Here is a 56,674-nt window from a genome sequence, read left to right as displayed (position 1 = left end):
CGCCAGTTGCTGTGCGCGCGGATCCATCAAGACGTACGGCCCAAGGGTATTTGTCACAAAACCGAACGCGACATCGTGCTCGGGATCAGCAAAACCCACCGAACCGCCCGCCCCCGGATGACCGAACGCCCGCGGGCCGAGGCCGTAGGTGGCGTTCGCCATGTCCGGTTGATCGAGCATGCAGCCCAGGCCGAAGCGGGTGCGGGTCAGCAGGGTCTTGTCCTCGCCGTAGCTGTGTTCGCGGGTCAGCTCTTCGAGCATTTCGCTTTCAAGCAGGCTGCCGTCGAGCAAACCGGCGTAGAAACCGGCCAGGCTGCGCGCGTTGCCATGACCGTTGGCGGCCGGCTGCTGCATGCGGCGCCATTCCGGTTTGTTGGTGCTGGTGAGCACCGACGGCGGATTGGTGAAGGCGCGAGTGGTCATGGCGGTCGGTTCGCGCATGGTCACTTGCAACAGGCGCTGGGCCGCGGCATCGCCGACGTTGCCCTTGCCCCGAGCGATGTGCGCCACGCGGTAGAACTCTTCGTCAGCCAGACCGACGTGGAAATCCAGCCCCAGCGGTCTGGCGACGCGGGCGACGATGGACTCGCCCGGCCCACGACCGTCAGCACGGCGCAGCAACTCGCCGACCAGCCAGCCATAAGTGATGGCGGCATAGCCGTGACCGGTGCCCGGCGTCCACCACGGCGCTTCGGCTGCGAGTGCGTCGACCATGGTCTGCCATTCGTAGAGGGCCGCGGGCGCCAGCACCTCGCGCAGGGCCGGCAGACCGGCCTGATGGCAGAGCAGTTGGCGCAGGGTGACGGATTCTTTACCGGCGGCAGCGAATTCCGGCCAGTAGCGGGCAACCGGTGCATCCAGTTGCAGTTTGCCTTCGGCCACCAATTGCAATGCGGTGACCGCGGTAAAGGTCTTGGTGCAGGAAAACAGGTTGGCGATGGTGTCGCTGTGCCAGGCCTCGGTTCCGTCCTTGTCGGCCGTACCGGACCAGAGGTCGAGGACGGTTTCTCCGCCGACCTTGATGCACAGGGCTGCGCCGCGTTCCTGGGGATCGTCGAACAATGCCGCGAAAGCCTCGCGCACTGCCTCGAACTGAAGCTCGTAATGTCCCTGAATCTGCACCCGCAACTCCCCCGCGAAAACGCTCTACAAAGTGGCCCGCATTGTTCCAGCCCTTGACGGATTTGGGAACAGCTGCGGGCCAGACGGTTACTTCCAGATGTTTGCTGAGACGGCTGCCGCCTTCGCGAGCAAGCCCGCTCCCACATTTGATCTCTGCGGCACTGGAGATCAGTGTGGGAGCGGGCTTGCTCGCGAAGAACGATGACGCGGTCTGAACCTTAATGACCATTGCCCGAATGCCCACCGGCATGCCCGCCCCCGGGGCCTTTGCCGGTTTCAGCCTTGCGCCCGCCTTCGGCTTCATGACCGGCGGCGGCCGCTTTCTCAGCCTCCTTGCCCAACTGATCGATCGCCTGCAAATTGCTCTTGCGCACCGCCTCGACAAAGCCCTGATACGGCAGATCGGTAATCCCCACCAGGCCGAAGTGCCCGTTCTCGCCATCGAGCAGACGCCCGGTCACCGGTTGATCCAGATACTGGAACCAGTGCACGCCGACAATCGACGGTTCACTCAATGCCTGTTTGAGGAAGTTGGCATACGCCGGGCCGCGATCTTCTTCCCGCGCCAGCTGCGTCACGCCACCCCAGAACGGGCCACGATCACTGGAGCCGAAGTTGAATTCGGTGATCAGCACCGGTTTGTCGAGCGCGCGCAGAGCGGCGAAGTCATAGCCGTCCTGCGGTTTCAGCGTGTACATGTTGAAACTCAACACGTCGCAATACTGCGCGCAGGACGCAACCGCTTCCGGAGTGCTGGTGGCGAAACGGCCACCGAGCAGCAACTGATTCGGCGCGTGCCACTTCAGCGAATCGGAGATGGTTTTGAAGTAAGTGTCGGCGAACACTTTCTGGAAGTATTTGAAGTCGTTTTCGATTTCCGGGTGCTCCGGATTCGGCATCGGTGGCACGAAACCCGGGTCTTCCATCAATTCCCACGCCGGCAGATCAATGCCCCACGCTTTCGACAGCCCCGCCTGGTTGCGGTACTTGTCGCGCAGTTGCTTGAGGAATGCGCGCTTGGCCGGCACGTCGGTGGTCATTTTCAATGTGCCGTAGGCCAGGGCGTAGCGCGACTGCGGATCGTCGCCGGGGCCGGCCCAGGCCAGTTCGTTGTCGGCGTAGTAGCCGATCAGCCACGGATCATCACGATGATCGCGGGCAGCAATGGCCACGGCACGCTCGGTGGCCATGGCGAAACGCGGGTCGAACGGGTCAGGCATGCCGCCCCACCAATCGCTGCCGGTGCTGATGCTGGTGTAGTCGCCGACGATCGACAGCGGCAAGGTGTACGGCACCCGTTCGGCGTCGGCAAGCGAGTCGGCACTCCAGTTGCCGACGGTGTTGAAACCCCAGGCCTGCAGACGATCGAGGGTGTGCGTGGCCCACTTCTGCTGATCGACCGTGGCCTTGCACGGCGCAGCGACGGGTTGATCGGCAGCCTTTTCAGCAGTCGTCGCTACGGCGTCTGTTTTCGCCGCTGCGGCGACACCGGCCTTCGCCTCGTTTGACTTTGGCACAGGCTCGGCAGCTTTTACTGCGGTTTCTTCAACCGCACCAGCCTTGGCCGCTTCAGCAATTCCGGCCTTGGTATCGCTGTCCGGTTTGCAGGGCTCGCCGTAAACCCGCTGCAGGTTGGCGCCGTAGAAATCGTACCAGCGCCCGTTGCCATAACCACGGCCCTGATCGGCACCGTTGCCGCCACGGTTGTCGCCCTCGCCGAAATGGCTGGCGAGCGGCTCGTCGGCCTTGGGCAGGGATTCGAACATCCACTCACGCCCGGCCACGTAGGTCTGGTTGACCTGCGGGCTGACGGTGTTGACCCCCAGCGAATAGAACGGATGTCCTTCAGGGGTCACCAGATACCAGCGACCGTCACGCTTTTCGGTGCGGAAAAAACCGCTGGCCTTGAACGCCGGGCCTTTATTCCAGCCACCGAACTTGTCCAGCGAGGACTTTTCGCGCTCGGCCAGCCAGGTTTTCAGCTGTTGCTGTTCCTTGGCGGCGGCGGATTTCAGTTGTTCGTCGTTGCTGATTTTTTCCGGCCATTTGCTGCGGGTCGATTGACCGTAGGCGTCCACCAGATTGCCGTAGACGGCCTGGGTCACAGCATCGCCGTCCTGCACGCCGAATCGCTCGAGCAGCAGGCTCTGCGCGGCTTTCGGCTGATCCATCCACAGACTCACCGACACCACCTGGCTGCGATCCAGTTCACCGCTGCTGCTGGCCAGCAGAATTCGCTGGCCATCAACATTCATCGGCATCGGCGGCCCGGCCTTCATGCCCTGGCTCAGCGGCGAGGTCGCCACCAGCGGCACCAAAAGGGTTTGCACCGGGCCGGCCGGCAGGTCGACGCGGCTGGTCAGGGTCTGGCCGTTATTGCTCTGGATTTGCACATAGACCGTCACGGCCCAGTTCATTGCACTCTGCAGACGCAGGCTCATCATGCCCGACTGCGACCAGTCCCAGGCGCCGGTTTGCGGGGTCAGGCGCAGGGTCGGACGGGCTACCGGGTTGAAGGTCACCCGGCGCAGCACTTCACCTTCCGGGGTTTGCTCGGCGTTGGCTTGTGGCAGGTCAGTGTTTTCGGTGACGACTTTCACCACGTCGGCAGGACGGACGAAGTTGAACAGGGTCTGCTGACCCGCAGGCGCCGCCAGTAACGGGGCAGCGAAAATCAAGGCGAATACGGCAGGCAACGAACGGCGAATCATAAGAACGGAGTTCTCCCTAACGACCAACTAAGGCCAATGGAAAAGCATGGCAGAGAGATAGACAGCGCGGCGGGCAAAACTGCCCACCGTTGTCTCAGGATATTTCACGACGGAATGGCGGCAACGCATTGAGGATCGCCTTGCCGTAGCGCTGGGTGACCAGGCGCCGATCGAGCAAGGTGATGGTGCCGCGGTCCTCTTCGGTACGCAGCAGACGCCCGCAGGCCTGAACCAGTTTCAGCGAGGCATCGGGCACCGAGATTTCCATGAACGGATTGCCGCCCCGGGCCTCGATCCACTCCGACAGCGCCGCCTCGACCGGGTCGTCCGGCACCGAGAACGGGATCTTGGCGATCACCACGTGCTCGCAATAGGCACCCGGCAAATCCACGCCTTCGGCGAAACTGGCGAGGCCGAACAGCACGCTGGAATCGCCGCCATCGACCCGCGCCTTGTGCTTGTTCAGGGTTTCCTGTTTCGACAGGTTGCCTTGAATGAACACTTGCTTGCGCCAGTCGCGGTCGAGGCCATCGAACACGTCCTGCATCTGTTTGCGCGAGGAGAACAGCACCAGCGTGCCGCGCGAGCCTTCGACCAGATCCGGCAACTCGCGGATGATCGCCGCGGTGTGAGCCGCGGCGTCGCGTGGGTCGGCCTTCAGATCCGGCACCCGCAGCACACCGGCATCGGCGTGATGGAACGGGCTCGGCACCACGGCGGTGACGGCTTTTTTCGGCAGACCGGCGCGCATGCGGAAACGGTCGAAGGTGCCCAGTGCCGTCAAGGTTGCCGAGGTCACCAGGCAGCCGTAAGCCACGTTCCACAGGCTGCGGCGCAGGGTTTCTGCGGCGAGAATCGGGCTGGCGTTGACCTCGATGTCGAACAGCGAACCGCTTTCGGCCAGCGTCAGCCAGCGCGCCATCGGCGGGCTGTCTTCCGGGTCTTCGGCGGTAAATGCAGTCCACAATTCCCAGTTGCCCGACGCCCGCGACAACAGGCTGCCGAACAGCGGATACCACTCCTCGGCCTGATTGCTGGCGATGCCGATGTTGACCTCGCCGTCCATGCCTTCCTTGAGCAGGTCGGTCAGGCGGGTGAACAGATCGTTGAGCCGCGAATAACCCTTTTTCAGCTCAATGCCCATTTCGCGCATGTGCTCGGGAATCACCCCGCCGACGAAACGATGGCGTGGCCGCTCGCGACCTTCGACGTCTTCGCCGGGCTTGAAATCGGCAATCTGCTCGCACGCGGTGAACATGAACTGCTGCTGGGTCTTGATCTCGCGCGCCAGCTCGGGCACTTGCTCGATCAGCTTGCCGAGATCGCCCGGCAGCGGATGCTGGGCCAACAGTTTGGTGAGGTTCTTCGCGGTGGTTTCCAGCCAGTCGGCAGTGGAACGCAGACGCGTGTAGTGGGCGAAGTGGCCGATGGCCTTGTCCGGGAGGTGATGGCCTTCGTCGAACACGTAAATGGTGTCACGCGGATCCGGTAGTACCGCGCCGCCGCCCAAAGCGAGGTCAGCCAGCACCATGTCGTGGTTGGTGACGATCACGTCGACCTTGCCCATGCCTTCGCGCGCCTTGTAGAAAGCGCACTGGCCGAAGTTCGGGCAGTGACGGTTGGTGCACTGGCTGTGATCGGTGGTCAGGCGCGCCCAGTCGGCGTCTTCCAGCGCGTTGGGCCAGCTGTCGCGGTCGCCGTCCCATTTATTGCCGGCGAGCTTCTCGATCATGCTGGTGAACAGCTTCTGACTCGCCTCGTCGACCTCGATCTTGAAGCCTTCCTCTTCGAACAACTGGGCGGTGGCGGTTTGCGCGTGGCCTTCCTGCAGCAGCATGTCGAGCTTGGACAGGCACATGTAGCGACCACGGCCCTTGGCCAGCGCGAAGCTGAAGTTCAGCCCGCTGTTGCGCATCAGGTCGGGCAAGTCCTTGTAGACGATCTGCTCTTGCAGAGCCACGGTCGCGGTGGCGATCACCAGGCGCTTGCCGGCCAGCTTCGCCGTCGGGATCGCCGCCAGGCTGTAGGCCACGGTCTTGCCGGTACCGGTGCCGGCTTCCACCGCGACAATCGCGGGGTCGCCACTGCGCCGGCCTTCGTCGTCGGTGTCGATATCCCCGAGGACTTTGGCGATTTCAGCGATCATCAGGCGCTGGCCGTAACGCGGCTTGAGGCTCTTGGCTTCAAGAAAACGCGAATAGGCGCCCTGGATCGTGGTTTTGAGTTCAGTGCTGATCATTGATTGTCGGGCGCTAAAAACGCTGGATAAATTTTCAGTGGTTTCGGATGGCGGCTATCATACCCCGCTAATTAATCCCGCGCAGAACGGAGTGCCCCAATGACACCTTTTAGCCTCGTTTATCCGCTGCATGTCCTGTCCGCCCTGGTCTGGGTCGGCGGCATGTTTTTCGCCTGGATGGTCCTGCGTCCGGCGGCTGTAAAGGCTCTCGACGGCCCTGGCCGCCTGACCTTGTGGGTGGAAGTGTTTCAAGGTTTTTTCCGCTGGGTCTGGGTCGCGGTGATCCTGCTGCCGATCAGCGGCGTCGGCATGTTGCACTTGCAGCAGGTCGGTTTCGAGACCGCGCCGAAGTACGTACAGGTGATGATCGGGCTGTATGTGGTAATGACGGCGCTGTTTATCCGGATTCAGGGCTTGATGCTGCCAGAGTTGCGTAAAGCCGTTGAAGCCAAGGAATGGCCAGTGGGTGCGGCGGTGCTGGGGCGGATTCGCCGGGTAGTGGGGATCAATTTGATTGTCGGGTTGGTGCTGGTGGCGATTGCGGCGGCGCGGCCGATGTTCTGACCCACTGACAACTTGGAATTTTTTTGTGGTGAGGGAATTTATCCCCTCACCTCAAATAGTGCTGTTACTCAGAGACGCTGCACAGTCACCGCCCCCGCCGCACCCACCGGCCCAGGCTGACCATCCGCCCCGGCCTTGCCGTTCTTGCCGCCATCGGCGCGATACACCAGGCAGCCCTTGGACTGGCCGCCCTTGCCCGCCTTACCGCCAACACCCGCTGGACCACCGGCGCCGCCCGCAACGTTGACCTTGATCAGCTCGGCCGGGAACTCACGCGGTACTTCGAGACGCACCAGCGCCCCAGGTGCACCCGGCTGGCCGTCACTACCATTGCTGCCGTCAAAACCATGACCGGCCGCGCCCCAGGTGCAGCCCGGATCTTCGCCGTTGCCGCCATCCAGGCCGACGAAACCCGGTGCGCCGGTGCCGCCACGGGCATCGACAAACAGTTTTGGCGCGTTCAGTGCCTTGAACTGCAAATTCAGATTACGCCCGGCACGGGCGGCTTTTTCATAGGTGCCCGGCGCGCCGCGTGCGGTGATCAGGCTGCCTTCGGACAGTTCGGCACGAATGACTTTCATGTCCAGCGCCTGTTCACTCGGGACGATCGCGATGCGCGCTTCATGGCCCAGACGCAATTCACCGACGGTCAGCTCGGTCACATTGGCAGGAATCAGCAAGGTGCCGTAGTCCGCCACGTCCAGGCGTTCCAGCTGCAAGGTGCTGGCGGTGTTGGGCAAACGCATCAGGGAGTTGGTTTCGACGCTGACCACCTGGGCGCAGGCCAGAGGACTGATGAGTGCAGCGAGCAGGCAAAGTTTACGCATGGGAAGAAGCCTCCGGAGCGGCCGGGGCCGGGATGGTTTGCAGGTGAAAAACGCCGAACAGCAGGATGCGCAGACGGTCGCGCCACGGGTTGGGACGCCCTTTGAGGCGCGAGAAAAGCAACTCCAGCACATGCAGCGCCAGCAGCGAGGCACCGGCCAGATTGACCAGCGCATGCAGCGGATGCACAAACGGCAGCAGCAAATTGACCACCACCACGCACCAGAACAGCAGGGTCAGCAAACGCCCCAGCCCCCAGAAAACCTTCATACGCTCCCCCGTGTCGGAATTATTCTTTGGGCGCACAGTAACGGCTTACGCGGGGGATAAGCCAGAGGGGCAAAAGAAAAAACATTTGTCAGTCGTCGGATCGCCGCCGGTTCGACGACGATCGTCGACCGGCAGCTCTAGCCTGCGGACTACAGACAAGTCCTAGCGATTGATATGCAACTCCACCCGACGGTTTTTTGCCCGTCCCTCGTCCATTGCGTTGTCAGCCACCGGCTCGCTCTCGCCGCGCCCTTCACTGGTCAGTTTGTCCGGCGCCAGGCCCTGACTCAGCAGGTACGCCGCCACGCTGCTGGCGCGTCGTTCCGACAGTGCCTGGTTGTAGGCGTCCGAACCTTTGCTGTCGGTATGGCCGATAACCTTGATGCTGACCACGTCGGCGTTGCGCAATTTGTCCATCAGCGTATCGAGCTGGGCCTTGGCGGCCGGGGTCAGATCCGACTTGTCGAAATCGAACAACACATTACCGGCATCGCTGAGGGTGATGACTTCCGATTGCGGCGCAGGTTCGGGAGCTTTTGCAGTGACCGGATATTGCGGCAGCGGACAGCCGCGATGATCGACCGGGGTATTGGCCGGGGTGTCAGGGCAACGGTCGCGGCGGTCGAACACGCCATCGCCGTCTTCATCGCCATCCTGGGCATAACAGATCAGCCCGCCAGTCAGAATCCCCAGCGCCGCACCGCCGCCGGCCCAGCCGCCACTTTCAATGGCGCCAAGACCGCCACCGACCAGCCCGCCGATCAGGCTGCAGATCGGCCACGTACGTTGATTGAGGGGGGCATCGCCATCGCTATGAGTGGCGCAACCGGTGAGCAGGCTGCCCAGCAGCAGCACCGGCAAGACGGACCTTGAGAAAACAGTCATTGTGAAAGCTCCTGTGTCACCGGCCCATACCGGTTACACAGGAGTAAAGACCCGCATCCGCGACTGCACAAGCCGCAGATGCGAGAGGGGCTAGCGGACGATTTTGATTTCGGTACGACGGTTCTGTGCGCGACCGTCAGCGGTTTTGTTATCCGCCACTGGCTGGCTTTCACCCATGCCCGATACCGAAACGAAGCTGGCACGCGGCACACCCTGCTGGATCAGGTATTCCACCACCGAGTGCGCACGACGATCCGACAGTTTTTTGTTGTAGGCATCGCTGCCGACGCTGTCGGTGTGGCCGGTCACGGTCAGTTGCGCCGTGGACGACTCTTGTTTCAGGCGCGTGGCGACTTTATCCAGCACCTGTTTGTCGGAGCCGGTCAGGGTGGCTTTGTCGAACTGGAAGTGCACATCGCGAATGACGATAGTTTCTTCCTTGACCACAACCGCCTCTTCTACCACTGGCGCAGGGGCAGGTGGTGGGCAGCCGTCAGCATCGACCTGCACGCCTTTAGGCGTGTGCGGGCACTTGTCGCGACTGTCCGGCACACCATCGCCGTCTTCGTCGCCATCACCGTGCACCCAGCAATAGGCGGCTGCCGTACCACCGACCACCAGCGCGCCATAACCGGCCCACGCCGAACTTTCCGTCGCGCCGAGACCGGCACCGACTACACCACCGACCGCCGCACAGGTCGGCCAGTCGGTTTTCTGCAAACCTGCGCAACCAGTCAACACACTGGTTAGCAGAATCAAAGGTAATGCTGTCCGAACTATGCTCATCTGGTTTTCTCCTGAGGGATCGGCTTAGAACCGATTCACGGAGTAAAGACCGGAGTTTTAATCTCCGCCAGCAATAGGCCACTGGCATTTGGGACCGTGTTCACAGGGATTCGGCACTTTTGCCGCCCGCGGCAAATCGGGGTCTAGGCCGGATCCGTCTGGCGCGCTAGTCTTGGCGATCTGATTGAGGAGCTTCGATGAACGTCGCCATTTCTTCGCGCACGCCGCAACAGGCGCTGGCTGCTTTACTGGATCGCTATGCCCCGGCGCGTCTGCTGCTGATCGGCGCCAGCGAATTTCCGGCGCTCGCCGCTTTCAAGCAGGCACATCCGGACACCTGCGTGGCCCACGCCGCACCCGGTGCATTGCCCGCCGAACTGGCGGCGCGGCGCTTCGACCTGGCGCTGGTGGTCGATTGCCTGGAGCACCTGCCCAAGCGTGACGGCTTGAATCTGCTGGGCGGGATTCGCAACCTCAACGCCAGTCGCATTGCAGTGCTGGCGGATCTGCCGGCCAGCGGCTGGCAGGAAACCGATTTCTACTCGCTGGCGCTGCAGGCCAGTGAACGCTTCCAGCGTGACGATCAGGTACTGACCCTGTTCACCTATGATCTGCTTGACTACAAACAAGTCCCCGACTGGCTCAACTCGCGATTCTGGGCCAATCCGGAAAACTTCGGCAAATACTGGTGGTAATGCAATGAGTACAGCCATTTGCCCGTGCGGCAGCGGCAATCTGCTGGAGGCCTGCTGCGGCCACTATCACGAAGGCCACCCGGCGCCGTGCGCCGAAGCGCTGATGCGTTCACGCTACAGCGCCTACGTGCTTGGACTGATCGATTATCTGGTGGCCACCACCCTGCCCGCCCAGCAGGCCGGTCTGGATCGCCAGTCGATCAGCGCCTGGAGCGCGCAGAGCACCTGGCTCGGCCTTGACGTCGAAAGCTCGGAAGTGTTCGGCGGCCAGCCCGAGCATGCCTTCGTCACCTTTACCGCGCGCTGGCACGACAGCCAGGGCGAACACAGCCACCGCGAGCGCTCCTCGTTCGTGCAAAACGCCGGGCGCTGGTACTTCATCGACCCGACCGTGCAGTTGAAGCTGGGGCGCAATGACGCGTGCCCGTGTGCCAGCGGGCAGAAGTTCAAGAAGTGCTGTGCGGGGTATTTCGGCGCATAAAGGGAAGTGCCGACTAGACTGGGGCACAAAGGGAGTTTTTTCGATGCTCGGTCACTGTCGCACACTGCATGGCTTGTTATTGATGCTGATCCTGAACCTCGGCGGTTGCGCCTCATGGTTCAGCGACGACAGCGTCGACCCCGCCGTGCACCTGGTAAAAGTCGAGGTGGTGCGGGCCAAGCTGCTTGAACAGAAATTCATCCTGCACTTTCGCATCGACAACCCCAACGACAGCGACCTGACCGTGCGCGGCATGGAATATCGCATTCATCTGGCAGACCTGTTGCTGGCCGAAGGCGAGCATGAACACTGGATCACGGTAGGACCGAAAAGCAGCGCGTTCTATCGGATACCGATCCGCACCAACCTGTGGCCGCGGGTCAAGGACGTGGTGAAAATGCTGAAAAGTCAGCACCAGCAGGTGCCCTATCGATTGCAGGGCGAGATGGAAACCGGTTTATTCATCGCCCACTACGTGCACCTGGAGCGCAATGGCGTGATAATCCCCGCCGATTTAATTCCGGAGCACAACCGATGACTCAGCAACCTCATGTCCATGGCCCTGACTGCAACCACGATCATGACCATCATCACGATCACGACCATGGCCATGTCCACGGCCCGAACTGCGGCCACGCCCACCAGGAACCGGTGCGCAACGCCCTGAAAGACGTCGGCCGCAACGACCCTTGCCCATGCGGCAACGGCAAGAAATTCAAGAAGTGCCACGGCGCTTGATGTTTCAGGTGAAGATATTCTTCGCCTGACACATTGCCTTCGCGAGCAAGCCCGCTCCCACAGTTGACCGCGTTCCCGCTGACTGAACGCAGTCGACTGTGGGAGCGGGCTTGCTCGCGAATGGGCCGGCACATTCACCCCAAACTGTTCAGACAGCCGCCAGAATCTGCTTCGCACTGACCACCGTCGCATACTCCCCGTGCACATTCCCCAGCGACATCCCGTGCACTTCTTCGGCTGAACGCGATGTGCCGAAATAATCGGCCTTGTCGAAGGTGAAACACGCATCCTCCGCCACCCAGGTCTCGAACCCCAGATTGCCCGCCGTGCGCGCTGTGGATTCCACCGAGTTGTTGGTCGCTACACCAACAATTATCAATTGCCCGATCCCCGCCTCACGCAGCTGCGCTTCCAGCCCCGTGGCACAAAACGCATCCGGTACCTGTTTCTGGATCAGCCATTCACCGTCCTGCGGCATGAATCGCTGCTGAAATTCCCCCCCTGACTGCCCGGGCCAGAACACCGAATCCGGTTCACGCGACAGATGCTGCACATGAATCACCGGCCGCCCGCTACTGCGCCACGCCCTCAGTAAATCGAGCATGCGTTCTTCGGCCTGTGGATTATTCCGACTACCCAGTCGCGGCTGCAGAATGCCTTGTTGCTGGTCGATGATGATCAGTGCAGCGTTGGCCTTGAGCTCCATGGCGTCTTCTCACGAGAGTCATTTGATTCCCGCACTTCATCACCCACCCTGCAAATAAGCAAGCCATCAGACAATCATCGATCAATGGCAAGAAATAACCACTCGCCCCGCTTGCGCGGCCATCTCCTGCTCACTAACGTAGCGGCTTTATTGCGCCCCCAGCCTCTACACCCCCGCAGGAGCTTTGCCATGGCCTCGCCAGCCCTTACACATCTTCTACCCCGGTTCGGCGTTGCCGCAGCAGTGACCGGTGTCTTGAGCCTGTCCGGTTGCCAGACCTGGAACGCGCAGGACACCGTTCCTCCCACCTCCGGCGTGCAACCGCTCAAGGGTCTGGCACAGAACGTCTCGGTACGACGCAATGCCATGGGCATGCCGTTGATCGAAAGCAACAGCTTCCACGACGCGCTGTTCACCCTCGGTTACGTGCATGCCAGCGACCGCATCAACCAAATGGTCACCCTGCGCCTGCTGGCCCAGGGCCGACTGGCGGAAATGTCCGGCGCCTCGATGCTCGACGCCGACCGCTACATGCGCGCGGTCAACCTGAAGAAAAGCGCCGACGAGCTGTACAAGGCCTCGTCGCCACGCCTCAAGCGTTTCTTCGAAGTCTATGCGCGGGGCGTCAACGCCTACCTGTTCCGCTACGCCGACAAACTGCCGGGCGATCTCGCCGCCAGTGGCTACAAGCCGGAATACTGGAAACCGGAGGATTCGGCGCTGATCTTTGCGCTGTTGAACTTCAGCCAGTCGGCCAACCTGCCGGAAGAGATTTCCTCGCTGGTGCTGGCGCAAACCGTGAGCAGCGACAAACTCGCCTGGCTGACCCCTTCCGCACCGGATGAAAACCTGCCACTGGCCGAAGCCGACAAGCTGCAAGGCCTCAAGCTCAGCGGGCAGATCCCGGGCCTGACCGAGCTGAGCAACGCCAGCCAACAATTGGCGGCGGTGAATCTGCTGGGCGCCAGCACCTCGAACAACTGGGCCATCGCCCCGCAACGCAGCCGCAGCGGCAAGAGCATTCTCGCCAGTGACAGCCACGGCCCACTGGCGGCACCGTCGCTGTGGACCTTCGTGCAGATCCGCGCGCCGAAATATCAGGCCGCCGGTGTCACCGTTGCCGGTTTGCCGATGATCCTCGGAGGCTTCAACGGCAAAGTCGCGTGGAGCGCCACCAGCGTGCTCGGCGACAATCAGGACCTGTTCCTGGAAAAAATCCGCCGTCAGGGCAACAGCCTGACCTATGAGGTCAATGGCAAATGGCAGCCGCTGGGCGTGCGCAACGAAACCTATTTCGTCAAAGGCCAGCGACCAATTCGCGAAGCGGTGTACGAAACCCGCCACGGCGCGCTGCTCAACAGTGCTCAGGCCGTACAGGGCAACGGTTTTGGCCTGGCCCTGCAAACCCCGAGCTTCACCGACGACAAATCGCTGGACGCATTTTTCGACCTGACCCGTGCGCAGAACGTTGAACGCGCGTCAGACGCCAGCCGCGAAATCCGCGCCATCGCCCTGAACATGGTATTCGCCGACGCCAGCAACATCGGCTGGCAGGTCACCGGGCGTTTCCCCAACCGGCGCGAAGGCGAAGGCCTGCTGCCATCGCCGGGCTGGGAAGGTCGCTACGACTGGGACGGTTACGCCGACCCGATGCTCCACCCGTACGATCAGGACCCGACCCAAGGCTGGCTCGGCACCGCCAACCAGCGGGTCATTCCTCACGGCTACGGCATGCAGTTGTCCAACTCGTGGGCGGCGCCGGAGCGCGGTGAGCGCTTGGCGGAACTGGCCAACAGCGGCAAACAGGACGGTCGCAGCGTGATCGCCATGCAGTACGACCAGACCACGACGTTTGCCGCCAAACTGAAGAAAATGTTTGAAGCGCCGGGCATGAAGCAGCCGCTGAAACAGGCGATCGACGCCCTGCCGGAAGCCGATCGCAGCAAGGCGCGCGAGGCCTTCACCCGGTTGATGGCGTTCGACGGCAAGCTCAACCCGACCTCGGCGGATGCGGCGATCTATGAACTGTTCCTGCAAGAAAGCATGAAGCAGATCTTCCTCGATGAGCTCGGCCCGGAGTCGAGCCCGGCGTGGAAAGCCTTTGTTGCCAATGGCGACTTGTCCTACGCGGCGCAGGCCGATCACCTGCTCGGGCGCGAAGACAGCCCGTTCTGGGATGACTTGCGTACACCGCAGAAAGAAGACAAAGCCGTGATTCTGGCGCGCAGTCTGGCCGCCGCGATCAACGCTGGCGACAGTCAGTTGGGCGGCGACCGCAAGGCCTGGCAGTGGGGCAAACTGCACAGCTACACGTGGAAAAACGCCAATGGCCAGACCGTTCGCGGCCCGCTGGCAGCCGGCGGCGATCACACCACGCTCAATACCGCGGCGTTTGCCTGGGGTCAGGACTTCAGCACCACGCGTGCGCCGTCGATGCGTTTCATCGTCGATTTCAGCCAGGCTGAGCCGCTGATGGGCCAGAACGGCACCGGCCAGTCCGGCAACCCGGCCAGCCCAAGCTACCTCAACGGCATCGATGCGTGGCTCAAGGGTCAGTACATCGGCTTGCCGATGCAGCCGCAGAACTTTGACCGGGTGTATGGCAAGACGCGTTTGACCCTGACCCCCGGCAAATAAACGCAGTTCCCTTGTGGGAGCGAGCCGGCTCGCGAAGACGGAGACACAGTCAGAATAGATGTGTCAGTTAAACCGCTTTCGCGAGCAGGCTCGCTCCCACATTGGTTTTGTAGCGACTCTAAAATAATCGATAGAACTTCCGGACTCGCGCCAACCTCATAGCTAACAAGCCCCCCATTCTGGTAACGACATGGACCTTGTTATCGCCCGCCCCGAAGGTTTGTATTGCCCTGCCGGGGATTTCTACATTGATCCGTGGCGCCCGGTCGAGCGCTCGGTGATCACCCATGCCCACGGCGATCACGCCCGTAACGGCAATCAGCACTACCTTGCCAGCAGCGCCAGCGAAGGGATTTTGCGTGCGCGTCTGGGTCAGGACATCAACCTGCAAACCCTCGCCTACGGCCAGCGGCTCACCCATCACGGCGTGACCTTGAGTTTCCATCCCGCCGGGCATGTGCTCGGTTCGGCCCAGGTGCGTCTGGAATACGGCGGCGAAGTCTGGGTCGCATCGGGAGATTACAAGATCGAACCCGACGGCACCTGTGCGCCGTTCGAACCGGTGCGCTGCCACACTTTCATCACCGAATCGACTTTCGGCCTGCCGATCTACCGCTGGCAACCACAGGCGCAGGTGTTCAGCGAGATCAACCAGTGGTGGCAGGCGAACATCGCGGCGGGCAAGGCCAGCGTGTTGTTCTGTTATTCATTCGGCAAGGCTCAGCGGATTCTGCACGGCATCGACGCCAGCCTCGGCCCGATCCTCAGTCACGGTGCCGTCGAACCGCTGAACCGGGTCTACCGCGAGGCCGGCGTGTACCTGCCGCCGACGATCTACGCCGGCGACATCAAAAAATCCGACCCGATCATGCGTCAGGCGCTGGTGATCGCCCCGCCCTCGGCCGGTGGCAGCACTTGGATGCGCCGTTTCGGCGACTTCAGCGACGCCTTTGCCAGCGGCTGGATGCGCCTGCGCGGCACCCGCCGGCGGCGCGGTGTGGATCGCGGTTTCGTGCTGTCGGATCACGCCGACTGGCCGGGCCTGCTCTGGGCCATCGAACAGACCGGCGCCGAACGGGTGATGGTCACACACGGCTCGATCGGTGTGCTGGTCCGGCATCTGCGCGAACAAGGCCTGGACGCGCAGGGTTTCAACACCGAATACGGCGACGATGAAGAGGAGAACATTGGCGCCGAGCCGGTTATCGCCGAGGTGCAAGCATGAAAGCCTTCGCCGAGCTGTACGCCGAACTCGACGCCACCACGTCAAGCAATGCCAAACTGGCGGCGATGCAAACCTACTTCGCTCAAGCAGCACCACAGGACGCGGCATGGGCGGTGTACTTTCTGTCCGGTGGACGCCCGCGGCAACTGGTGCCGGTGCGCATCCTGCGCGAACTGGCGGTGGAAGTCTCGGGACTGCAACCATGGCTGTTCGAGGAAAGTTATCAATCCGTTGGCGATCTGGCGGAAACCATTTCCCTGGTGCTGCCGGAAAATTCGCACAGCTCCGAGGCCGGCCTTGCCGAATGGATTGAAGACAAGCTGCTGCCACTGCGCGGTGAAACCCCGGAGTACCTCGCCCGCCACCTGCCAGCGCTGTGGGCGCAACTGGATCGGCCGAGCCTGATGCTGTGCATCAAGCTGATCACCGGCAGTTTCCGCGTCGGCGTGTCGAAACTGCTGGTCACCCGCGCTCTGGCGTCGATGGCCGGCCTCGACAGCAAACGCGTGGCGCAGCGTCTGGTGGGTTACACCGACCTGTCGAACCGGCCGAACGCGGCCAGCTACCTGAAACTGATCGCGCCGGAGTCCGCCGACGAACATGCGCAACGTGGCGGCCAGCCCTACCCGTTTTTCCTCGCGCATGCCTTGTCCCAACCGGTCGAGGAATTTGAAGGGCTGCTGGGGCCGGCGAGCAACTGGCAGGTGGAATGGAAGTGGGATGGCATCCGCGCGCAGGTGGTCAAGCGCGAGGGTCGGCTGTGGGTCTGGTCGCGGGGTGAAGAGCTGGTGACCGAACGCTTCCCCGAATTCGATACCTTGATCCACTCGTTACCCGACGGCACGGTGATCGACGGCGAAATCGTGGTCTGGAAAAGCACCCATCCGAGCACCGCAGACGCCTTCGATCCGCAATCGAGCGCGCCGCCGGCGGTGCAACCGTTCGCGCTGCTGCAGCAACGCATCGGGCGCAAAACCCTCGACAAGAAAATCCTCGAAGAAGTGCCGGTGGTGGTGCTCGCCTACGACTTGCTGGAGTGGCAGGGCGAAGACTGGCGCAACCGTCCGCAGGCCGAACGACGCGCGCAACTGGAGCAGGTCATCGCTCACGGTAATAACCCGGTGTTACTGGCCTCGCCGATTCTGACCGGCAGCGACTGGTTCGATCTCGCCCAGCAGCGCGAAGCCTCACGGCGCCTCGGTGTCGAGGGCATGATGCTCAAGGCCCGCGACGCCCTGTATGGCGTAGGCCGGACCAAGGACATGGGCGTATGGTGGAAGTGGAAGGTCGATCCATTCAGCGTCGATGCGGTGTTGATCTATGCCCAGCGCGGACATGGCCGGCGCGCCAGTCTGTACAGTGATTACACCTTCGCCGTGTGGGACGGCCCGCCCGAGTCCAGCCAACGAGCGCTGGTGCCGTTCGCCAAGGCCTATTCGGGGCTGACCGACGAGGAAATGCGCCAGGTCGACAGCATCGTGCGCAAGACCACCGTGGAAAAGTTCGGCCCGGTCAGCAGCGTCAAGCCGAGTCTGGTGTTCGAACTGGGTTTCGAAGGCATCGCCCTATCGCGGCGGCACAAGAGCGGCATCGCCGTGCGTTTTCCAAGGATGCTGCGCTGGCGGCAGGACAAGACGGTGGATGAGGCCGATAGTCTGGCAACGTTGCAGGATTTGCTGGCCTGACCCGGTTTCCGGGGACACCGATCACATTTAACTGGATGAACGCCCTGTGGCGAGGGAGCTTGCTCCCGCTCGACTGCGCAGCAGTCGCAAAACGATGGTCTATTTGAAAAATCCAGGGGAGTGCTTCGCCCTCCAGCGGGAGCAAGCTCCCTCGCCACAACGGCTCATCCCAGCACCTAAAAATGCGTGCATCGACCCAAGTTGGTGCAGCCTTCAACAGCCGCCCATTCCCGTGCACCAATCCCTCTCCCTCCTCCCTCCCCCAACCTTTTAAAACACTTGTTCGGGACTCTGGTTCGGAAATTGCTACTTTCTATAGGTCGTACGCGTTCCAGTAACAATAATTCTGCGCCACAAGCGCTCATATTGGTTCTTAGGGATTGAATAATGAAAAAAGCATTGCTGACCCTTTCTGCACTGGCGTTGTGCATGGCTGCCGGCTCCGCGCTGGCCAAGGAATACAAAGAGCTGCGTTTTGGCGTTGATCCTTCCTACGCACCGTTCGAGTCGAAAGCGGCCGACGGCAGCCTGGTGGGCTTCGACATCGACCTGGGCAACGCAATCTGCGCCGAGCTGAAGGTCAAGTGCAAATGGGTTGAAAGTGACTTCGACGGCATGATTCCGGGCCTCAACGCCAACAAATTCGACGGTGTGATCTCGTCGATGACCGTGACCCCGGCCCGTGAAAAGGCGATCGACTTCTCCAGCGAGCTGTTCTCCGGCCCGACTTCCTACGTGTTCAAGAAGGGCTCCGGCCTGAGCGATGACGTCGCTTCCCTCAAGGGCAAGTCCGTCGGTTACGAGCAAGGCACCATCCAGGAAGCCTACGCCAAGGCCGTATTGGAGAAGGCCGGGGTAAAAATCCAGGCTTACGCCAACCAGGATCAGGTCTACGCCGACCTGAAAAACGGCCGCCTCGACGCCTCGATCCAGGACATGCTGCAAGCCGAACTGGGCTTTTTGAAGTCGCCGGATGGCGCCAACTACGAAGTCAGCAAGCCGGTCGACAGCGAATTGCTGCCAGCCAAAACCGCTGTCGGTATTAAGAAAGGTAACAAAGAGCTGAAGGCGCTTTTAGATAAAGGTATCAAAGCGTTACACGATGACGGCAAATACGCCGAGATTCAAAAGAAACACTTTGGCGATCTGAATCTGTACAGCGGTAAATAATGCCCTGGCGCCCATCAGTCGATGGGCGCCTTTTCCATCCGCTCAGGTTGCTGATTTATGTTCGAAAACCTCTTACAAAATCTGGGGCTCTCCGCCTTCAGCCTCAAGGGCTTTGGCCCGTTGCTGTTGGAAGGCACCTGGATGACCATCAAATTGTCCGCGTTATCGCTGCTGGTGGCCGTGTTGCTCGGTCTCTTGGGCGCCAGTGCCAAACTGTCGAAATCCAAACTGCTGCGCCTGCCTGCCCAGCTTTACACCACGCTGATTCGCGGGGTGCCGGATCTGGTGCTGATGCTGCTGATTTTCTACAGCCTGCAGACCTGGCTGACCGCCCTGACCGACGTCATGGAGTGGGACTACATCGAAATCGACTCCTTTACCGCCGGGGTGATCACCCTGGGCTTCATCTATGGCGCGTATTTCACCGAAACCTTCCGTGGGGCAATCCTCGCCGTACCACGCGGTCAGGTCGAAGCGGCCACCGCCTACGGTCTCAAACGTGGCCAGCGTTTTCGCTTTGTGGTGTTCCCGCAAATGATGCGCTTCGCCTTGCCGGGCATCGGCAACAACTGGATGGTGATGCTCAAGGCCACCGCACTGGTGTCGATCATCGGTCTGGCGGATCTGGTCAAAGCCGCGCAGGACGCCGGTAAAAGCACCTATCAACTGTTCTACTTCCTGGTACTCGCCGCCTTGATCTATCTGCTGATCACCAGTGCATCCAACGTCATCCTGCGCTGGCTTGAGCGTCGCTACGCCGCCGGTGCCCGGGAGGCCGTACGATGATCGAACTCCTGCAGGAATACTGGAAACCCTTCCTTTATACCGACGGCACCAACATCACCGGTCTGGCGATGACCCTGTGGCTGCTCAGCGCCTCGATCTTCATTGGCTTTCTGGTGTCGATCCCGTTGTCGATCGCCCGTGTGTCTTCGCATTTCTATGTGCGCTGGCCGGTGCAGTTCTACACCTACCTGTTCCGTGGCACGCCGCTCTACATCCAGTTGCTGATCTGCTACACCGGGATCTACAGCCTGGCCGCCGTGCGCGCGCAGCCGTTGCTCGACAGTTTCTTTCGCGATGCGATGAACTGCACGATCCTCGCGTTCGCCCTCAACACCTGCGCCTACACCACGGAGATTTTCGCCGGGGCGATCCGCAGCATGAACCATGGCGAAGTCGAAGCGGCCAAGGCCTACGGCCTGACCGGCTGGAAGCTGTACGCCTACGTGATCATGCCGTCGGCGCTGCGCCGGTCGTTGCCGTATTACAGCAACGAAGTGATCCTGATGCTGCACTCGACCACCGTGGCCTTCACCGCGACCATCCCCGACATCCTGAAAGTTGCGCGGGACGCCAACTCGGCGACCTACCTGACCTTCCAGTCGTTCGGCATCGCCGCGCTGATCTACCTGACCATTACCTTCGCGCTGGTCGGCCTGTTCCGCCTCGCCGAACGCCGATGGCTGGCATTCCTCGGGCCGACCCACTAGGAAAACCTGTAATGCGACACCAGATCCATGACCTGTTGGCCCCGGTGCCGGGGACCGCACGACAGATCCACAGCTTCCACTTCGGCCCGGAGCAGGCCCAAGGCAAGATCTACATCCAGTCCTCGCTGCATGCCGACGAAATGCCCGGCATGCTCGTGGCCTGGCACCTCAAGCAGCGACTGGCGGAGCTGGAAGCCGCCGGGCGCCTGCGCAGCCAGATTGTGCTGGTGCCGGTGGCCAACCCGGTCGGCCTCGAACAAGTGCTGATGGACGTGCCGCTGGGCCGGTACGAGATGGAGAGCGGGCAGAATTTCAATCGCTGGTTCGTCGACCTCAGCGAAGAAATCGGCAACGACATCGAGGGCAAACTGGGCGACGACCCGCAGCGCAACCTTGAGCTGATCCGCGCCAGCCTGCGCAACGCCCTCGCCCGTCAAACGCCCGGCACACAACTGCAATCCCAGCGCCTGACCTTGCAACGGCTAGCGTGCGATGCCGACATGGTGCTGGATCTGCACTGCGATTTCGAATCCGTGGTTCATCTCTACACCACGCCCGAAGCGTGGCCGCAGGTCGAGCCGCTGGCGCGTTACATCGAAGCTCAGGCCAGTCTGCTGGCCACCGATTCCGGCGGCCAGTCATTCGACGAATGCTTCACCCTGTTGTGGTGGCAACTGCAGGAGCGCTTTGGCGAACACTTCGAGATTCCGCTGGGCAGCTTTTCGGTGACCGTGGAATTGCGCGGCCAGGGTGACGTCAATCACCCAATGGCCAGTCGTGACTGCCAGGCCTTGATCGATTACCTGATCCAGTTCGACGCGATCGTCGGCGAGACCAAGCCGCAGCCGCCCCTGCCGTTCCCCGCCACGCCGCTGGCCGGCGTCGAACCGGTGACCACGCCGGTGGGCGGCTTGCTGGTGTACACCGCCACGGCCGGGCAATACCTGCAAGCCGGGCAACAGATTGCCGAAATCATCGACCCGATCCACGACCGGGTCACCCCCATTCATTGCACTGCCGCCGGCCTGCTGTACGCCCGCTCGCTGCGGCGCATGGCTACTGCCGGCATGGTGATCGCCCACGTGGCGGGCGCCGAAGCCTATCGCAGCGGCTATCTACTTTCGCCTTGAGGATGTCTGTCCCATGTACAAATTGACTGTTGAAGGTCTGCACAAAAGCTATGGCGACCATCAGGTACTCAAAGGCGTTTCGCTCAAGGCCAAAACCGGCGACGTGATCAGCCTGATCGGCGCCAGCGGCTCGGGTAAAAGCACCTTTTTGCGCTGCATCAACTTCCTCGAACAACCCAACGACGGCGCCATGAGCCTCGATGGCCAGGCGATCCGCATGGTCACCGACCGCCACGGCATGCACGTCGCCGACCCGAATGAACTGCAACGCCTGCGCACGCGACTGGCCATGGTGTTCCAGCACTTCAACCTGTGGAGCCACATGACCGTGCTGGAAAACATCACCATGGCCCCGCGCCGGGTGCTGGGTTGCAGCAAGCAGGAAGCTGAAGACCGCGCCCGCCGTTATCTGGATAAAGTGGGCCTGCCGGCGCGGGTTGCCGATCAGTACCCGGCGTTTCTCTCCGGCGGCCAGCAACAGCGGGTGGCAATTGCCCGGGCGCTGGCGATGGAGCCGGAAGTGATGCTGTTCGACGAACCGACCTCGGCACTCGACCCGGAGCTGGTGGGTGAAGTGCTGCGAGTGATTCAGGGTCTGGCTGAAGAAGGCCGGACGATGATCATGGTGACCCATGAAATGAGCTTCGCCCGCAAAGTCTCCAGCCAGGTGTTGTTCCTGCATCAAGGCCTGGTGGAGGAAGAAGGTGCGCCGGAAGACGTGCTGGGCAATCCGCGCAGCGAACGGCTGAAGCAGTTCCTCAGCGGGAACCTCAAGTAATAGACGCAGATAAAAACCTGTGGGAGCGGGCTTGCTCGCGAAAGCGGTGTGTCAGTCAAAACTGTTCTAACTGGCACACCGCTTTCGCGAGCAAGCCCGCTCCCATAGGTGTGTGTGCTCGCACAAAATTAAACTTGTCCCGCAACGGCGCGGTCACTGAAGGAACACCCTCAGAGCGCACGCCGCCGGTATGCCCACCTCCACCGACTTCGCAAAACTCTGGTTCAGCGCACGCAACTGGAGGCCGTTCGCCTTTCAAAAGCAGGTGTGGGTCGCCGTCAAACAAGGTCAGTCGGGGTTGCTCCATGCCAGCACCGGCGCCGGTAAAACCTATGCGGTGTGGTTCGCCGCGCTCAACCGCTTCGCCCGCATCAAACCCAGCGTTGCAGACAGCAAAAAACGCAAAGCACCAGCCGAACCACTGACCGTGCTGTGGATCACGCCGATGCGCGCACTCGCGGCCGACACCGCGCGCGCCTTGCAAGCGCCGGTCAGCGATTTGCAGATTCCGTGGAGCATCGGTCTGCGCACCGGCGACACCAGCAGCGCCGAACGTGCGCGTCAGGGCCGGCGCCTGCCGACCACGCTGATCACCACCCCGGAAAGCCTGACCCTGCTGCTCGCCCGTGCCGACGCCAGGACTGCGTTGTCGAGCCTGCGGATGATCGTTGTCGATGAATGGCACGAACTGCTCGGCAACAAACGCGGCGTACAACTGCAACTGGCCCTCGCCCGTCTGCGCCATTGGCAACCCGAGCTGATCGTCTGGGGCGTGTCCGCCACCCTCGGCAATCAAGCCCACGCCGAACAGGTGCTGATCCCACAGGGCGGCGGCATCAGCGTGCAAGGCCAGAGCGAAAAATCACTCAATGTCGACACCTTGATCCCACCGGCCATCGAGCGTTTTCCATGGGCCGGGCACATCGGTCTGAAGATGCTGCCGCAGGTTGTTGCCGAACTGGACGCCTGCGCCAGCAGTCTGGTCTTCACCAACACCCGCGCGCAGTCGGAAATCTGGTATCAGGCATTGCTCGAAGCGCGGCCGGACTGGGCCGGGCTGATCGCGTTGCACCACAGCTCGCTGTCCCGCGAGACCCGCGACTGGGTCGAGCAAGCGTTGAAGGACGGCAAGCTGAAAGCCGTGGTCTGCACCTCGAGCCTGGATCTTGGCGTGGACTTTTTACCGGTGGAACGGGTCCTGCAGATCGGCTCGGCCAAAGGCGTAGCGCGACTGATGCAACGCGCCGGGCGCTCCGGTCACGCGCCGGGGCGCACCTCGCGAGTGACGCTGGTGCCGACCCACAGCCTGGAACTGATCGAAGCCGCCGCCGCAGGCGATGCCGTGGCGCAACGACTCATCGAACCGCGCCTATCGCCGCACAAACCATTGGATGTGCTGGTGCAGCATCTGGTCAGCATGGCGCTGGGCGGTGGCTTTATTCCCGAAGAGCTGTATGAAGAAGTGCGTGGTGCCTGGGCTTATCGTGACCTGACACTGGCAGATTGGGCTTGGGCGCTGGCTTTCGTACGTCACGGCGGGCTTTCTCTGACGGCCTATCCGGATTACCGCCGGGTCGAACCGGATGAACACGGGGTCTGGCGGGTGCCCGATGCGCGATTGGCACGCCGTCATCGCATGAGCATCGGCACCATCGTCAGCGACGCGAGCATTAATCTGAAATTCTGGAGCAAGGGTGGCGGCGGCAAGCAGTTGGGCAGCGTCGAGGAAGGCTTTATCGCGCGGCTGAAACCGGGCGATGGCTTTCTCTTTGCCGGGCGTTTGCTGGAGTTGGTGCGGGTGGAAAACATGACCGCGTACGTCAAACGCAGCACCGCGAAAAAAGCCGCCGTGCCGCGCTGGAATGGCGGGCGGATGCCGCTTTCCAACGAATTGGCCGCCGCCGTGGTCAGCCGCTTCACGGCGGCAGCGCGCGGTGAGTTCGCCGGCCCGGAAATGCAGGCGCTGCAACCGTTGCTGCAAACCCAGGCGCGCTGGTCGGGTCTGCCCACCTCCGACTGTCTGTTAGCCGAAGCGCTGAAATCCCGTGAAGGCTGGCACCTTTTCCTTTATCCGTTTGCCGGGCGCCAGGTGCATCTGGGGCTCGCCAGCCTGTTGGCGTGGCGCGTGAGTCAGCGCCAGCCGCTGACGTTCTCGATTGCGGTGAATGATTACGGGCTGGAGTTGCTCAGCGCCACGCCGGTCGATTGGTTCGAGCAATTCGATACGGCGCTGCTCAGCCCCGAGCATCTGCTGCGCGACGTGCTGGCCAGCCTCAATGCCGGAGAGCTGGCGCTGCGGCGCTTTCGCGAGATCGCGCGGATCGCCGGGCTGGTGTTCGCCGGCTATCCCGGCGCGCCGAAAAGCACCCGACAGGTACAGGCCTCCAGCGGATTGTTCTTCGAGGTGTTCAAGCAATACGACGCCGACAATCTGCTGCTGGCCCAGGCCGGGGAAGAAGTCCTGCGCGAAGAATTGGATATTCGTCGTCTGGAACAGACATTGGAGCGGATCAACCGGATGAAACTGGACATGCACCTGATCAAACGTCCTACACCGCTAGGCTTTCCGTTGCTGGTGGAGCGCATGCGCGAAAGCATGAGTTCGGAAAAACTCGCTGACCGCATCCGGCGCATGGTCGGCGATCTGGAGAAATCCGCCGACAAGGGTCAAGCCTCATGAGTGCAGCGTATCCAGTGCGCCTGGCTGGTGAGGAGCTCTGGCTGCTGCCGGAAAAGGCTCTGTACTGGCCGGCGCAGCAAGCACTGCTGATCGCCGATGTGCATTTCGGCAAGGCTGCGGCCTATCGCAGCCTCGGCCAGCCGGTACCACAAGGCACCACGACGGCGAATATCGAAGTGCTCGACCGCTTGCTGGCCAGACTGCCCTGTAGGCAGCTGATTTTCCTCGGTGACTTTCTGCACGGCCCCGGTTCGCATGCGACGGGTACGCTGAATGCCTTGGCCGAATGGCGCGCACGTCATGCCGATCTGCCGATGACGCTGATTCGCGGCAACCACGACAAACGTGCCGGGGATCCACCGACGGCGCTGAATATCCGGGTGGTTCCGGAACCGATGCTGCTCGGGCCGTTTGCCCTGCAACACGAACCCGACCCGCATCCCGAACGGCATGTGCTGGCCGGGCATGTGCATCCGGTCTATCGGCTCAACGGCAAGGGGCGGCAGCGTTTGCGCCTGGCATGTTTTCGACTGGGTGAGCGATTGAGCCTGCTGCCGGCCTTTGGTGCCTTTACCGGTGGTTATCAAGTCGAGAAAGACGCTCAGTGCAGGATTTTCGTCATCGGCGACAACGAAATATGGCCCGTCAGTTGAGGTCTTGGGCAAACCTCAGCTGACTGGCCATTCATGGAGTAGCGACTCAGGCCACTGGCGCGGGTGGCGGCTCGTCCGGCAGCGTCGGCTCGCCGGGTTCGGTCGGTTGTTCGTTAGGGGTGTCAGGATCAGGCTGACCGGGAATGCCGCCTGCCATATGGAAAGCCGGGTGTGCCAACAATGACCAGGCCAAAACGCCAACCTGATTGGGCTCAAGCCTTGCCAGTTGGGCGGTGATATGCGGATCGATCTTCATGCAACCTCCTCGGCGAAGGCCCGCTTTGCCAGAAGCAAAAACGGGCAGTACACCCCATAGAGTGTCTGCCCGCCAAAGAATTCCCGCGAACTGCCGGATGGATCAGGTACGCGGCAGGGTCACGCCACGCTGGCCCTGATATTTGCCGCCGCGATCCTTGTACGAAACTTCGCATTGCTCGTCGGATTCGAGGAACAGCATCTGCGCCACGCCCTCGTTGGCGTAGATTTTCGCCGGCAGGTTGGTGGTGTTGGAGAATTCCAGGGTCACGTGGCCTTCCCACTCAGGCTCGAGCGGGGTGACGTTGACGATGATGCCGCAGCGCGCGTAGGTGCTTTTACCCAGGCAGATGGTCAATACATTGCGCGGAATGCGGAAGTATTCAACGGTGCTGGCCAGGGCGAAGGAGTTCGGCGGAATGATGCAGACGTCGCTGTGAATGTCGACGAAGCTGCCGGCGTCGAAGTTCTTCGGATCGACGATCGCCGAATTGATGTTGGTGAACACCTTGAAATGGTTGGTGCAACGCACATCGTAGCCGTAGCTCGACACACCGTAGGAGATCACACGGCTGTCGTCGCTGCCGCGCACCTGGCGCTCGACGAAAGGCTCGATCATGCCGTGTTCCTGCGCCATGCGGCGAATCCACTTGTCCGATTTGATGCTCATGGCGGGTGTCCTGAATAGCGAGGTGGAAAAAATCTGTCCGGCATCTTACCGGGCGCGCCGCCGGGTTCAAAGTCCGCGCTGCAATTCTCGCCGAACACCCTGGAAATACAGGCTCTGGCGACGAACCGTCACACCGTCGATCCCTAAAACAGAGAAACCTTCGCAAGAAACATTGGCACGTTCCGGAAAAAGGGTTAAGGTGGCGCCACTGTGTTGCTTGTGTCACTGAGAATCTCTACACGATATGTTGAATTTCGATCCAACCATCTACAAGAATTTTTCCTGCTCTTTGCACTCAGTCTCGGCCAGGGTTCTTCCTGAGTCGCAGTTATCTTTGTTCAAGGAGTTACACCATGTCTAATCGCCAAACCGGTACCGTTAAGTGGTTCAACGATGAAAAAGGCTTCGGCTTCATCACTCCACAATCCGGTGACGACCTGTTCGTTCACTTCAAAGCTATCCAATCCGACGGCTTCAAAAGCCTGAAAGAAGGCCAACAGGTTTCTTTCATCGCTACCCGCGGTCAGAAAGGCATGCAAGCTGAAGAAGTACAAGTTATCTAACTTGTAGCTTCTTTAGAAAAGAGCCCCGCCCTCAAAAGCGGGGCTTTTTTGTGGGCGTGTGTTTTTAACGACCACAAAAAAGATCGCAGTCCGTGACAGCCCTCCTATAGGAGCTGCCGCAGGCTGCGATCTTTCGTTTGTGCCTTACCAGGCCACGCCAAACCCTGCGGTGTAGCGGGTCTTGTTCAAATCCGCATCCTTGGTACCACTGATGATGTCGCGTTCGGCCTTGAGGTTGAGCGACGCCCAGTCGGTGACCTTGTAGCGCAAGCCCATCTCGGCATCGAGCGCATAGTTGGCTACGTCAGACAGCGGCTTGCCCAGTTCGCCATTGGTGAAGAACTCGACTTTTTTGCCGATCAGGTAACGGTTGTAATCCCACTTCATGGCGACCGAATAGAAGTTGTCCTTGCCGCCATCGCTGTATTCGTAATCGGTGCGGTTGAGCAGCGAACCGAGCGAGAACGCGCCCAGCTCGTCGTCCCAGAACTGGTAACCCGGACCGGTACCGACCACACGCTGACGCGACAGCTCTTCAACGTAGTCGCGCTTGTAGTTCAGGCGCCCCTGCCAGAACCATTTGTCGGTGAGGAAGCGGTCAAGTGCGTATTCGGCGCGCCAGTTATTGGTGGTGACCTGCTCGTCCTGCACTTCGCGGTTGTATTCGCCCTCGGCGGTGTGCCGCCAGCGGCCATGACGCGCGGTGGTCTTGAAGTCGATGTCGTAGTCGTCGGTGTCCTTTTCCGCCCGTTGATAATCCATCGCCAGGCCAATATTGCCTTTCCATACCAGATCCTCGACCACCGGTTTGGGTTTGAGAATCTGCTGAATGCTCGCCAGCTCGACGGTCTTCGGCGCCTCGCCGTTGGCCAGGGTGACCTTGCCGTCATCGGCAGCGGTCAGCGACTTGGCTTTTTCACCGTTGTAGGCATCCTGTTTGACCAGCAGTTCCTGATCGCTTTGCAGGGTCTTGACCTCTTTCCAGTCGATGCTGACCGCACCCGCATACTGGGTCTGAATCAGCAATTTGCCGCCATCGAAAACGGAGATCTTACCGCTCAGCTTGTCACCGTTCTTTAACCAGACGGTATCGGCAAGCAGCGGCGTGGAGGCACTGAAAACAGCAAGGCACAGCAAGGTTCTGGACAACATAAGCGGATCGAGGGCTCAAGTTTGCGAAAAAGGTCGGCATTATCCGTAGGAATAAGACCCTGACAAGGACTGACCGAGCGATTTCCATTGAGTTCATTTCTCATCTGACCAACGAGCGATTACGCTTGAGCCCATCGATACGACTATTGTTCAGGAACCGCGCAGGTGAAAGAGCCGAATCATCCCGAGGAAAGCGAAGCGCAAATCCGACGCACGGCGCTTTATTCCACCCTTGCCCAAGTGCCTGAGGGCAAGGTGGTCAGCTATGGTCAGTTGGCTGAACTCGCAGGGTTGGGGCGCGCCGCCCGCTGGGTCGGTCGGACCCTGAGCCAATTACCCGGCGATACCAGACTGCCGTGGCACCGGGTATTGGGTGCCGGCGGTCGGATCAGCCTGCCGCCGGGCAGCCCTTCGGGGGACGAACAACGGGCACGATTGCGTTCTGAAGGCGTCACCGTCCTGAACAATCGTGTGGATATTCAGCGCCATGGCTGGCGTCCGGTAGAGCACAGCGGTTAGAGTGCGCGCTTTGTTTTCGCAATCTTGAGGCAGACTTCAGCCCATGCCCCGTAAAACCTGGCGCGCCGCGCTCGCCGCCTATGCCAGTCCCTCGACGCTCGTGCTGTTGTTGCTCGGTTTTGCTGCCGGCCTGCCGTACATGCTGGTGTTTTCGACGCTTTCCGTCTGGCTGCGTGAGGCCGGCGTTGCCCGTGAAACCATCGGCTACGCCAGCCTGATCGGTCTGGCGTACGCCTTCAAATGGGTCTGGTCACCGCTGCTCGACCAATGGCGCCTGCCTTTATTGGGCAAGCTGGGCCGCCGCCGTTCGTGGCTGGTGCTCTCGCAGACGCTGGTGATTCTGGGCCTGATCGGCATGGGCTTCTGTGATCCACAGAAACACCTGTCCTGGCTGATCGCCATTGCCGTTATCGTCGCTTTCGCTTCCGCCACCCAGGACATTGCGGTAGACGCCTATCGCCTGGAAATCGCCGACGACAGCCGCCAGGCCGCGCTGGCCGCCAGTTACATGTCCGGCTATCGCGTCGCCGCCCTGCTGGCCACCGCGGGCGCACTGTTCTTCGCCGAAGGCTTCGGCTCCACCGGCTTCAACTATCAACATTCGGCCTGGACCGGCACCTACGCGCTGTTCGGCGTGTTGATGGTGCCTGCCCTGCTGACTTCGCTGCTGATGCGCGAGCCGCCAGTGCCACTGCGCACGCAGCTGCAGGCCGGCCGCTACAGCTTCGCGCATCAACTGGCCTCGGTATTCGTACTGATCGTGTTGCTGGTGTCGGTTCCGGCGATGTTCACCCAGCTCTACAACACCGATTTCGCCAGCGTACTCTTCGGTCAGATGAGTCCGCTCGACCTGCTGCTCGAAGACCGCGCCTTCCTGCGTGCCATCCTCTATACCCTGCTTACCGGCCTGTGCCTGTCGACCATGGGCCGTCGCGGCCTGGCGCCGGTACTGACCCCGGTCAACGACTTCATCCTGCGCTACCGCTGGCAGGCGTTGCTGCTGCTCGGGCTGATCGCCACCTACCGGATGTCCGACACGGTGATGGGCGTAATGGCCAACGTGTTCTATATCGATCAGGGCTTCACCAAAGACCAGATCGCCAGCGTCAGCAAGATCTTTGGCCTGATCATGACCCTGGTCGGCGCCGGCATGGGCGGCCTGCTAATCGTGCGCTTCGGCATCCTGCCGATCCTGTTCATCGGTGGCGCGGCGTCGGCGGCGACCAACTTGCTGTTCGTGATGCTCGCCGATATGGGGCCGAACCTGAAGATGCTGGTGGTCACCATTTCGCTCGACAACTTCAGTTCCGGGCTTGCGACCTCGGCGTTCGTCGCCTACCTGTCGAGCCTGACCAACCTCAAGTTCTCGGCCACCCAGTACGCCCTACTCAGTTCGATCATGCTGTTGCTGCCACGCCTGATGGGTGGTTACTCCGGAGTGATGGTCGAGAAGTTCGGCTACCACAGCTTCTTCATGATCACCGCGCTGCTCGGCGTGCCGACACTGCTGCTGATCGCCCTGCACTGGTTCCAGGAAAATCGCCGCGCGGGCCCGACGCCAACGCCCGAGCCTGCACCAACCTCCGTCGTCGAAGAGTCGTAGGACATTTCAGCTACGGCGGGAGGATTCCCGCCGTTGAGCCTCACCGCCGAGCGCAATCCTGTACGTCGGCAAATCTCGCCGGTACACTGCTCCGTCATTTCCAGTCATAGCAACCGACAACGGCCAACCATGCGCACCAGTCAATTTTTGCTCGCCACACAGAAAGAAACGCCTTCCGATGCGGTCGTCGTCAGCCATCAGCTGATGCTGCGCGCCGGCATGATCCGCAAACTCGCTTCGGGCCTGTACACCTGGCTGCCGATGGGCTTGCGGGTAATGCGCAAGGTTGAAGCCATCGTTCGCGAAGAAATGAACGCTGCCGGTTCTCTTGAAGTGTTGATGCCGAGCACCCAACCGGCCGAGCTGTGGCAGGAATCGGGGCGCTGGGAAGAATACGGCCCTGAGCTGCTGCGCATCAAAGACCGCCACGGTCGCGACTTCTGCGCGGGCCCGACCCACGAAGAAGTGATCACCGATCTGATGCGCAACGAATTGAGCAGCTACAAACAGCTGCCAATCAACCTGTACCAGATCCAGACCAAATTCCGTGACGAAATCCGCCCACGTTTCGGCTTGATGCGCGGCCGCGAATTCATCATGAAGGACGCCTACTCGTTCCACGCCGATCAGGCGTCGCTGCAGGTCACCTACGACCGCATGCATCAGGCGTACTGCAACGTGTTCACCCGTCTGGGCCTGAAATTCCGTCCGGTTGAAGCCGACAACGGCTCGATCGGTGGCGCTGGCTCCCACGAGTTCCACGTACTGGCCGAGTCCGGCGAAGACGACATCGTCTTCAGCAATGGTTCCGACTACGCGGCGAACATCGAGAAAGCCGAAGCCGTGCCACGGGAAACCTCGCGTCCAGCGCCGGCCGAAGAGCTGCGCCTGGTCGACACTCCAGACACCAAGACCATTGCCGCGCTGGTGGAAAAATTCAATCTGCCGATTGAAAAGACCATCAAGACCCTGATCGTCCATGCCGACGAGCCAGGCAAGCTGATTGCCCTGATCATCCGTGGCGACCACGAGCTGAACGAAATCAAGGCTGCCAACCAGCCAGGCGTGGCCAGCCCGCTGGTCATGGCTTCCGATGCCGAACTGCGTGACGCCATTGGCGCCGGCGCCGGTTCCCTCGGCCCGCTGAACCTGCCGCTGCCGATCATCATCGACCGCTCGGTCGAACTGATGAGCGACTTCGGCATCGGTGCGAACATCGACGACAAGCACTACTTCGGCGTGAACTGGGAACGCGATCTGCCGGTTCCAACCGTTGCCGACCTGCGTAACGTCGTGGCCGGTGACCCAAGCCCGGACGGCAAAGGCACCCTGGAAATCAAGCGCGGCATCGAAGTCGGGCACATCTTCCAGCTGGGCAACAAGTACAGCAAGGCGATGAAGTGTGAAGTGCTGGGCGAGAACGGCAAACCGGTTACCCTGGAAATGGGTTGCTACGGTATCGGCGTATCCCGCGTGGTGGCTGCCGCCATCGAGCAGAACAACGATGAGAAAGGCATCATCTGGAGCGACACCCTGGCGCCGTTCCAGATCGCTCTGGTACCGCTGCGTTATGAAACCGAGCAGGTGCGCGAAGCCACTGACAAGCTGTACGCAGAACTGACGGCGGCCGGTTTCGAAGTGTTGCTGGACGATCGCGACAAGAAAACCAGCCCGGGCATCAAGTTCGCGGACATGGAGCTGATCGGCATTCCTCACCGGATCGTGGTCAGCGACCGCGGCCTCGCCGAAGGCAACCTGGAATACAAGAGCCGCACCGAAGCCGAAGCGCAAGCGCTGCCGGTCGCCGACGTGGTGTCCTTCCTTCAGGCCCGTATCCGCCGCTGAATCCAGATAGAGACCTCATGTTCAAGCGAAACACCTTGGGCCTCGGTGGTGCCGCCTTGTGCGGCGCCCTGCTGGTCAGCGGCTGTGCCAATCAGATGTCACAGCGCAGCGAGCACGAAGAGCGGGTCGAGCGCAAATTGCTCGATCACAGCCTGCAGATCGATGTCGGTGAGCCTAAGGTGCTCGAGCTGCCGCAACGACGCGTGAAGATCAACGAACAGAAGACCTTCGAAGTCACCGAGTTCGAAGTCACCCGTCGTTACGATCGCTACACGCCTTACCAACCCTGGCGCGAAATCTACGAGATTCCGCTGGGCGCGGTGGCCGTGGTCGCCGGTATCGGCGCCAATGTGGTCAACGTGTTCGCCCTGGGCAATCTGCCGGACAGCGTGACCAAGGACTGGCTGAACTACGGCATCGCCGGGGTCAACCCGTTCATGAACGTGCAGTCCCACGGTCGTGCGCAACAGAACCTGGCCGGTATCGATGAAGTCCAGCGCGACAAGCGCACGGAGTATTCGAGCCTGCCGTGGAGCGAGCGTCCGGTGCAGGTCAAGGCCGGCAAGCAGACCTTCGACATGACCACTGACCGCAACGGCGTGCTGCGCCTGAACCTGCTGGACAGTCCGTTCGCCGAAAATGACCTGAACCATATCGGCAAGCTGCAGATCAGCGTCGAAGACGGCAAAGATGACGTGCACAGCGACTCATCCCTGGCGATCAGCAGCCATTTGCGCAGCAAGTTGCTCGAAGCGCACGGGTTGATTTACGACGATCTGGAAGACGACGAAGTGAGCCAGTGGGTACACCGGGTCAAACGTCTGTCGGAACTGGGTCTGGAAGAAGAAGCCAGCGAGCTGGAGCAAAGCCTGATCGAACTGACGCGTAACGATCCTGAGTTGCAGGCGGAATTTCTCAAGTCGCTGACCAAGGATGCGGGGCGCCTGGTCGCTGATCCTGGACCGAATTAAGCCTGAAAAGCTTCGCGAGCAAGCCCGCTCCCACATTTGATCGAGTTCCTTCAGAGGGAATACAGTCAAATGTGGGAGCGGGCTTGCTCGCGAAGACGACCTTGAAATCACTGATGAGTTCAGCGCTCGAACAACTCCATCTGCTCAAACCCGCCGCGCAAATCCTCCAGCCTCACCCCCACCCCCAACAACCGCACCGGTTTCCCACCCCGGTTGAACGCCTGCGTCAGCATCAACTGATAACTGCCCAGATCGCGCCCCGCCCCGGCCTGCTCCAGTGTGGTCTGGGTAAAGTCATGGAACTTCACTTTGACGAACGGCTTGCCTGGGCGATAACTGCTGTCGATCCGTTCCATGCGGGTTTTCAGGGTTTCCAGCAGCTCCGGCAGTTTGTCGAGGCAACTGCGCAGATCCGGCAGATCGACGTCGTAGGTGTTTTCCACGCTGATTGACTGTCGGCGGCTGTCGTTATGCACCAACCGGTCATCAATCCCACGGGCCAGACTCCAGAGTCGCTCACCGAAACTGCCGAATTCGCGCACCAGCGCCAACTTGTCCCACTCGCGCAGTTGCAGGCAATCGACGATGCCGAGCTTGCCCAGCTTGTCGGCAGTGACTTTGCCGACGCCGTGCAACTTGCTCACCGGCAAGCCACTGACGAAATCCTCGACCTGGTCCGGAGTAATCACGAACAACCCGTTGGGCTTCTTCCAGTCGCTGGCGATCTTGGCCAGAAACTTGTTCGGGGCCACGCCAGCAGAGACGGTGATGTGCAACTGATTGGACACCCGCCGGCGGATATCCTGCGCGATGCGCGTGGCGCTGCCACCAAAATGCGCGCTGTCGGAGACGTCGAGGTAGGCCTCGTCCAGCGACAGTGGCTCGATCAGATCGGTGTAATCGCGAAAGATCGTATGGATTTCCTTCGAGGCTTCGCGATAGGCCTCCATGCGCGGCTTGACGATGGTCAGGTCGGGGCAGAGCTTCAAGGCATGTCCGGATGACATCGCCGAACGTACACCATATGCCCGCGCTTCGTAGTTGCAGGTCGCAATCACCCCACGCCGATCCGCCGACCCGCCCACCGCCAGCGGTTTGCCGGCCAGGTTCGGGTCGTCGCGCATCTCGATGGCGGCGTAGAAACAGTCACAGTCGACGTGGATGATTTTTCGCTGGGTCATGACAGAAAAGGAAACATGGCGAGCCGGAAACGCAGTATCTCACTCGCACCTGTATATAGCACCAGTGGTCTGAAGGTTCTTTTCAGATTGTAGGAAAACAACCATGAATTTATTTTCTCAATCGAGAATCACCGACCGATAGAGCTGAAAGCCTTGCCCCACCTGCCCTGCGCGCCCTTCTCCTGCACTGCAAAAAGCGCTAACCGATTGAACAGGAACAGATTTATCCAGATTCAAGGTTGACACCCCGGCGATCCTCTGTAGAATGCCGACACACAGACGCGGGATGGAGCAGTCTGGTAGCTCGTCGGGCTCATAACCCGAAGGTCGTCGGTTCAAATCCGGCTCCCGCAACCAAACATCAAAAAAGGCTACTCGAAAGAGTGGCCTTTTTTGTGCCTGTCTGTTTTTCAGACCAGCCTCTGCATCACGCACATCCTGGCGAACAGGAATTCGTTGCATTTCCGAAACTTACCGTGCCGCTGCGACCGTTTGACGCAAATTCACACTTATTTGACCCTTTACGGGATTAGCGGTTGACACCTCGCCGTTCGCCTGTAGAATGCCGCCACACAGACGCGGGATGGAGCAGTCTGGTAGCTCGTCGGGCTCATAACCCGAAGGTCGTCGGTTCAAATCCGGCTCCCGCAACCAAACATCAAAAAAGGCTGCTCGAAAGAGTGGCCTTTTTTGTATCTGTGGAAAAAGTCCTTTCGCAACAATGATCTGTCACGCTGCAGTGAAACGCTCAGGATCATCAGACCCGCCCGGTTGCGACTATGCTTGAGTCGCAGGCAAGACGTCTGCAATCCATGACCCGCCCTCGCCGATCCCGGATGAGAGGCGTAGTATTTTGTGATTATTTTTTTCTACAGGGATTGGTAACTTGGCTGGATACCTCCATCCTGTCGCGCACAATCCAAGAGGTGATTGATGCGCGCCAACTCGTCTGATTCACAAGACACCGTCACAGCAGAACATCCGATCAAACCCGAGCGCCTGCGCTTGCTGGATCGGTTGAGCAAATATCGCCAGCCGATCGGTCTGGCGGTCACGTTGCTGCTGTTTGCCATTGCGCTGATTGCCTGTCGCCACCTGCTGAGCGAGCTCGATCTCTACGCATTGCACGACTCGATCCTGGCGGTGCCGAAACCGGCCCTGCTCGGCGCGTTGGGTGCAACGGTGGTCGGCTTCATCATATTGCTGGGCTATGAATGGTCGGCCAGCCGCTATGCCGGCGTGACACTGCCGCCGCGCACTCTGGCGCTGGGCGGCTTCACCGCATTTGCGATTGGCAACGCCATCGGCCTGTCGCTGCTGTCCGGCGGCTCGGTGCGCTACCGTTTATATGCACGCCATGGGCTGGGCGCCTCCGAAGTCGCGCACATGACCCTGTTCGCCAGCCTGTCGCTGGGTTGCGCCCTGCCGCCGCTGGCGGCTCTCGCGACCCTGAGCGACCTGCCCGCCGCCTCCGCCGCACTGGGCTTGTCAGAAGGCCTGCTCGGCACGATCGCCATGGTGGTGCTGGGTCTGGGCGCGATTCTGGCGATCGGCATCTATCGCCGCCGTCTGCCGGAGCAACCGTACCGCGACAACCTGCTGGTCAGGGCCGGTCGCCGGACGCTGCGCCTGCCCGGCCGACGCCTGACCTTCCTGCAACTGATCATCACCGCCCTCGACGTCGCCGCAGCGGCCACCGTGCTCTATCTGCTGCTGCCGGAAGCCCCGCCGTTCGGCGCCTTCCTGCTGGTGTACCTGCTGGCCCTGGCCGCCGGCGTGCTCAGCCATGTGCCGGGGGGTGTCGGGGTTTTCGAAGCGATCCTGCTGGCCGCGTTTGCCGACACCCTCGGGGCCGCGCCACTCGCCGCCGCCCTGCTGCTCTATCGTCTGATCTACGTCGTGCTGCCGCTGTTGGTAGCCTGCCTGTTTTTGCTGATCAACGAAGGCCAGCGCCTGTTCCAGACCCAGACCATGCGCGCCGCATCCGGTCTGGCCGCGCCGATTCTGGCGGTGCTGGTGTTTCTGTCCGGCGTGGTGCTGCTGTTTTCCGGTGCCACCCCGGAGATCGACACGCGTCTGGAACACATCGGCTTCCTGATCCCGCATCGCCTGGTCGACGCCTCGCACTTCGGCGCCAGTCTGATCGGTGTGTTGTGTCTGATGCTGGCGCAGGGCCTGCGCCGGCGCCTGTCGGCGGCGTGGATGCTGACCACCATTCTGTTGCTGGTCGGCGCCCTGCTCTCGCTGCTCAAAGGCTTCGACTGGGAAGAAGCCACGCTGATGACACTCACCGCCGCGTTGCTGGGAGTGTTCCGTCGTTCGTTCTATCGCCCGAGCCGATTGACCGAACTGCCGTTCTCGCCGCTGTATCTGGTGGCCAGCCTCTGCGTCCTGGGCGCCTCGACCTGGTTGCTGCTGTTCGCCTATCAGGACGTGCCGTACAGCCATCAACTGTGGTGGCAGTTCACCCTCGACGCTGACGCCCCGCGCGGCTTGCGTTCGTTGCTCGGCGCCGCCGTGCTGTTACTGGTGATCGCGCTGACCTGGCTGCTGCGCACCGCGCGCCCGGTGATCCACCTGCCGACCCCGGACGAACTGGATCGCGCCGCGAAAATCCTGATGGCTTCGTCGCAACCCGATGGCGGCCTCGCGCTGACCGGTGACAAGGCGTTGCTGTTTCACCAGAACGACGAAGCATTTCTGATGTACGCCCGCCGTGGCCGCAGCCTGGTGGCACTGTACGACCCGATCGGCCCCGGCCAGCAACGCGCCGAGATGATCTGGCAGTTCCGCGACCTGTGTGACATCCATCACGCCCGTCCAGTGTTCTATCAGGTACGTGCGGAAAACCTGCCGTACTACATGGACATCGGCCTGACCGCGATCAAGCTCGGCGAAGAGGCCCGGGTCGATCTGCAGCGCTTTGACCTGGAAGCCAAGGGCAAAGAGATGAAGGACCTGCGCTACACCTGGAACCGTGGTACCCGCGATGGTCTGTCGCTGGAAATCCATGAGCCGGGCCAGGCGCCGATGGACGAGTTGAAAGTGATTTCCGATGCGTGGCTGACCGGCAAGAACGTGCGCGAGAAAGGTTTCTCCCTCGGTCGGTTCAGCGACGATTACCTGAAGCATTTCCGCATTGCGGTGATTCGCTTCGAAGGTCGCCCGGTGGCGTTCGCCAACCTGCTCGAGACCTTCAGCCATGACCTGGCCAGTCTCGACCTGATGCGCTCGCACCCGGACGCCCCCAAGCTGACCATGGAGTTCCTGATGGTCGGCCTGATTCAACACTATAAGAGTCACGGATACGCGCGCTTCAGCCTGGGCATGGTGCCGTTGTCGGGGTTGCAACCCCGGCGTGGTGCACCGCTGACCCAGCGTCTGGGCTCGATGGTCTTCCGCCGTGGTGAGCAGCTGTACAACTTCCAAGGCTTGCGCCGCTTCAAAGACAAGTTCCAGCCTGACTGGGAACCCCGTTATATGGCAGTGCCCGCCGGACTCGATCCGCTGGTGGCGCTGGCCGATACTGCTGCCCTGATCGCGGGCGGCTTGACTGGATTGGTGAAACGCTGATGATTCAACGCTCCCTGAAGTACATCCTGGCCGCACTGATCGTGCTGGCCGTGATTGCCGGCGGCGGTTACTGGTACCTTAAACGCCCGGCACCGCAACCGACTCTGCAACCACTGACGGCCGCCGACGGCACGGTCATGACCCGCGTCATTCCCGGCACCCAGCCCAAGGCTCAGGTGCTGGTCGCGGTCAATGACGACCAGAAGCTGACCGACAACCAACTGAGTACCCTGAGCCGCAGCGCCTCGGCGCAGATCGTTCAGGTGATTCTGCCCAAGGACTGCCTGCAACAGAGCCGCGCCCTGCAAACCGGCCTGCGCGAACTGAATGGCCCGGCCACGCTGGTCAGCGGTATCGGCCCTGGCGCCGTGCTGGCCTGGCGCTGGCTGTCCGAGCAGAAGGACGACAAGGCCCAAGCGATCTCGGTAGACCTGGCCCTGGAAAAACCCGGTTGCACCCACCTGCTGCCGAAGTCCGCGGCTCATGGCCATTGGCTGGTGGCATGGAACGACAACCCGGACGACACCAGCGCCGGTTTCGTGCGCGATCAACCGAACGCCGAAACCAGCATCAGCGACTACGACATCAACCTGCCGCAAGTGCTGAACAACGAGCTGCGCAAAATCCTCGTCGGCGGCGACAAGGCCAACGGCGGTCTGGCGATCCCGGTAGTGGAAGTGCCGGCCGGTCAGGCCAAAGACACCGTGACCCTGTTCCTCTCCGGTGACGGCGGCTGGCGCGACCTCGACCGCGACGTGGCCGGCGAGATGGCCAAGATTGGCTACCCGGTGGTCGGCATCGACACCCTGCGCTACTACTGGCAGCACAAGAGCCCCGAGCAAAGCGCCCTGGACCTGACCGAACTGATGCAGCACTACCGGCAGAAATGGGGCACCAAACGCTTCATCCTGACCGGTTACTCGTTCGGTGCCGACGTCCTGCCAGCGATCTACAACCGCCTGCCGGACACCGAGCAGCAACGCGTCGACGCCATCATCCTGTTGGCTTTCGCCCGCACCGGCAGCTTCGAAATCGAAGTCGAAGGCTGGCTCGGCAACGCCGGCAAAGAAGCCGCCACCGGCCCGGAAATGGCCAAGCTGCCTGCCGCCAAAGTGGTGTGCATCTACGGCGCCGAAGAGACCGACGAAAGCGGCTGCACCGACAAGACGGCAGTCGGCGAAGCAGTGAAACTGCCTGGCGGCCACCACTTCGATGAGAACTACCCGGCGCTGGCCAAGCGTCTGGTGGACTTGATCGAAAAGCGTCAGAGCAAGGATCAGCCGGCAGAGTGATCTGCGCCGATAAAAAAGCCCCGCAACCTCACGGTTGCGGGGGCTTTTTTACGCAAACTTGCAGCACTTCCTGCCAGTCGAAACTTCTATCGATACCGAGACTAAAGCTGAACATCTATCCACGTGATGTCATCTTCTACATCGATACAGCTGCCATCCGGCGCTGCTAGCAAGTAGCTTTGCTGTAACTCGGTTAGCTCCGCCCAAAAGCCATCGGTTGCAAATACCAGTCGCTCTCTTAGGGTCAATGAATGAAACACAAAGTCAGGGTTCGGTGCGCGACTCGCCTTCAAGCAACGAGTCACCCGGTGTCGAGCCGGATCTTGCGCCAACTCGGAGTGGGAACGGTCGCGCCTCCAGTTAGCCTTACAGTGGGGCGACGTAATCCATTCGATCGCGCCTGCCGGCGTCACAACACCGCACGAACAATCACCCTCATACGCAAGCGTGAGTTTCCCATGAGCGGCGACACCCACCACATAACAAGTGGCGCCTGTGTGACTTGCAAACAACACGGGGTGGAGGTCGGCCAGTATAGAAAGCAGTACCTGTTCAACAGCTTCGCACTCAGTGATATCGAGGCCGTGATCAAAGTGTTTTTGACCAGACATCTAAAACACCCTTTACAAAGGACTCAGCCAACTGGCCACTGCCAACCCTCGAGGTACCGTCCGTGATAACAAATACGCCGTTTTCTCCATCACAGAGCGCTCCAGCAAAGTCATGATTGGTTCTCCTGGCTCGCCCTGCTACCGATCTGACGTGGTATTTCATGCGCTGCCCAGTTCTTTCATGCGCCCATGAATGATTTGTCCTCTTCCCGGATTGGCCTGTACCGAGCCCGAGCTTTCAATCACATAGTCAATGCCACTGAGAACCCTGAGTGCTCGAACTCCATCCGTGATGAATTCCTTGAGCTCGGATTCCGCCTGCCGAACCTCTTCTAAAAGCTCTGGACGTCCATCAATCAAGATAATGATGTCTTCGACGTCTTTATGGTATGGATCGCCACCACCACGACCACTGAAGGCTTCCAGTTTTGTCGCGAGAAAATAGGTAGGTTTGAATATCTGGATGACGGTACCGCTGGGTAACGTAAATTTATTGGCCCGCGCCAGCCCCTCTACAAACCAGCGGTTGGCGTATCCGAGAACCTCGGGATCAGAAGGCATCACGTCAACGACGATGTCGTTGAAGCGGAAACGACAGTTCACTTCATCCTCGCCAGTAATCTTGAAATTCCTGGCCGCCAACCGTTCGGTAAGCTGCTGCCAGGCGCCAATGCCTGCCAGCTCGATCACCAGGTCAACATCATCGGTGAAGCGAATGTCGTCCAGCACAACAGCATCAGTTACCAGCATGGCTGTGGTGCAACCTCCGACAAAGGCAACCTCCGCGAGAAACGCCTCTCCCAAACCCTCAGCAACAAACTCTATAAGCTCGTAGTTGTGATCAGTGTTGGATGACATGTTATTTCAGTCCCATCCCTGCTTTTAGAATGTTGACCGCAACACCACACTCTCGCGGACCTCCAAGGCGGATTGCATCAGCAAGCGCAAGATAGTGGTAAAGGATCCTGTCCCTCTTCACCGCTTCCGGCACTGTTTTGTAGAGCGGCTCTATCGCCTGTCCACGCTCAGCTCCAAGTGCATCTGGCCAAACCGGAATCAGTCCGCCAGCACTTTTGATGCTTTTGGACAGTGCCGGTGCTGCAAAACCCGTCGGGATGCCGCGAACCATTGCCCCGGGCTTTACAGGGAAAAAGTATTTCAGAGCGTGTTCGGTGATGTTTAGCAACTGCCGCCGGTTAACTTTTGGAAGTCCGGTGTCATAGTCATTGGTGAGCAGCCCGGACACACGACACCTGGCGATGGAATTTGAAACTTCGCTCTTGCTTAGCCCAAGTGCAGCAGACAACGCACGCAACGAGTAACCTTCACTCCAGCTCGCCAGTGGCGGAACAGCTACCGGCTCCGACCACCCTTCCCACCCCGCCTCATCGTCCAGGGGCGAATCGAAATCCTGTCGACGGAATACAGTATCTTCACCGTCGGTGGAGTAGGTGACCAATGGTTGCCCCACCCGACCGCCCGCCGTCATTTGACTGACCACGTAGGGCTTCAACAACTCCTCGACTCTGTTCGAATTTGACTCCGACTCCATTACCCCAAGGAGGTTTTCCTCCTGAGCGTGAAGGCTGGCCATCTTGAACAAAAGCAAAATGTCTTGACTCTTCATGAAGCTTAAAACCCCAAGCGTCCACATTCCATAAAACGTGGACACTTTTCTCATTCAAAATATCCGATAGTCAAGCCCTTTATTCGGCCCCGCTCCTGTGGCGCCAACTCAAGAATTCACCTGCCCCGAGATTGCTCGCTACCTTAATTCCGGTTACCGGTGTCGCAATATCAGATGACGTTCGCATACCTTGTAGGCAAACTCCTAATCTCATGTTTAGGCACTTTGCCGCTCTGTTGCGCTGTTTTCGACGGGATACTCTCCAGAGGTCGCTGACCAATTCAGTGATCGGGTGTGGTAACCCGGCTAAGCAAAGTGCAACAACGCTCCCAACACGACTCAGGTGTTTTTACGTCTGCAATTCCGAGTCATGGCGGCTGTGCGTGGGAGACCTTCGGGTCTGCCGGTTTTTGCTCTCCCGGTTTACCACCCTGCGTACAGCTGCCACCCATTCGTGTGGAAACGAAAGTCACGGCACTTCGAACCAAGGAGTAACACGATGACCGAAACTGATCTGCACGGACCCGCGAACGTTAAAACCATCGGCTGCACCCCTTCCTCTACCACTCGGATCAAGCGTTCTTCAATGTCCGCTCTGGCATTCCGATTCTCGAAGCACTGTCCCAATCCTCCGACCTGCTGTCCCTCGCCAAATCATTCACCGAAGACGCTGCCTTCATCAAAGACACCGACCGCCATGCCTGGGCTGCGCATTACCTGACGGTGATGGGCAAAGCTTTGATTGATGACGTGATACAGACACTGATGCCGCGAACTGCGCGGACGAAGACCGAATCGGAAGAAGAATTGCCTGAAAGCCACTGACACCACAGAATCCTTGTGGGAGCGAGCTTGCTCGCGAATGCGGTGGATCAGCCACCACATGTCTCGACTGACACTCAGCCTTCGCGAGCAAGCTCGCTCCCACAGGGGATTTGCAGTGGGTTAGAGGTTTATGTGAAGCACAAAAAAGCCCCCGCCAGCCAAAAGGCCGACGGGGGCTTTTCAATTAAGGCGGAGCCTACATCTCGACCTGCGTCCCTAGCTCAATCACCCGGTTCAGCGGCAGATTGAAGAACCGCAAGTTGCCGTTGGCATTCTTCAACATGAACGCAAACAGCGCCTCGCGCCAGCGGGCCATGCCTTCGAGTTTCGAGGCGATCACCGTTTCGCGGCTGAGGAAGTAAGTGGTGCGCATCGGGCTGAAGTCCAGTTCATCCAGATGACACAGCTTCAGCGCCTGCGGCACGTCCGGCTCGTCGGTGAAGCCAAAGTGCAGGATCACCCGGAAGAAGCCTTCGCCGTGGGCCTCGACTTCGAAGCGGCGCGATGGCGGTACGCGCGGGATGTCTTCGTAGACCACGGTCAGGAGCACCACTTGCTCATGCAGTACCTGGTTGTGCAGCAGGTTGTGCAACAGCGCATGCGGCACGGCGTCGGAGCGTGCGGTGAGGAACACGGCGGTGCCCTGCACGCGGTGCGGCGGTTGCACGCGGATGCTGCTGATGAAGATCGGCAGCGGCAACGCGCCTTCGTCGAGGCGTTCGACCAGCAATTGCTTGCCGCGCTTCCAGGTGGTCATCAGCACGAACAGCGCAATACCGGCGATCACCGGGAATGCACCGCCCTGCACGATCTTCGGCACGTTGGCGGCGAAGTACAGACCGTCCACCAGCAGGAAACCGATCAGCACCGGCACCGCGAGGATCGGTGGCCACTTCCACAACAGCAGCATGACGGCCGAGACCAGAATGGTGGTCATCAGCATGGTGCCGGTCACCGCAACGCCGTAGGCCGAAGCCAGGGCGCCAGAGGATTCAAAGCCGAGGACGAGCAGCACTACGCCGACCATCAGCGACCAGTTCACCGCGCCGATGTAGATCTGGCCTTGTTCATCGCTGGAGGTGTGCTGAATGTACATGCGCGGGATGTAACCGAGCTGGATCGCCTGACGGGTCAGGGAGAACGCGCCGGAAATCACCGCTTGCGAAGCGATCACCGTGGCCAGCGTCGACAGCCCCACCAGCGGAATCAGCGCCCAGCTCGGCGCCAGCAGGTAGAACGGGTTACGCGCCGCTTCCGGGTTTTCCAGCAGCAAGGCGCCCTGACCGAAGTAGTTCAGCACCAGCGCCGGCAGCACCAGCAGGAACCACGCACGGGCAATCGGCTTGCGCCCGAAATGGCCCATGTCGGCGTACAGCGCTTCGGCACCGGTCAGCGCCAGTACCACCGCGCCGAGGATCGCCACGCCCATGCCAGTGTGAACCATGAAAAAGCGCACGGCCCAGACCGGGTTCATCGCATGCAGCACTTCCGGGTAATGGCTGATGCCGTAAACGCCGAGAGCGCCGAGCACCAGGAACCAGGTGACCATGATCGGCCCGAACAGAATGCCGATCCGCGCCGTACCGTGGCTCTGGATCAGAAACAAGCCGACCAGCACCACCAGCGACAGCGGCACCACCCAGTGGTCGATGCCGTCGAACGCCAGGCCCAGGCCTTCGATCGCCGACAGCACGGAAATCGCTGGGGTGATCATGCTGTCGCCGTAAAACAACGCCGCGCCGATCAGTCCGCAAACCACCAGCAACGAACGCAACCTCTTGCGCTTGCCCGCCGCACGACGTGCCAGTGCGGTGAGCGCCATGATGCCGCCCTCGCCCTGGTTGTCGGCGCGCAGGACGAACATCATGTATTTGATCGAAACGACCCAGATCAGCGACCAGAAGATCAACGACAGAATACCCAGCACCCCATCGTGATTGACGGGCACGCCATACGCGCCGGAAAACACTTCTTTGAGGGTGTACAACGGGCTCGTGCCGATGTCGCCGTAAACTACCCCGACTGCCGCGACCAGCATGCTCAGCGGTTTTGCAGCCGAATGCTCGGCGCCCGCCGCCTGACTACTTGCCTGACCCATCCAACACTCCTGATTCTCGAACCGGCTTCTTTGAATGAAGCACTATGCTTTGTGGTGCAGCATGCGCTGTTTTACCTGTTGTTACAGACGTTTTGTTGACTGTAAAAAATTGGTAAAGCTCAACGGCGCGAAGCATAGCGCAGCACTCGTCGTATTTCCCTGCATAAAGCTGGTCAAGTGCGTTGCTCATCGCTAGAATTGCGCACTTTTTGATCAGAGGCGCACCCTAAGCGCCCATCCGTCGGTTTTCCCACACGGCAAGCGACGTCACAAAACACCGAGGTTAGACATGTCCACCACTCCTGCGCCGGCCAATCCAAAGGTTGGCTTCGTATCTCTGGGTTGCCCGAAAGCACTGGTCGACTCCGAGCGCATCCTGACCCAGCTGCGTATGGAAGGCTATGACGTGGTGTCCACCTATCAGGACGCCGACGTGGTGGTGGTCAACACCTGCGGTTTCATCGACTCGGCCAAGGCTGAGTCGCTGGAAGTGATCGGTGAAGCGATCAAGGAAAACGGCAAGGTGATCGTCACCGGTTGCATGGGCGTGGAAGAAGGCAATATCCGCGACGTACACCCGAGCGTGCTGGCCGTGACCGGTCCGCAGCAGTACGAGCAAGTGGTCAACGCGGTGCACGAAGTGGTGCCGCCGCGTCAGGATCACAACCCGCTGATCGACCTGGTGCCGCCGCAAGGCATCAAGCTGACTCCGCGTCACTACGCCTACCTGAAGATTTCCGAAGGCTGCAACCACAGCTGCAGCTTCTGCATCATCCCGTCGATGCGCGGCAAACTGGTCAGCCGTCCGGTGGGTGATGTACTCGACGAGGCCCAGCGCCTGGTCAAGTCCGGCGTCAAAGAGCTGCTGGTGATTTCGCAAGACACCAGCGCCTACGGCGTCGACGTGAAATACCGCACCGGTTTCTGGAACGGCGCGCCGGTGAAAACCCGCATGACCGAACTCTGCGAAGCGCTGAGCACCCTCGGCGTGTGGGTGCGTCTGCACTATGTTTACCCGTACCCGCACGTTGACGAGCTGATCCCGCTGATGGCCGCCGGCAAGATCCTGCCGTACCTGGACATCCCGTTCCAGCACGCCAGCCCGAAAGTGCTGAAGGCGATGAAACGCCCGGCGTTCGAAGACAAGACTCTGGCGCGCATCAAGAACTGGCGCGAGATCTGCCCGGACCTGATCATCCGTTCGACCTTCATCGTCGGCTTCCCGGGCGAAACCGAAGAAGACTTCCAGTACCTGCTGAACTGGCTGACCGAAGCCCAGCTCGACCGCGTCGGCTGCTTCCAGTATTCGCCGGTCGATGGTGCCCCCGCCAACGATCTGGACCTGGAAGTGGTGCCGGACGACGTTAAGCAGGACCGTTGGGAGCGCTTCATGGCGCACCAGCAGGCGATCAGCTCGGCCCGTCTGCAAATGCGCATCGGCCGCGAGATCGAAGTGCTGGTGGACGAAGTCGACGAGCAAGGCGCCGTCGGCCGCTGCTTCTTCGATGCCCCGGAAATCGACGGTAACGTATTCATCGACAACGGCAGCAACCTCAAGCCGGGCGACAAGGTCTGGTGCAAGGTGACTGACGCTGACGAATACGACCTGTGGGCTGAGCAGATCTAAGCACCACGAAGTACCTGTGGGAGCGGGCTTGCTCGCGAAGGCGGTGTATCAGTCACTGGTATGTCGACGGATACACTGCTTTCGCGAGCAAGCCCGCTCCCACAGGGGATAGTCGTGTCTTCAAAAGCCCCGCTCTTTTTTACGAGATGCGGGGCTTTTTTACGGCTATCGTTTACCGGGGGAAGGACTCCCTTGAAACGAACAAGAGGCCATCGGGCATGCGTCAGCATTCGGTCATTCACACGCCGAAACTCAGCGATTATCAGGAACTGACCCGGGTCTGGGAGGCCTCGGTCCGCGCGACCCATGATTTTCTGCCGGACAGCTACATCGAGTTGCTGCGCAATCTGGTGCTCACCCGTTATCTGGACGCGGTGATGCTGATCTGCACCAGGGATCGTCAGCAGCGCATCACCGGATTCGCCGGGGTGGCGGCGGGCAAAATCGAAATGCTGTTCATCGATCCCGAGTATCGTGGCCAAGGCTTGGGCAAGAAACTGCTCAACTACGCCATGCAACATCTGAATGCCGATGAACTGGACGTCAACGAACAGAACCCGCAGGCGCTGGGGTTTTATTTCAAGCAGGGTTTTGAAGTGATCGGCCGCTCGGAGGTGGATGGCATGGGCCAGCCGTACCCGTTGCTGCATATGCGCCTGCGGCGGCCCCAGCAGCGCTCAAGCCACGCCTGACACACCAAAGAACCCTTGTAGGAGTGAGCCTGCTCGCGATAGCGCCGGACCAGCCGACATCAATGCTGAATGTCAGACGGCAATCGCGAGCAGGCTCACTCCTACAAAAAACCACCTACCGAAATGGAACCGGGCTTAACCGGCGCCAGGCAGGTACAATGCCCACCCCTTTTTTGTTACGGCCCTGTCATGACTGACCCGATTCGCCTCTCCAAACGCCTCATCGAACTGGTCGGTTGCTCCCGCCGGGAGGCCGAGCTGTTCATTGAGGGCGGCTGGGTCACCGTGGACGGCGAAGTGATCGACGAACCGCAATTCAAGGTCGGCGACCAAAAGGTCGAGCTCGACAAGGACGCTCAGGCCACCGCGCCGGAGCCGGTTACGATTCTGCTCAACGTGCCGGCCGGCATGGATGTCGACACCGCCATGCAGTCGCTCAGCGCCGACACCCTCAGCGACGAGCACCGCTACGGCAAACGCCCGCTGCGCGGGCACTTCCTGCGCCTGACGGCCAGCGCCGATTTGCAGCCCAAGGCCAGCGGCCTGCTGGTGTTCACTCAGGACTGGAAAGTGCTGCGCAAACTGACTGCCGACGCGGCCAAGATCGAGCAGGAATACGTGGTCGAGGTCGAAGGCGACATGGTTGCCCACGGCCTCAATCGCCTGCAGCACGGCCTCACCCACAAGGGCAAGGAGCTGCCGCCGGTCAAGGCCAGCTGGCAGAACGAAAACCGCCTGCGCTTCGCCATGAAGAACCCGCAGCCGGGGATCATCGCGCAGTTCTGCGAAGCGGTTGGCCTGAAGGTCGTCGGCATCCGCCGCATCCGCATCGGCGGCGTGTCGATTGGCAAGGTTCCGGTGGGCCAATGGCGCTACCTGTCCGGCAAAGAGAAGTTCTAAAGCTTCCACTGCCGCCACACATTCCGGCAGCGCGCCTGCGCGTTGCCCACAACGAAATATCAGGATTACCCACATGATTCATAACGACGTATTGCGCAGCGTGCGCTACATGCTCGACATCAGCGACAAGAAAGTCATCGAGATCATCAAGCTCGGCGGCCTGGACGTGGAGCTCAAAGACGTCGTCGCGTACCTCGACAAGAAAGAAGAAGACGAAGAAGGCTTCGTGCGCTGCCCGGACGAAGTCATGGCGCACTTCCTCGACGGTCTGGTGGTGTTCAAGCGCGGCAAGGACGAAAGCCGTCCGCCGCAGCCGATCGAAGTGCCAGTGACCAACAACATCATCCTGAAGAAGCTGCGCGTGGCCTTCGAACTCAAGGAAGACGACATGCACGCGATCCTCAAGGCAGCCGAGTTCCCGGTGTCCAAGCCTGAGCTGAGCGCGCTGTTCCGCAAGGTCGGCCACACCAACTACCGCGCGTGCGGCGACCAGTTGCTGCGCAACTTCCTCAAGGGCCTGACCCTGCGCGTTCGTGGCTGATCTGCGCCACAAGCTCTGAATCGGTGGCGCGGCCTTCGCGAGCAAGCCCGCTCCCACAGGTTTTGTGGCTGACACAAAACCGGACTCCACTCGAGATCCCTGTGGGAGCGGGCTTGCTCGCGAAGGCGTCGGCCCGGCCACCTCGGGTTATCATCCCCACCCCGCTCCCACCTCGACTCCAGACCATGACTTACAACGTCTCCCCCATCGGCTTCGTGCGCTCCTGTTTCAAGGAGAAGTTCGCCATCCCGCGCCAGCCGCAACTGGCCCCCGCCGCCCGTGGCGTGCTGGAGCTGGTGGCGCCGTTCGATCAGGGAGACGCCGTGCAGGGGCTGGAGCAGGTCAGCCATGTCTGGCTGTTGTTCCTGTTTCATCAGGCCCTGGAAGAGAAGCCACGGCTGAAGGTGCGGCCACCACGGCTGGGCGGTAACAAGTCCATGGGCGTGTTCGCCACCCGTGCGACGCACCGGCCCAATGGCATCGGGCAGTCTGTGGTGAAGCTGGACAAGGTCGAGGCCAATCGGCTGTTCATTTCGGGCATCGATTTGCTCGACGGCACACCGATCCTCGATATCAAACCCTACGTGCCTTACGCCGATATCATCGCTGACGCCTCCAACAGCATCGCCAGCGCTGCGCCACAGCTGATTGACGTGCAGTGGACGGACGTCGCGCTGCAACAGGCGCATGGCCATGCACAGCGCCTTGGCGAGCCGCTGATCGAGTTGATTGAGCAGTGTCTGGCGCAGGATCCGCGCCCGGCGTATCAGACGCCGGCACCGGAGCGCGAATACGGTGCGCAGTTCTGGGATCTGGACGTGCGCTGGCATTACCCGACGCCGGAGCAGATCCGGGTACTGGAAGTCATCCCCGCCAACACCTGAACCCCGGAAACGCAAAAGCCCGCGCTGCCTTCTCAGGCAACGCGGGCTTTTCTGTGTAGCACGAAACCATTGTGGGAGCGGGCTTGCTCGCGAAAGCGGTGCGCCATTCAACATTGACGTCGACTGACAGCCCCCCTTCGCGAGCAAGCCCGCTCCCACAGGTATTGCGGGTTACTTCTCGACGAATGCACGCTCGATCAGGTAGTCACCCGGCTCGCGCATACGCGCCGAGATCTTCAGGCCGAAGCTGTCGAGCACTTCGCTGGTCTCGTCGAGCATGCTCGGGCTGCCGCAGATCATTGCGCGGTCGTCCTGCGGGTTGATCGGTGGCAGACCGATGTCGCTGAACAGCTTGCCGCTGCGCATCAGGTCGGTCAGACGGCCCTGGTTCTCGAACGGCTCGCGGGTCACGGTCGGGTAGTAGATCAGCTTGTCACGCAGCGCTTCACCGAAGAACTCGTTCTGCGGCAGGTGCTCGGTGATGAATTCGCGGTAGGCGACTTCGTTGACGTAGCGTACGCCGTGCACCAGGATCACTTTTTCAAAGCGCTCGTAGGTTTCCGGATCCTGGATCACGCTCATGAATGGCGCCAGACCGGTGCCGGTGCTCAGCAGATACAGGTGCTTGCCCGGGTTCAGGTCGTCAAGCACCAGGGTGCCGGTAGGCTTTTTCGAGATGATGATCTCGTCGCCTTCCTTCAGGTGCTGCAGCTGCGAGGTCAGCGGACCATCCTGCACCTTGATGCTGAAGAACTCGAGATGCTCTTCCCAGTTCGGGCTGGCGATCGAGTAAGCGCGCATAAGCGGGCGGCCGTTGGGCTGTTGCAGGCCGATCATCACGAACTGACCGTTCTCGAAGCGCAGGCCCGGATCACGGGTGCACTTGAAGCTGAACAGAGTGTCATTCCAGTGATGAACACTGAGGACACGCTCGTGGTTCATGTTGCTCATGTACGTGGGACTCCTGGATATTGGGTCTGCGCTCGCCTTTGCGGCCAACAGTGCGCAATTGCATCGCATTCTAATAGCGACGACAATATCTGTTAACTGGATTATTAAGATAAGGGTTATCGGTTATATCGATATGCGATTTACTCTTCGTCAACTGCAAGTCTTCGTCGCCGTCGCCCAGCAGGAGAGCGTATCCCGTGCTGCGGGTCTGCTCAACCTCTCGCAGTCGGCGGCAAGCACCTCGATCACCGAACTGGAGCGCCAGTCCAGCTGCCAGCTGTTCGATCGTGCCGGCAAACGGCTGAGCCTCAACGCCCTCGGCAAACAGCTGTTGCCGCAAGCGGTAGCACTGCTCGACCAATCCAAGGAAATCGAAGACCTGCTCAACGGCAAATCCGGTTTCGGCTCACTCTCGGTGGGCGCCACCCTGACCATCGGCAATTACCTGGCGACCCTGCTGATCGGCGGCTTCATGCAGCGCCATCCGGAAAGCCAGGTAAAACTGCACGTACAGAACACTGCCAATATCGTGCATCAAGTCGCTCATTACGAAATTGATCTGGGTCTAATCGAAGGCGACTGCAGCCATCCGGATATCGAAGTGCAGAGCTGGGTGGAAGATGAACTGGTGGTGTTTTGCGCGCCGCAGCACCCACTGGCCAAACGTGGCAGCGCGACCATGGAAGAGTTGACGCACGAAGCGTGGATTCTGCGTGAACAGGGTTCCGGCACGCGCCTGACCTTCGATCAGGCCATGCGGCACCATCGCAGTGCGCTGAATATCCGCCTGGAGCTGGAGCACACCGAAGCGATCAAACGCGCGGTGGAATCAGGGTTGGGGATTGGCTGTATTTCGCGGCTGGCGCTGCGTGATGCGTTTCGACGCGGTAGCCTGGTGGCGGTGGAAACCCCGGATCTGGATCTGTCCCGGCAGTTCTACTTCATCTGGCACAAGCAGAAATACCAGACTTCGGCCATGCGCGAGTTTCTCGATCTGTGCCGCGCCTTCACCGCCGGGGTGCAGCGCAGCGACGAGATCGTCTTGCCGAGTATCGCTTAAAGCAGAATCACCGCCCACACCAGGGCAATCATGCTCAGGGCCACGAATTGCGCGGCGCTGCCCATGTCCTTGGCGTTCTTCGACAGCGGGTGCAGTTCCAGGGAAATGCGGTCAATCGCCGCTTCCACCGCCGAATTCAGTAACTCGACGATCAGCGCCAGCAGGCACACAGCGATCAGCAGCGCCTGTTCAACGCGACTGACATTCAGGAAGAACGTCAGCGGAATCAGCACCACATTGAGCAGCACCAGTTGGCGAAATGCGGCTTCGCCGGTGAAGGCTGCGCGCAGGCCGTCCAGCGAGTAGCCGGATGCGTTGAGGATGCGTTTCAGGCCGGTCTGGCCCTTGAAAGGTGACATAACGTAAAAACCAACCAGAAAGGAGTGGGAAAGCTAGAGCAACAAAAGTCAAAAAAGCGTGAAGACGCCAGCCTTTATTGGCTCGGAATTGACTCAAGTTGTTGCAGAAGTAATGCCGCCTGAGTCCGGGTGCGCACATTCAACTTGCGAAAGATCGCCGTGACGTGGGCCTTGATGGTCGCTTCGGACACGCTCAACTCGTAGGCAATCTGCTTGTTCAGCAGGCCTTCACAGACCATGGTCAGTACGCGGAACTGCTGCGGGGTGAGACTGGCCAGGCCGTCGCTGGCGGCTTTGGCTTCATCGGAGACACTGACGGCTTCGAATGCCTGCGGGGGCCAAAACACATCGCCATCGAGCACCTTGCGCACAGCTTGCTGAATCACATTCAGGTCGCTGGACTTGGGAATGAAGCCACTGGCGCCGAACTCCCGGGACTTGACCATGACCGAAGCCTCTTCCTGGGCCGAGACCATCACCACCGGAATCTGCGGGTACTGCCCGCGCAGCATGACCAGACCGGAAAACCCGAACGCGCCGGGCATGTTCAGGTCCAGCAGGACCAGATCCCAGTCGGATTTTTCGGTCAGGCGCGCTTCCAGCTCGGCGATGCTCGCCACCTCCACCAGTCGCACATCCGGGCCAAGGCCCAGTGTCACCGCTTGATGCAGCGCGCTACGAAACAGAGGGTGATCATCGGCAATCAGGATGTCGTATGTGGCCATTTTTCAAATGATCCTGTTTTTTGATGGCAGACCCGACGCATTCGGGCCTCGCCAAAGCAACTCGAGATACCGCCGCACAGCGCTATCCACAGGGGCACGTTCAACGCCAATCACGAGCAAACACGGCGTTTCAAACCCTGGCCGCACCCCAATCGGCGCCAAGCATGCCCAGCGTAGCCGGGGTGGTCAAGCAGCACGGCCGCCGCTGGGTGAAGTATGGGCCACTATCGGGCCAACACCGCTTGCGGCTTTCGTATATAAGGCAAGAGCTCGGCGTGGGCCGGAGTCGACTCGTTGAGCGGCAACTGTTGTTTGGCGCCCAGATAATGCTGGCTGAACACATCGAAGTAAGCGTCCAGCGCCGACGCTGCATCGCTGTCCCCGGCCAGTTCCAGGCACAAAGCCGCGACTTCGGCGGTGCACAGGTGCTCGCTGCGGGTCGAGCGGCGCAGGCGATAACGCGAGAGTCTGTCGGGCAGCAGGCTGAGAATCGGCAAACGGTCGAAGTACGGACTCTTGCGGAAAATCTTGCGCGCCTCGGTCCAGGTCGCATCCAGCAGGATGAACAACGGACGCTTGCTGCTATCGGGCACGACGGTGTTGGTCACCCGCGACGGTTCTACATATTCGCCGGGAAATACAAGGTACGGCTGCCATTGCGGGTCGTTGAGCAGCGCCAGCATCCGCGGGTCGGGTTCGGTGCGCGACCAGATGAACGCGTGGTTGTCGCGCACCACATCGGCGATCAACCAGCCGGTGTTGCTCGGCTTGAACACTTCCTTGCCGGTCATGATCAGACACACACCGGAACGGGTTTCGACGGTCGGCCGCCAGGCGCACAGGCAGTGGCTGATGATCACCCGGCAGTCGCGGCAACGCTCGGAGCGAAAACCACGGGCCTGAATCGGCTTGATACCTTCGTCCTCGCGCTGGTCACGCAAGCGGGCTACGGCGTTGGGGGCATGATGGATCACGGGCAACGCCTTATGGCAGGAAAACTCGACACACACAGCACTCGGCAAGGCAATAAAGGCCGGCAGTTTACCAGAGCGACGAGCGCAAACCTGTACCGTCCCGACCGGCTCCCCTATAATCCGGCGCCACTGAACGCACAGCCACGGGGCTGGTCGAACCACCAGTCACTGAATCAGGAGAGTTTCATGCTGCGCCTTATCGTTCCTACCGCGGCCATCGCACTGGCGTTGTCCTTCAGCGCACAAGCGGCGTCCTTGAAAGAGCAGAATCTGAACAAAGAACTGCGCAACATCGCCGAGCAAAGCAGCGTCGGCACGCCGCGGGCGATCAATGAAGACATTCTCGATCAGGGCTACACCGTTGAGGGCGTTACCCTGATCAACCACCTGAGCGTCCAGGCCAGCCACGCCGAAAAGATGCGCGCTGACCCAAAAGCCGTGTATTTCCAGCTGGGTGCTTCGGTGTGCAATAACCCGTCGTACCGCAAGCTGATGGCCAAGGGTGCGATCATGCGTTACGACTTCAGTGAATATAAAACCAACAAGGCCATCGGCTCGGCCAGCTACCAGGATTCCGATTGCCCGAAAGCTGCCCCGGCGAAGAAGAAGTAATCATCGGGTATTGGCGCGCCGTTGTTCATCCTCGGCGCGCAATTCGGCCACCAGGGCCTGCAAGTAGCGAGAACGTCGTTCTCCACCTGCCAACCGACGGCAGCACTCCTCTTCGAGACTCACTTGATTGGTCTCGGCTGATGCTTTCAGCATCCGATACAACTGCGTATCGATTTCCAGAACCACTCTGGCCATCTTTCCCGCCTCCATGCCTGCTACCCGCGAATCCTTGAAAAGCGCGCACCCTGCGTACGGTTGCCGACTCAAAGCTGTCGTACAGTGCCTGTAGGTTAGTAAATCAGAGTGATTGCTCTACGGCGTACCTTCGGACGAGTGGTGAATATTCATTTCCAATAAACCCGCAACGGTTGCCAGCAAAGCCTGCGCGGCGTAAAGATCAACTCAGCGCAATGGCTCGCGAGGGTCTAGATTCAAAGTATTCCCGATCACCTGTTCACGGCAGAAAAAGGAGCTGCCGAATGTGTGTTTTTTGCAGCGCGGCACTGACGCCGCACGTCAGGGCCACCCGCTCTGTGCAGAAGGAGACGTTGAATGCCTTACCAACCAAATGACCTGCTCAGCCGTCATTTTCAGGAAAGCGGCCCCGACCTCATCAGCAAGGTCGAAGAACAGCTCAAGCAGATTTCCCCCGACAGCCCGAACCTGCCGATTTATCGCGACATGATCCTGACCGTGCTGCGCATGGCCCAAGAGGATCACAACCGCTGGAACGCCAAGATCACCCTGCAGGCCCTGCGTGAACTGGAGCAGGCGTTCCGGGTGCTGGAACAATTCAAGGGACGACGCAAAGTCACGGTATTCGGCTCGGCGCGCACGCCGGTCGAGCACCCCCTGTATGCAATGGCGCGTGAACTCGGCGCGGCCCTGACGCGATCAGACATGATGGTCATCACCGGTGCGGGTGGCGGGATCATGGCCGCCGCGCACGAAGGCGCCGGGCGTGACCACAGCCTCGGGTTCAACATCACCCTGCCCTTCGAGCAGCATGCCAACCCGACTGTGGACGGCACCGGCAATCTGCTGCCGTTCCATTTTTTCTTCACCCGCAAACTGTTCTTCGTCAAGGAAGCCGATGCGCTGGTGCTGTGCCCTGGTGGGTTCGGCACCCTGGACGAGGCACTGGAAGTACTGACGCTGATCCAGACCGGCAAAAGCCCGTTGGTGCCAGTGGTGCTGCTCGATGTGCCGGGCGGAACATTCTGGCAAGGCGCCCTGGATTTCATTCGCCAGCAACTCGAAGAAAACCACTACATCCTGCCCACCGACCTGAAACTGATGCGTCTGGTCTATAACGTCGATGAGGCGGTGGAGCAGATCAACCAGTTCTACAGCAACTTCCACTCCAGTCGCTGGCTCAAGCGTCAGTTCGTGATTCGCATGCATCACAAGCTCAGCGACGTGGCGATGGCGCATATGCAGGAGGCTTTCGCCGATCTGTGCCTGAGTGACCAGTTCCATCAACACGCTTACAGCGGCGAGGAACATGACGAAGCGCAGTACAGCCACCTGGTGCGGTTGGCTTTCGCGTTCAATGCCCGAAATCATGGCCGTCTCAGGGAACTGGTGGATTACATCAACCTCCCCGAAAACTGGGCTCACACCCAACCGCAGACCGCCCAACGTGCACGTGAGCCATCAAAGGTAATTTGAAGGCAAAAAAAAACGGCCCGCTATTTTCATAGCGGGCCGTTTCTATTTAAACCGATTTAATCGTCCATGCCTCTGCCGCTGAACAAGCGGTTGATCATCTCCATCGAAAACCCCCGATAGGCGAGGAAACGGCCTTGCTTGGCGCGTTCCTTGGCATCAATCGGCAAGTGTCCGGAGAACTTGCGTTGCCACGTCTCGCGAAGCTGCTCCTGCCAGTCGATACCGCTTTCACGCAGAGCGAGCTCGATATCGGCACGTTGCAAACCCCGTTGGCCCAGCTCTTCACGAATGCGCAAAGGGCCATAGCCGGAACGGGCACGGTAGGAAACAAAGCTTTCAAGGTAACGGGCTTCGGAAAGCAGCCCCTCTTCCGTCAACCGGTCGAGGGCTGTTTCTATCATTTCCGCCTCGGCGCCGCGCTGACGCAGTTTACGCGTCAGTTCGACTCGACCGTGCTCGCGTCGAGCGAGCAGGTCCATGGCGGTTCGCCGCACCGCGACGAGGGTATCGAGTACAGCGGTGGTCATCGCTGCGATCAGATATCAGCGTCAGCCAGGTCGTCTTCGGTCTCTTTGACCGCAGAAGCCTTGGAATCGGCGATCACCGCTGGCGACAGCAGTTTGTCACGCAGCTGCTTCTCGAGCTTGGCAGCGACTTCCGGGTTGTCTGCCAGGAACTTGGCCGAGTTGGCCTTGCCCTGACCGATCTTGGTGCCTTCATAGGCATACCAGGCGCCGGATTTCTCGACGAAACCATGCAGCACGCCCAGGTCGATCATCTCGCCATTGAGGTAGATGCCCTTGCCGTAAAGAATCTGGAACTCAGCCTGACGGAACGGCGAAGCCACCTTGTTCTTCACAACCTTGACGCGGGTTTCGCTGCCGACCACTTCGTCGCCTTCCTTCACCGCGCCGGTACGGCGGATGTCGAGACGGACCGAGGCGTAGAACTTCAGCGCGTTACCACCGGTGGTGGTTTCCGGGCTGCCGAACATCACGCCGATCTTCATGCGGATCTGGTTGATGAAGATCACCAGGCAGTTGGCGTTCTTGATGTTACCGGTGATTTTACGCAGCGCCTGGGACATCAGACGGGCTTGCAGGCCCACGTGCATGTCACCCATTTCGCCTTCGATTTCAGCCTTCGGTACCAGTGCCGCCACCGAGTCGACGATGATCACGTCTACTGCGTTGGAGCGCACCAGCATGTCGGTGATTTCCAGTGCCTGTTCGCCGGTGTCCGGCTGGGACACCAGCAGGTCGTCGACGTTGACGCCCAGCTTGCCGGCGTATTCAGGATCGAGAGCGTGTTCGGCGTCGACGAAAGCGCAGGTCGCGCCGGCTTTTTGAGCCTGGGCGATCACGGACAGTGTCAGTGTGGTTTTACCGGAAGATTCAGGACCGTAGATTTCAACGATACG

52 protein-coding genes, 2 tRNA genes and 1 pseudogene (2 of these 55 only partly in view) are annotated in these 56,674 nt (G+C 60.6%); 33 read left to right on the top strand and 22 right to left on the bottom strand.

All coding sequences use genetic code 11. From position 1 onward, the window contains the following. The 3 genes from V3W27_RS08380 to dinG all read right to left on the bottom strand — a co-directional run. Nucleotides 1–1,122, bottom strand: the 5' portion of a protein-coding gene (locus V3W27_RS08380; RefSeq protein ID WP_330206369.1) for a serine hydrolase domain-containing protein. Its footprint begins 24 nt before the window's first position; the window shows 1,122 of its 1,146 coding nt (coding positions 1–1,122); its start codon is at nt 1,120–1,122; the stop codon falls past the left edge of the window. 218 nt (nt 1,123–1,340) lie between these two features. Further along, on the bottom strand, nt 1,341–3,833 hold the full coding sequence (locus V3W27_RS08375; RefSeq protein ID WP_330206368.1) for a beta-galactosidase: 2,493 nt from the start codon (nt 3,831–3,833) through the stop codon (nt 1,341–1,343). 94 nt (nt 3,834–3,927) lie between these two features. Then, nucleotides 3,928–6,072, bottom strand: a complete 2,145-nt coding sequence (gene dinG / locus V3W27_RS08370; protein ID WP_003222341.1) for an ATP-dependent DNA helicase DinG — start codon at nt 6,070–6,072, stop codon at nt 3,928–3,930. Between the two features lie 99 nt (nt 6,073–6,171). Between dinG and V3W27_RS08365 the strand changes: the two genes are divergently transcribed. Beyond that, nucleotides 6,172–6,636 (top strand): CopD family protein, encoded by a 465-nt coding sequence (locus V3W27_RS08365; protein WP_330206367.1) that lies wholly within the window; start codon nt 6,172–6,174, stop codon nt 6,634–6,636. 68 nt (nt 6,637–6,704) lie between these two features. On the opposite strand, the gene V3W27_RS08360 is transcribed toward V3W27_RS08365, so the two are convergent. From V3W27_RS08360 to V3W27_RS08345, 4 genes are all read right to left on the bottom strand, one after another. Continuing rightward, a complete protein-coding gene (locus tag V3W27_RS08360; RefSeq protein WP_098967549.1) occupies nt 6,705–7,463 on the bottom strand; it encodes a hypothetical protein in 759 nt (252 codons plus the stop codon). Next, nucleotides 7,456–7,731: a DUF1145 domain-containing protein gene (locus V3W27_RS08355; protein WP_027614360.1), complete on the bottom strand. Its 276-nt coding sequence runs from the start codon at nt 7,729–7,731 to the stop codon at nt 7,456–7,458. The genes V3W27_RS08360 and V3W27_RS08355 overlap by 8 nt, the downstream gene beginning before the upstream one ends. A 162-nt stretch (nt 7,732–7,893) precedes the next feature. Continuing rightward, the gene (locus V3W27_RS08350) at nt 7,894–8,616 is read right to left on the bottom strand and encodes an OmpA family protein (protein ID WP_183781498.1); all 723 of its coding nucleotides are present in this window, start codon (nt 8,614–8,616) and stop codon (nt 7,894–7,896) included. Between the two features lie 90 nt (nt 8,617–8,706). Beyond that, entirely contained in the window at nt 8,707–9,402 is a 696-nt protein-coding gene (locus V3W27_RS08345; protein WP_098967546.1) for an OmpA family protein, read from the bottom strand. A gap of 197 nt (nt 9,403–9,599) precedes the next feature. On the opposite strand from V3W27_RS08345, the gene V3W27_RS08340 reads away from it, so the two are divergent. From V3W27_RS08340 to V3W27_RS08325, 4 genes are read left to right on the top strand one after another with little or no spacing between them, the layout of a single operon-like run. Then, the gene (locus V3W27_RS08340; protein ID WP_027614357.1) at nt 9,600–10,097 is read left to right on the top strand and encodes a DUF6231 family protein; all 498 of its coding nucleotides are present in this window, start codon (nt 9,600–9,602) and stop codon (nt 10,095–10,097) included. Between the two features lie 4 nt (nt 10,098–10,101). Beyond that, entirely contained in the window at nt 10,102–10,578 is a 477-nt protein-coding gene (locus V3W27_RS08335; RefSeq protein ID WP_103369633.1) for a YchJ family protein, read from the top strand. 43 nt (nt 10,579–10,621) lie between these two features. Continuing rightward, a complete protein-coding gene (locus tag V3W27_RS08330; RefSeq protein WP_027614355.1) occupies nt 10,622–11,116 on the top strand; it encodes an LEA type 2 family protein in 495 nt (164 codons plus the stop codon). Then, complete coding sequence (locus V3W27_RS08325; protein ID WP_003198420.1) at nt 11,113–11,316, top strand: SEC-C metal-binding domain-containing protein; 204 nt, start codon at nt 11,113–11,115, stop codon at nt 11,314–11,316. Before V3W27_RS08330 ends, V3W27_RS08325 begins: the two co-directional genes overlap by 4 nt. A 148-nt stretch (nt 11,317–11,464) precedes the next feature. Here the strand turns inward: V3W27_RS08325 and V3W27_RS08320 are convergent, their stop codons facing one another. Continuing rightward, complete coding sequence (locus V3W27_RS08320; RefSeq protein WP_330206366.1) at nt 11,465–12,022, bottom strand: cysteine hydrolase family protein; 558 nt, start codon at nt 12,020–12,022, stop codon at nt 11,465–11,467. Between the two features lie 189 nt (nt 12,023–12,211). Between V3W27_RS08320 and V3W27_RS08315 the strand changes: the two genes are divergently transcribed. The 10 genes from V3W27_RS08315 to pdeM all read left to right on the top strand — a co-directional run bounded on the left by V3W27_RS08315 (nt 12,212) and on the right by pdeM (nt 25,473). Further along, nucleotides 12,212–14,659, top strand: a complete 2,448-nt coding sequence (locus V3W27_RS08315; protein WP_330206365.1) for a penicillin acylase family protein — start codon at nt 12,212–12,214, stop codon at nt 14,657–14,659. A 190-nt stretch (nt 14,660–14,849) separates the two neighbouring features. After that, nucleotides 14,850–15,884, top strand: a complete 1,035-nt coding sequence (locus tag V3W27_RS08310; protein WP_098967542.1) for a ligase-associated DNA damage response exonuclease — start codon at nt 14,850–14,852, stop codon at nt 15,882–15,884. Next, nucleotides 15,881–17,569 (top strand): ATP-dependent DNA ligase, encoded by a 1,689-nt coding sequence (locus V3W27_RS08305; RefSeq protein WP_330206364.1) that lies wholly within the window; start codon nt 15,881–15,883, stop codon nt 17,567–17,569. Before V3W27_RS08310 ends, V3W27_RS08305 begins: the two co-directional genes overlap by 4 nt. A 387-nt stretch (nt 17,570–17,956) precedes the next feature. Next, nucleotides 17,957–18,739, top strand: a complete 783-nt coding sequence (locus tag V3W27_RS08300; RefSeq protein WP_003222321.1) for a transporter substrate-binding domain-containing protein — start codon at nt 17,957–17,959, stop codon at nt 18,737–18,739. A 57-nt stretch (nt 18,740–18,796) separates the two neighbouring features. Next, nucleotides 18,797–19,525 carry an ABC transporter permease gene (locus tag V3W27_RS08295; protein WP_003222319.1) on the top strand — a complete coding sequence of 243 codons (729 nt, stop codon included), beginning with the start codon at nt 18,797–18,799 and terminating at the stop codon, nt 19,523–19,525. After that, complete coding sequence (locus V3W27_RS08290) at nt 19,522–20,232, top strand: ABC transporter permease (protein WP_097086541.1); 711 nt, start codon at nt 19,522–19,524, stop codon at nt 20,230–20,232. Before V3W27_RS08295 ends, V3W27_RS08290 begins: the two co-directional genes overlap by 4 nt. A gap of 11 nt (nt 20,233–20,243) precedes the next feature. Then, complete coding sequence (locus V3W27_RS08285; protein ID WP_097086538.1) at nt 20,244–21,362, top strand: succinylglutamate desuccinylase/aspartoacylase family protein; 1,119 nt, start codon at nt 20,244–20,246, stop codon at nt 21,360–21,362. Between the two features lie 13 nt (nt 21,363–21,375). Next, nucleotides 21,376–22,140, top strand: coding sequence for an ABC transporter ATP-binding protein (locus V3W27_RS08280; protein ID WP_123586990.1), 765 nt, complete (start codon nt 21,376–21,378; stop codon nt 22,138–22,140). A gap of 190 nt (nt 22,141–22,330) precedes the next feature. Beyond that, nucleotides 22,331–24,820: a ligase-associated DNA damage response DEXH box helicase gene (locus V3W27_RS08275; RefSeq protein WP_330206363.1), complete on the top strand. Its 2,490-nt coding sequence runs from the start codon at nt 22,331–22,333 to the stop codon at nt 24,818–24,820. Continuing rightward, on the top strand, nt 24,817–25,473 hold the full coding sequence (gene pdeM, locus V3W27_RS08270) for a ligase-associated DNA damage response endonuclease PdeM (protein ID WP_247269458.1): 657 nt from the start codon (nt 24,817–24,819) through the stop codon (nt 25,471–25,473). The genes V3W27_RS08275 and pdeM overlap by 4 nt, the downstream gene beginning before the upstream one ends. Before the next feature lie 46 nt (nt 25,474–25,519). Here pdeM and V3W27_RS08265 read toward each other — a convergent pair whose 3' ends face one another. Next, a complete protein-coding gene (locus tag V3W27_RS08265) occupies nt 25,520–25,729 on the bottom strand; it encodes a hypothetical protein (RefSeq protein WP_027614346.1) in 210 nt (69 codons plus the stop codon). Nucleotides 25,730–25,831: 102 nt separating this feature from the next. Then, nucleotides 25,832–26,398, bottom strand: coding sequence for a dCTP deaminase (gene dcd / locus V3W27_RS08260; protein ID WP_003222308.1), 567 nt, complete (start codon nt 26,396–26,398; stop codon nt 25,832–25,834). 353 nt (nt 26,399–26,751) lie between these two features. Between dcd and V3W27_RS08255 the strand changes: the two genes are divergently transcribed. After that, nucleotides 26,752–26,961: a cold-shock protein gene (locus tag V3W27_RS08255; RefSeq protein ID WP_002554837.1), complete on the top strand. Its 210-nt coding sequence runs from the start codon at nt 26,752–26,754 to the stop codon at nt 26,959–26,961. Between the two features lie 144 nt (nt 26,962–27,105). On the opposite strand, the gene V3W27_RS08250 is transcribed toward V3W27_RS08255, so the two are convergent. Further along, complete coding sequence (locus V3W27_RS08250; protein WP_027614345.1) at nt 27,106–28,113, bottom strand: DUF481 domain-containing protein; 1,008 nt, start codon at nt 28,111–28,113, stop codon at nt 27,106–27,108. Between the two features lie 165 nt (nt 28,114–28,278). Here V3W27_RS08250 and V3W27_RS08245 point away from each other — a divergent pair, with 165 nt between their 5' ends. From V3W27_RS08245 to V3W27_RS08230, 4 genes are all read left to right on the top strand, one after another. Beyond that, nucleotides 28,279–28,632, top strand: coding sequence for an MGMT family protein (locus V3W27_RS08245; protein WP_247269459.1), 354 nt, complete (start codon nt 28,279–28,281; stop codon nt 28,630–28,632). Nucleotides 28,633–28,675: 43 nt separating this feature from the next. After that, a complete protein-coding gene (locus tag V3W27_RS08240; RefSeq protein ID WP_027614343.1) occupies nt 28,676–30,235 on the top strand; it encodes an AmpG family muropeptide MFS transporter in 1,560 nt (519 codons plus the stop codon). Nucleotides 30,236–30,364: 129 nt separating this feature from the next. Next, nucleotides 30,365–32,080 carry a proline--tRNA ligase gene (locus V3W27_RS08235; RefSeq protein WP_330206362.1) on the top strand — a complete coding sequence of 572 codons (1,716 nt, stop codon included), beginning with the start codon at nt 30,365–30,367 and terminating at the stop codon, nt 32,078–32,080. Between the two features lie 17 nt (nt 32,081–32,097). After that, nucleotides 32,098–33,051: a hypothetical protein gene (locus V3W27_RS08230; RefSeq protein WP_027614341.1), complete on the top strand. Its 954-nt coding sequence runs from the start codon at nt 32,098–32,100 to the stop codon at nt 33,049–33,051. Between the two features lie 119 nt (nt 33,052–33,170). Here V3W27_RS08230 and dinB read toward each other — a convergent pair whose 3' ends face one another. Next, the gene (dinB, locus tag V3W27_RS08225; RefSeq protein ID WP_098967529.1) at nt 33,171–34,232 is read right to left on the bottom strand and encodes a DNA polymerase IV; all 1,062 of its coding nucleotides are present in this window, start codon (nt 34,230–34,232) and stop codon (nt 33,171–33,173) included. Between the two features lie 280 nt (nt 34,233–34,512). On the opposite strand from dinB, the gene V3W27_RS08220 reads away from it, so the two are divergent. The 4 genes from V3W27_RS08220 to V3W27_RS08205 all read left to right on the top strand — a co-directional run bounded on the left by V3W27_RS08220 (nt 34,513) and on the right by V3W27_RS08205 (nt 39,097). Beyond that, nucleotides 34,513–34,589 (top strand) — tRNA-Met (locus tag V3W27_RS08220). Between the two features lie 220 nt (nt 34,590–34,809). After that, nucleotides 34,810–34,886, top strand: a tRNA-Met gene (locus V3W27_RS08215). A gap of 279 nt (nt 34,887–35,165) precedes the next feature. Beyond that, nucleotides 35,166–37,805 carry a bifunctional lysylphosphatidylglycerol flippase/synthetase MprF gene (mprF, locus tag V3W27_RS08210; RefSeq protein ID WP_330206361.1) on the top strand — a complete coding sequence of 880 codons (2,640 nt, stop codon included), beginning with the start codon at nt 35,166–35,168 and terminating at the stop codon, nt 37,803–37,805. Next, nucleotides 37,805–39,097, top strand: a complete 1,293-nt coding sequence (locus V3W27_RS08205) for a virulence factor family protein (RefSeq protein ID WP_007964390.1) — start codon at nt 37,805–37,807, stop codon at nt 39,095–39,097. Before mprF ends, V3W27_RS08205 begins: the two co-directional genes overlap by 1 nt. A 770-nt stretch (nt 39,098–39,867) precedes the next feature. Here V3W27_RS08205 and V3W27_RS08200 read toward each other — a convergent pair. Both V3W27_RS08200 and V3W27_RS08195 read right to left on the bottom strand, forming a co-directional pair. Next, the gene (locus V3W27_RS08200) at nt 39,868–40,566 is read right to left on the bottom strand and encodes a hypothetical protein (protein ID WP_247269371.1); all 699 of its coding nucleotides are present in this window, start codon (nt 40,564–40,566) and stop codon (nt 39,868–39,870) included. A gap of 1 nt (nt 40,567) precedes the next feature. Continuing rightward, the gene (locus tag V3W27_RS08195) at nt 40,568–41,362 is read right to left on the bottom strand and encodes a MarR family transcriptional regulator (protein WP_431061462.1); all 795 of its coding nucleotides are present in this window, start codon (nt 41,360–41,362) and stop codon (nt 40,568–40,570) included. Nucleotides 41,363–41,834: 472 nt separating this feature from the next. Between V3W27_RS08195 and V3W27_RS08190 the strand changes: the two are divergent. After that, nucleotides 41,835–42,160: pseudogene (locus V3W27_RS08190) on the top strand (DUF3077 domain-containing protein). A 196-nt stretch (nt 42,161–42,356) separates the two neighbouring features. On the opposite strand, the gene V3W27_RS08180 reads toward V3W27_RS08190, so the two are convergent. Then, nucleotides 42,357–44,198, bottom strand: coding sequence for a potassium transporter Kup (locus tag V3W27_RS08180; protein ID WP_408980434.1), 1,842 nt, complete (start codon nt 44,196–44,198; stop codon nt 42,357–42,359). Nucleotides 44,199–44,547: 349 nt separating this feature from the next. On the opposite strand from V3W27_RS08180, the gene rimO reads away from it, so the two are divergent. The 5 genes from rimO (at nt 44,548) to tsaA (ending at nt 48,902) form a co-directional block, all read left to right on the top strand. Next, complete coding sequence (gene rimO / locus V3W27_RS08175; RefSeq protein ID WP_003222282.1) at nt 44,548–45,885, top strand: 30S ribosomal protein S12 methylthiotransferase RimO; 1,338 nt, start codon at nt 44,548–44,550, stop codon at nt 45,883–45,885. Nucleotides 45,886–46,103: 218 nt separating this feature from the next. After that, nucleotides 46,104–46,577 (top strand): GNAT family N-acetyltransferase, encoded by a 474-nt coding sequence (locus V3W27_RS08170; RefSeq protein WP_330206360.1) that lies wholly within the window; start codon nt 46,104–46,106, stop codon nt 46,575–46,577. Between the two features lie 189 nt (nt 46,578–46,766). Next, on the top strand, nt 46,767–47,477 hold the full coding sequence (locus tag V3W27_RS08165; RefSeq protein ID WP_123587001.1) for an rRNA pseudouridine synthase: 711 nt from the start codon (nt 46,767–46,769) through the stop codon (nt 47,475–47,477). Nucleotides 47,478–47,550: 73 nt separating this feature from the next. Beyond that, the gene (locus tag V3W27_RS08160; RefSeq protein ID WP_027611093.1) at nt 47,551–48,018 is read left to right on the top strand and encodes a DUF1456 family protein; all 468 of its coding nucleotides are present in this window, start codon (nt 47,551–47,553) and stop codon (nt 48,016–48,018) included. Between the two features lie 185 nt (nt 48,019–48,203). Continuing rightward, nucleotides 48,204–48,902 carry a tRNA (N6-threonylcarbamoyladenosine(37)-N6)-methyltransferase TrmO gene (tsaA, locus tag V3W27_RS08155; RefSeq protein ID WP_330206359.1) on the top strand — a complete coding sequence of 233 codons (699 nt, stop codon included), beginning with the start codon at nt 48,204–48,206 and terminating at the stop codon, nt 48,900–48,902. A 171-nt stretch (nt 48,903–49,073) separates the two neighbouring features. Here the strand turns inward: tsaA and fpr are convergent, their stop codons facing one another. Beyond that, entirely contained in the window at nt 49,074–49,853 is a 780-nt protein-coding gene (fpr, locus tag V3W27_RS08150; protein ID WP_007908723.1) for a ferredoxin-NADP reductase, read from the bottom strand. A 133-nt stretch (nt 49,854–49,986) separates the two neighbouring features. Between fpr and V3W27_RS08145 the strand changes: the two genes are divergently transcribed. Beyond that, nucleotides 49,987–50,913 (top strand): LysR family transcriptional regulator, encoded by a 927-nt coding sequence (locus tag V3W27_RS08145; protein ID WP_025110814.1) that lies wholly within the window; start codon nt 49,987–49,989, stop codon nt 50,911–50,913. On the opposite strand, the gene V3W27_RS08140 is transcribed toward V3W27_RS08145, so the two are convergent. The 3 genes from V3W27_RS08140 to V3W27_RS08130 form a co-directional block, all read right to left on the bottom strand. Beyond that, nucleotides 50,910–51,272 (bottom strand): diacylglycerol kinase, encoded by a 363-nt coding sequence (locus tag V3W27_RS08140; protein ID WP_003222276.1) that lies wholly within the window; start codon nt 51,270–51,272, stop codon nt 50,910–50,912. The genes V3W27_RS08145 and V3W27_RS08140 overlap by 4 nt on opposite strands. Nucleotides 51,273–51,346: 74 nt before the next feature. Next, a complete protein-coding gene (gene erdR / locus V3W27_RS08135; protein WP_027611090.1) occupies nt 51,347–51,997 on the bottom strand; it encodes a response regulator transcription factor ErdR in 651 nt (216 codons plus the stop codon). Between the two features lie 224 nt (nt 51,998–52,221). Then, complete coding sequence (locus tag V3W27_RS08130; RefSeq protein ID WP_027611089.1) at nt 52,222–52,968, bottom strand: tRNA-uridine aminocarboxypropyltransferase; 747 nt, start codon at nt 52,966–52,968, stop codon at nt 52,222–52,224. Nucleotides 52,969–53,157: 189 nt separating this feature from the next. Here V3W27_RS08130 and V3W27_RS08125 point away from each other — a divergent pair, with 189 nt between their 5' ends. Then, nucleotides 53,158–53,583 (top strand): PA3611 family quorum-sensing-regulated virulence factor, encoded by a 426-nt coding sequence (locus V3W27_RS08125; RefSeq protein ID WP_027611088.1) that lies wholly within the window; start codon nt 53,158–53,160, stop codon nt 53,581–53,583. Here V3W27_RS08125 and V3W27_RS08120 read toward each other — a convergent pair whose 3' ends face one another. Beyond that, nucleotides 53,584–53,778: a hypothetical protein gene (locus V3W27_RS08120; RefSeq protein WP_027611087.1), complete on the bottom strand. Its 195-nt coding sequence runs from the start codon at nt 53,776–53,778 to the stop codon at nt 53,584–53,586. A gap of 357 nt (nt 53,779–54,135) precedes the next feature. Here V3W27_RS08120 and V3W27_RS08115 point away from each other — a divergent pair, with 357 nt between their 5' ends. Continuing rightward, nucleotides 54,136–55,254 carry a TIGR00730 family Rossman fold protein gene (locus tag V3W27_RS08115; RefSeq protein WP_097086513.1) on the top strand — a complete coding sequence of 373 codons (1,119 nt, stop codon included), beginning with the start codon at nt 54,136–54,138 and terminating at the stop codon, nt 55,252–55,254. Nucleotides 55,255–55,310: 56 nt separating this feature from the next. Here V3W27_RS08115 and recX read toward each other — a convergent pair whose 3' ends face one another. Both recX and recA read right to left on the bottom strand, forming a co-directional pair. Further along, on the bottom strand, nt 55,311–55,781 hold the full coding sequence (gene recX / locus V3W27_RS08110; protein ID WP_003222270.1) for a recombination regulator RecX: 471 nt from the start codon (nt 55,779–55,781) through the stop codon (nt 55,311–55,313). 8 nt (nt 55,782–55,789) lie between these two features. After that, a protein-coding gene (recA, locus tag V3W27_RS08105) for a recombinase RecA (protein ID WP_003222269.1) crosses the window boundary here: on the bottom strand, nt 55,790–56,674 show its 3' portion. Its footprint extends 174 nt past the window's final position; 885 of the gene's 1,059 nt are visible here — the last part of the coding sequence; its start codon lies off the right edge, out of view; its stop codon occupies nt 55,790–55,792.

Source organism: Pseudomonas sp. AM14(2022), from assembly GCF_036346455.1.
Taxonomy (GTDB): domain Bacteria; phylum Pseudomonadota; class Gammaproteobacteria; order Pseudomonadales; family Pseudomonadaceae; genus Aquipseudomonas; species Aquipseudomonas putida_A.
This window is presented reverse-complemented; position numbering and strand designations above follow the sequence as displayed.

Coding starts and splice junctions, on each gene's coding strand:
- V3W27_RS08375 (WP_330206368.1), bottom strand. CDS start 3,833: ATGATTCGCCGTTCGTTGCCTGCCGTATTCGCCTTGATTTTCGCTGCC.
- dinG (WP_003222341.1), bottom strand. CDS start 6,072: ATGATCAGCACTGAACTCAAAACCACGATCCAGGGCGCCTATTCGCGT.
- V3W27_RS08365 (WP_330206367.1), top strand. CDS start 6,172: ATGACACCTTTTAGCCTCGTTTATCCGCTGCATGTCCTGTCCGCCCTG.
- V3W27_RS08360 (WP_098967549.1), bottom strand. CDS start 7,463: ATGCGTAAACTTTGCCTGCTCGCTGCACTCATCAGTCCTCTGGCCTGC.
- V3W27_RS08355 (WP_027614360.1), bottom strand. CDS start 7,731: ATGAAGGTTTTCTGGGGGCTGGGGCGTTTGCTGACCCTGCTGTTCTGG.
- V3W27_RS08350 (WP_183781498.1), bottom strand. CDS start 8,616: ATGACTGTTTTCTCAAGGTCCGTCTTGCCGGTGCTGCTGCTGGGCAGC.
- V3W27_RS08345 (WP_098967546.1), bottom strand. CDS start 9,402: ATGAGCATAGTTCGGACAGCATTACCTTTGATTCTGCTAACCAGTGTG.
- V3W27_RS08340 (WP_027614357.1), top strand. CDS start 9,600: ATGAACGTCGCCATTTCTTCGCGCACGCCGCAACAGGCGCTGGCTGCT.
- V3W27_RS08335 (WP_103369633.1), top strand. CDS start 10,102: ATGAGTACAGCCATTTGCCCGTGCGGCAGCGGCAATCTGCTGGAGGCC.
- V3W27_RS08330 (WP_027614355.1), top strand. CDS start 10,622: ATGCTCGGTCACTGTCGCACACTGCATGGCTTGTTATTGATGCTGATC.
- V3W27_RS08325 (WP_003198420.1), top strand. CDS start 11,113: ATGACTCAGCAACCTCATGTCCATGGCCCTGACTGCAACCACGATCAT.
- V3W27_RS08320 (WP_330206366.1), bottom strand. CDS start 12,022: ATGGAGCTCAAGGCCAACGCTGCACTGATCATCATCGACCAGCAACAA.
- V3W27_RS08315 (WP_330206365.1), top strand. CDS start 12,212: ATGGCCTCGCCAGCCCTTACACATCTTCTACCCCGGTTCGGCGTTGCC.
- V3W27_RS08310 (WP_098967542.1), top strand. CDS start 14,850: ATGGACCTTGTTATCGCCCGCCCCGAAGGTTTGTATTGCCCTGCCGGG.
- V3W27_RS08305 (WP_330206364.1), top strand. CDS start 15,881: ATGAAAGCCTTCGCCGAGCTGTACGCCGAACTCGACGCCACCACGTCA.
- V3W27_RS08300 (WP_003222321.1), top strand. CDS start 17,957: ATGAAAAAAGCATTGCTGACCCTTTCTGCACTGGCGTTGTGCATGGCT.
- V3W27_RS08295 (WP_003222319.1), top strand. CDS start 18,797: ATGTTCGAAAACCTCTTACAAAATCTGGGGCTCTCCGCCTTCAGCCTC.
- V3W27_RS08290 (WP_097086541.1), top strand. CDS start 19,522: ATGATCGAACTCCTGCAGGAATACTGGAAACCCTTCCTTTATACCGAC.
- V3W27_RS08285 (WP_097086538.1), top strand. CDS start 20,244: ATGCGACACCAGATCCATGACCTGTTGGCCCCGGTGCCGGGGACCGCA.
- V3W27_RS08280 (WP_123586990.1), top strand. CDS start 21,376: ATGTACAAATTGACTGTTGAAGGTCTGCACAAAAGCTATGGCGACCAT.
- V3W27_RS08275 (WP_330206363.1), top strand. CDS start 22,331: ATGCCCACCTCCACCGACTTCGCAAAACTCTGGTTCAGCGCACGCAAC.
- pdeM (WP_247269458.1), top strand. CDS start 24,817: ATGAGTGCAGCGTATCCAGTGCGCCTGGCTGGTGAGGAGCTCTGGCTG.
- V3W27_RS08265 (WP_027614346.1), bottom strand. CDS start 25,729: ATGAAGATCGATCCGCATATCACCGCCCAACTGGCAAGGCTTGAGCCC.
- dcd (WP_003222308.1), bottom strand. CDS start 26,398: ATGAGCATCAAATCGGACAAGTGGATTCGCCGCATGGCGCAGGAACAC.
- V3W27_RS08255 (WP_002554837.1), top strand. CDS start 26,752: ATGTCTAATCGCCAAACCGGTACCGTTAAGTGGTTCAACGATGAAAAA.
- V3W27_RS08250 (WP_027614345.1), bottom strand. CDS start 28,113: ATGTTGTCCAGAACCTTGCTGTGCCTTGCTGTTTTCAGTGCCTCCACG.
- V3W27_RS08240 (WP_027614343.1), top strand. CDS start 28,676: ATGCCCCGTAAAACCTGGCGCGCCGCGCTCGCCGCCTATGCCAGTCCC.
- V3W27_RS08235 (WP_330206362.1), top strand. CDS start 30,365: ATGCGCACCAGTCAATTTTTGCTCGCCACACAGAAAGAAACGCCTTCC.
- V3W27_RS08230 (WP_027614341.1), top strand. CDS start 32,098: ATGTTCAAGCGAAACACCTTGGGCCTCGGTGGTGCCGCCTTGTGCGGC.
- dinB (WP_098967529.1), bottom strand. CDS start 34,232: ATGACCCAGCGAAAAATCATCCACGTCGACTGTGACTGTTTCTACGCC.
- mprF (WP_330206361.1), top strand. CDS start 35,166: ATGCGCGCCAACTCGTCTGATTCACAAGACACCGTCACAGCAGAACAT.
- V3W27_RS08205 (WP_007964390.1), top strand. CDS start 37,805: ATGATTCAACGCTCCCTGAAGTACATCCTGGCCGCACTGATCGTGCTG.
- V3W27_RS08200 (WP_247269371.1), bottom strand. CDS start 40,566: ATGTCATCCAACACTGATCACAACTACGAGCTTATAGAGTTTGTTGCT.
- V3W27_RS08195 (WP_431061462.1), bottom strand. CDS start 41,362: ATGTGGACGCTTGGGGTTTTAAGCTTCATGAAGAGTCAAGACATTTTG.
- V3W27_RS08180 (WP_408980434.1), bottom strand. CDS start 44,198: ATGCTGGTCGCGGCAGTCGGGGTAGTTTACGGCGACATCGGCACGAGC.
- rimO (WP_003222282.1), top strand. CDS start 44,548: ATGTCCACCACTCCTGCGCCGGCCAATCCAAAGGTTGGCTTCGTATCT.
- V3W27_RS08170 (WP_330206360.1), top strand. CDS start 46,104: ATGCGTCAGCATTCGGTCATTCACACGCCGAAACTCAGCGATTATCAG.
- V3W27_RS08165 (WP_123587001.1), top strand. CDS start 46,767: ATGACTGACCCGATTCGCCTCTCCAAACGCCTCATCGAACTGGTCGGT.
- V3W27_RS08160 (WP_027611093.1), top strand. CDS start 47,551: ATGATTCATAACGACGTATTGCGCAGCGTGCGCTACATGCTCGACATC.
- tsaA (WP_330206359.1), top strand. CDS start 48,204: ATGACTTACAACGTCTCCCCCATCGGCTTCGTGCGCTCCTGTTTCAAG.
- fpr (WP_007908723.1), bottom strand. CDS start 49,853: ATGAGCAACATGAACCACGAGCGTGTCCTCAGTGTTCATCACTGGAAT.
- V3W27_RS08145 (WP_025110814.1), top strand. CDS start 49,987: ATGCGATTTACTCTTCGTCAACTGCAAGTCTTCGTCGCCGTCGCCCAG.
- V3W27_RS08140 (WP_003222276.1), bottom strand. CDS start 51,272: ATGTCACCTTTCAAGGGCCAGACCGGCCTGAAACGCATCCTCAACGCA.
- erdR (WP_027611090.1), bottom strand. CDS start 51,997: ATGGCCACATACGACATCCTGATTGCCGATGATCACCCTCTGTTTCGT.
- V3W27_RS08125 (WP_027611088.1), top strand. CDS start 53,158: ATGCTGCGCCTTATCGTTCCTACCGCGGCCATCGCACTGGCGTTGTCC.
- V3W27_RS08120 (WP_027611087.1), bottom strand. CDS start 53,778: ATGGCCAGAGTGGTTCTGGAAATCGATACGCAGTTGTATCGGATGCTG.
- V3W27_RS08115 (WP_097086513.1), top strand. CDS start 54,136: ATGCCTTACCAACCAAATGACCTGCTCAGCCGTCATTTTCAGGAAAGC.
- recX (WP_003222270.1), bottom strand. CDS start 55,781: ATGACCACCGCTGTACTCGATACCCTCGTCGCGGTGCGGCGAACCGCC.